General features: G+C 41.7%; 53 protein-coding genes and 1 pseudogene (1 of these 54 running past the window's edge). 46 read left to right on the top strand and 8 right to left on the bottom strand.

Features of this window, described 5'->3' with window-relative positions:
• Window positions 1-94: 94 nt before the first annotated feature.
• A complete protein-coding gene (gene rpmB / locus FC83_RS00005) occupies window positions 95-280 on the bottom strand; it encodes a 50S ribosomal protein L28 (protein ID WP_035455038.1) in 186 nt (61 codons plus the stop codon).
• A gap of 210 nt (window positions 281-490) precedes the next feature.
• On the opposite strand from rpmB, the gene FC83_RS00010 reads away from it, so the two are divergent.
• The 15 genes and pseudogenes from FC83_RS00010 to rplS all read left to right on the top strand — a co-directional run bounded on the left by FC83_RS00010 (window position 491) and on the right by rplS (window position 16017).
• The gene (locus FC83_RS00010; RefSeq protein WP_035455035.1) at window positions 491-859 is read left to right on the top strand and encodes an Asp23/Gls24 family envelope stress response protein; all 369 of its coding nucleotides are present in this window, start codon (window positions 491-493) and stop codon (window positions 857-859) included.
• A 37-nt stretch (window positions 860-896) separates the two neighbouring features.
• On the top strand, window positions 897-2567 hold the full coding sequence (locus tag FC83_RS00015) for a DAK2 domain-containing protein (protein WP_057002226.1): 1671 nt from the start codon (window positions 897-899) through the stop codon (window positions 2565-2567).
• Between the two features lie 127 nt (window positions 2568-2694).
• On the top strand, window positions 2695-4731 hold the full coding sequence (gene recG / locus FC83_RS00020) for an ATP-dependent DNA helicase RecG (RefSeq protein WP_057002227.1): 2037 nt from the start codon (window positions 2695-2697) through the stop codon (window positions 4729-4731).
• 25 nt (window positions 4732-4756) lie between these two features.
• Window positions 4757-5764 carry a phosphate acyltransferase PlsX gene (plsX, locus tag FC83_RS00025; protein WP_057002228.1) on the top strand — a complete coding sequence of 336 codons (1008 nt, stop codon included), beginning with the start codon at window positions 4757-4759 and terminating at the stop codon, window positions 5762-5764.
• A 73-nt stretch (window positions 5765-5837) separates the two neighbouring features.
• A complete protein-coding gene (gene acpP / locus FC83_RS00030) occupies window positions 5838-6089 on the top strand; it encodes an acyl carrier protein (RefSeq protein WP_057002229.1) in 252 nt (83 codons plus the stop codon).
• 254 nt (window positions 6090-6343) lie between these two features.
• A complete protein-coding gene (rnc, locus tag FC83_RS00035; RefSeq protein ID WP_152537775.1) occupies window positions 6344-7051 on the top strand; it encodes a ribonuclease III in 708 nt (235 codons plus the stop codon).
• 19 nt (window positions 7052-7070) lie between these two features.
• Entirely contained in the window at window positions 7071-10640 is a 3570-nt protein-coding gene (smc, locus tag FC83_RS00040) for a chromosome segregation protein SMC (protein ID WP_035455029.1), read from the top strand.
• A 15-nt stretch (window positions 10641-10655) separates the two neighbouring features.
• Window positions 10656-11657: pseudogene (gene ftsY, locus FC83_RS00045) on the top strand (signal recognition particle-docking protein FtsY); the annotation flags it as partial.
• 111 nt (window positions 11658-11768) lie between these two features.
• On the top strand, window positions 11769-12110 hold the full coding sequence (locus FC83_RS00050) for a putative DNA-binding protein (RefSeq protein WP_035455027.1): 342 nt from the start codon (window positions 11769-11771) through the stop codon (window positions 12108-12110).
• Window positions 12111-12125: 15 nt separating this feature from the next.
• The gene (ffh, locus tag FC83_RS00055) at window positions 12126-13562 is read left to right on the top strand and encodes a signal recognition particle protein (RefSeq protein ID WP_057002230.1); all 1437 of its coding nucleotides are present in this window, start codon (window positions 12126-12128) and stop codon (window positions 13560-13562) included.
• 82 nt (window positions 13563-13644) lie between these two features.
• Window positions 13645-13920 (top strand): 30S ribosomal protein S16, encoded by a 276-nt coding sequence (rpsP, locus tag FC83_RS00060; protein WP_035455025.1) that lies wholly within the window; start codon window positions 13645-13647, stop codon window positions 13918-13920.
• Between the two features lie 7 nt (window positions 13921-13927).
• Window positions 13928-14164, top strand: coding sequence for a KH domain-containing protein (locus FC83_RS00065; protein ID WP_035455023.1), 237 nt, complete (start codon window positions 13928-13930; stop codon window positions 14162-14164).
• A 129-nt stretch (window positions 14165-14293) separates the two neighbouring features.
• Window positions 14294-14827: a ribosome maturation factor RimM gene (rimM, locus tag FC83_RS00070; protein WP_035455021.1), complete on the top strand. Its 534-nt coding sequence runs from the start codon at window positions 14294-14296 to the stop codon at window positions 14825-14827.
• The gene (trmD, locus tag FC83_RS00075) at window positions 14817-15545 is read left to right on the top strand and encodes a tRNA (guanosine(37)-N1)-methyltransferase TrmD (RefSeq protein ID WP_057002231.1); all 729 of its coding nucleotides are present in this window, start codon (window positions 14817-14819) and stop codon (window positions 15543-15545) included. Before rimM ends, trmD begins: the two co-directional genes overlap by 11 nt.
• A 124-nt stretch (window positions 15546-15669) precedes the next feature.
• Window positions 15670-16017: a 50S ribosomal protein L19 gene (gene rplS, locus FC83_RS00080; protein WP_035455019.1), complete on the top strand. Its 348-nt coding sequence runs from the start codon at window positions 15670-15672 to the stop codon at window positions 16015-16017.
• Between the two features lie 64 nt (window positions 16018-16081).
• Here rplS and lexA read toward each other — a convergent pair whose 3' ends face one another.
• A complete protein-coding gene (gene lexA / locus FC83_RS00085; RefSeq protein WP_035455017.1) occupies window positions 16082-16702 on the bottom strand; it encodes a transcriptional repressor LexA in 621 nt (206 codons plus the stop codon).
• 91 nt (window positions 16703-16793) lie between these two features.
• Between lexA and FC83_RS00090 the strand changes: the two genes are divergently transcribed.
• Window positions 16794-17051, top strand: a complete 258-nt coding sequence (locus tag FC83_RS00090; RefSeq protein ID WP_035455015.1) for a DUF896 domain-containing protein — start codon at window positions 16794-16796, stop codon at window positions 17049-17051.
• Window positions 17052-17124: 73 nt separating this feature from the next.
• Entirely contained in the window at window positions 17125-17367 is a 243-nt protein-coding gene (locus FC83_RS00095; RefSeq protein ID WP_035455013.1) for a YneF family protein, read from the top strand.
• Between the two features lie 57 nt (window positions 17368-17424).
• Here FC83_RS00095 and FC83_RS00100 read toward each other — a convergent pair whose 3' ends face one another.
• Window positions 17425-18078: a lysophospholipid acyltransferase family protein gene (locus FC83_RS00100; RefSeq protein ID WP_035455011.1), complete on the bottom strand. Its 654-nt coding sequence runs from the start codon at window positions 18076-18078 to the stop codon at window positions 17425-17427.
• Between the two features lie 75 nt (window positions 18079-18153).
• On the opposite strand from FC83_RS00100, the gene FC83_RS00105 reads away from it, so the two are divergent.
• The 26 genes from FC83_RS00105 to galE all read left to right on the top strand — a co-directional run bounded on the left by FC83_RS00105 (window position 18154) and on the right by galE (window position 48400).
• Window positions 18154-18903, top strand: a complete 750-nt coding sequence (locus FC83_RS00105; RefSeq protein WP_035455009.1) for a tRNA1(Val) (adenine(37)-N6)-methyltransferase — start codon at window positions 18154-18156, stop codon at window positions 18901-18903.
• The gene (locus FC83_RS00110) at window positions 18881-19159 is read left to right on the top strand and encodes a GIY-YIG nuclease family protein (protein WP_035455007.1); all 279 of its coding nucleotides are present in this window, start codon (window positions 18881-18883) and stop codon (window positions 19157-19159) included. The genes FC83_RS00105 and FC83_RS00110 overlap by 23 nt, the downstream gene beginning before the upstream one ends.
• Window positions 19160-19312: 153 nt before the next feature.
• Window positions 19313-20110, top strand: coding sequence for a 30S ribosomal protein S2 (gene rpsB, locus FC83_RS00115; RefSeq protein ID WP_035455005.1), 798 nt, complete (start codon window positions 19313-19315; stop codon window positions 20108-20110).
• 92 nt (window positions 20111-20202) lie between these two features.
• Window positions 20203-21081, top strand: coding sequence for a translation elongation factor Ts (gene tsf / locus FC83_RS00120; RefSeq protein WP_035455002.1), 879 nt, complete (start codon window positions 20203-20205; stop codon window positions 21079-21081).
• A 137-nt stretch (window positions 21082-21218) separates the two neighbouring features.
• A complete protein-coding gene (gene pyrH, locus FC83_RS00125) occupies window positions 21219-21959 on the top strand; it encodes a UMP kinase (RefSeq protein WP_035454999.1) in 741 nt (246 codons plus the stop codon).
• Window positions 21946-22506, top strand: coding sequence for a ribosome recycling factor (gene frr / locus FC83_RS00130; RefSeq protein ID WP_035454996.1), 561 nt, complete (start codon window positions 21946-21948; stop codon window positions 22504-22506). The genes pyrH and frr overlap by 14 nt, the downstream gene beginning before the upstream one ends.
• Before the next feature lie 87 nt (window positions 22507-22593).
• Window positions 22594-23346 carry an isoprenyl transferase gene (locus FC83_RS00135; RefSeq protein WP_057002232.1) on the top strand — a complete coding sequence of 251 codons (753 nt, stop codon included), beginning with the start codon at window positions 22594-22596 and terminating at the stop codon, window positions 23344-23346.
• Between the two features lie 13 nt (window positions 23347-23359).
• Window positions 23360-24148, top strand: coding sequence for a phosphatidate cytidylyltransferase (locus tag FC83_RS00140; RefSeq protein WP_035454991.1), 789 nt, complete (start codon window positions 23360-23362; stop codon window positions 24146-24148).
• A 39-nt stretch (window positions 24149-24187) separates the two neighbouring features.
• Window positions 24188-25456, top strand: a complete 1269-nt coding sequence (rseP, locus tag FC83_RS00145; protein ID WP_035454988.1) for an RIP metalloprotease RseP — start codon at window positions 24188-24190, stop codon at window positions 25454-25456.
• Window positions 25457-25479: 23 nt separating this feature from the next.
• A complete protein-coding gene (locus tag FC83_RS00150) occupies window positions 25480-27201 on the top strand; it encodes a proline--tRNA ligase (protein WP_057002233.1) in 1722 nt (573 codons plus the stop codon).
• A 45-nt stretch (window positions 27202-27246) separates the two neighbouring features.
• Window positions 27247-31569 carry a PolC-type DNA polymerase III gene (locus tag FC83_RS00155; RefSeq protein ID WP_035454985.1) on the top strand — a complete coding sequence of 1441 codons (4323 nt, stop codon included), beginning with the start codon at window positions 27247-27249 and terminating at the stop codon, window positions 31567-31569.
• 143 nt (window positions 31570-31712) lie between these two features.
• Complete coding sequence (gene rimP, locus FC83_RS00160) at window positions 31713-32186, top strand: ribosome maturation factor RimP (protein WP_035454982.1); 474 nt, start codon at window positions 31713-31715, stop codon at window positions 32184-32186.
• A 17-nt stretch (window positions 32187-32203) separates the two neighbouring features.
• On the top strand, window positions 32204-33442 hold the full coding sequence (nusA, locus tag FC83_RS00165; RefSeq protein ID WP_035454979.1) for a transcription termination factor NusA: 1239 nt from the start codon (window positions 32204-32206) through the stop codon (window positions 33440-33442).
• 7 nt (window positions 33443-33449) lie between these two features.
• Complete coding sequence (rnpM, locus tag FC83_RS00170) at window positions 33450-33746, top strand: RNase P modulator RnpM (RefSeq protein WP_035454976.1); 297 nt, start codon at window positions 33450-33452, stop codon at window positions 33744-33746.
• 5 nt (window positions 33747-33751) lie between these two features.
• Window positions 33752-34051 carry a YlxQ-related RNA-binding protein gene (locus FC83_RS00175; protein WP_035455045.1) on the top strand — a complete coding sequence of 100 codons (300 nt, stop codon included), beginning with the start codon at window positions 33752-33754 and terminating at the stop codon, window positions 34049-34051.
• A 17-nt stretch (window positions 34052-34068) separates the two neighbouring features.
• Window positions 34069-36783 (top strand): translation initiation factor IF-2, encoded by a 2715-nt coding sequence (infB, locus tag FC83_RS00180; protein ID WP_057002234.1) that lies wholly within the window; start codon window positions 34069-34071, stop codon window positions 36781-36783.
• A 39-nt stretch (window positions 36784-36822) separates the two neighbouring features.
• Window positions 36823-37176: a 30S ribosome-binding factor RbfA gene (rbfA, locus tag FC83_RS00185; RefSeq protein ID WP_035454973.1), complete on the top strand. Its 354-nt coding sequence runs from the start codon at window positions 36823-36825 to the stop codon at window positions 37174-37176.
• A 170-nt stretch (window positions 37177-37346) separates the two neighbouring features.
• The gene (gene truB, locus FC83_RS00190; protein ID WP_035454970.1) at window positions 37347-38255 is read left to right on the top strand and encodes a tRNA pseudouridine(55) synthase TruB; all 909 of its coding nucleotides are present in this window, start codon (window positions 37347-37349) and stop codon (window positions 38253-38255) included.
• A gap of 12 nt (window positions 38256-38267) precedes the next feature.
• Window positions 38268-39218: a riboflavin biosynthesis protein RibF gene (gene ribF, locus FC83_RS00195; protein ID WP_057002235.1), complete on the top strand. Its 951-nt coding sequence runs from the start codon at window positions 38268-38270 to the stop codon at window positions 39216-39218.
• A gap of 2 nt (window positions 39219-39220) precedes the next feature.
• The gene (hemW, locus tag FC83_RS00200) at window positions 39221-40363 is read left to right on the top strand and encodes a radical SAM family heme chaperone HemW (protein WP_035455299.1); all 1143 of its coding nucleotides are present in this window, start codon (window positions 39221-39223) and stop codon (window positions 40361-40363) included.
• Between the two features lie 120 nt (window positions 40364-40483).
• Entirely contained in the window at window positions 40484-41536 is a 1053-nt protein-coding gene (gene hrcA / locus FC83_RS00205; RefSeq protein ID WP_035455298.1) for a heat-inducible transcriptional repressor HrcA, read from the top strand.
• Window positions 41536-42216 carry a nucleotide exchange factor GrpE gene (gene grpE, locus FC83_RS00210; RefSeq protein ID WP_035455297.1) on the top strand — a complete coding sequence of 227 codons (681 nt, stop codon included), beginning with the start codon at window positions 41536-41538 and terminating at the stop codon, window positions 42214-42216. Before hrcA ends, grpE begins: the two co-directional genes overlap by 1 nt.
• 26 nt (window positions 42217-42242) lie before the next feature.
• Window positions 42243-44111: a molecular chaperone DnaK gene (gene dnaK, locus FC83_RS00215; protein ID WP_057002236.1), complete on the top strand. Its 1869-nt coding sequence runs from the start codon at window positions 42243-42245 to the stop codon at window positions 44109-44111.
• A 144-nt stretch (window positions 44112-44255) separates the two neighbouring features.
• The gene (gene dnaJ / locus FC83_RS00220; RefSeq protein WP_035455296.1) at window positions 44256-45404 is read left to right on the top strand and encodes a molecular chaperone DnaJ; all 1149 of its coding nucleotides are present in this window, start codon (window positions 44256-44258) and stop codon (window positions 45402-45404) included.
• 151 nt (window positions 45405-45555) lie between these two features.
• On the top strand, window positions 45556-47394 hold the full coding sequence (gene lepA / locus FC83_RS00225) for a translation elongation factor 4 (RefSeq protein WP_057002237.1): 1839 nt from the start codon (window positions 45556-45558) through the stop codon (window positions 47392-47394).
• A 13-nt stretch (window positions 47395-47407) separates the two neighbouring features.
• Window positions 47408-48400, top strand: a complete 993-nt coding sequence (gene galE / locus FC83_RS00230) for a UDP-glucose 4-epimerase GalE (RefSeq protein WP_035455295.1) — start codon at window positions 47408-47410, stop codon at window positions 48398-48400.
• A gap of 289 nt (window positions 48401-48689) precedes the next feature.
• Here galE and FC83_RS00235 read toward each other — a convergent pair whose 3' ends face one another.
• Entirely contained in the window at window positions 48690-49928 is a 1239-nt protein-coding gene (locus tag FC83_RS00235; protein ID WP_057002238.1) for a glycosyltransferase family 2 protein, read from the bottom strand.
• Between the two features lie 354 nt (window positions 49929-50282).
• Between FC83_RS00235 and FC83_RS17530 the strand changes: the two genes are divergently transcribed.
• Both FC83_RS17530 and FC83_RS00240 read left to right on the top strand, forming a co-directional pair.
• Complete coding sequence (locus FC83_RS17530) at window positions 50283-50411, top strand: hypothetical protein (protein ID WP_268744887.1); 129 nt, start codon at window positions 50283-50285, stop codon at window positions 50409-50411.
• 190 nt (window positions 50412-50601) lie between these two features.
• Window positions 50602-52143 carry a hypothetical protein gene (locus FC83_RS00240; RefSeq protein WP_035455293.1) on the top strand — a complete coding sequence of 514 codons (1542 nt, stop codon included), beginning with the start codon at window positions 50602-50604 and terminating at the stop codon, window positions 52141-52143.
• Here the strand turns inward: FC83_RS00240 and menC are convergent.
• The 4 genes from menC to FC83_RS00260 are packed head-to-tail and all read right to left on the bottom strand — an operon-like array spanning window position 52122 to window position 57054.
• Complete coding sequence (gene menC / locus FC83_RS00245) at window positions 52122-53246, bottom strand: o-succinylbenzoate synthase (protein ID WP_035455292.1); 1125 nt, start codon at window positions 53244-53246, stop codon at window positions 52122-52124. The two genes, FC83_RS00240 and menC, sit on opposite strands and share 22 nt — an antisense overlap.
• Window positions 53247-53248: 2 nt before the next feature.
• Window positions 53249-54046, bottom strand: coding sequence for a 2-succinyl-6-hydroxy-2,4-cyclohexadiene-1-carboxylate synthase (menH, locus tag FC83_RS00250; RefSeq protein WP_035455291.1), 798 nt, complete (start codon window positions 54044-54046; stop codon window positions 53249-53251).
• Window positions 54021-55754 carry a 2-succinyl-5-enolpyruvyl-6-hydroxy-3-cyclohexene-1-carboxylic-acid synthase gene (gene menD / locus FC83_RS00255; protein ID WP_057002239.1) on the bottom strand — a complete coding sequence of 578 codons (1734 nt, stop codon included), beginning with the start codon at window positions 55752-55754 and terminating at the stop codon, window positions 54021-54023. The genes menH and menD overlap by 26 nt, the downstream gene beginning before the upstream one ends.
• Window positions 55747-57054, bottom strand: a complete 1308-nt coding sequence (locus tag FC83_RS00260) for an isochorismate synthase (RefSeq protein ID WP_057002240.1) — start codon at window positions 57052-57054, stop codon at window positions 55747-55749. The genes menD and FC83_RS00260 overlap by 8 nt, the downstream gene beginning before the upstream one ends.
• Window positions 57055-57181: 127 nt before the next feature.
• On the opposite strand from FC83_RS00260, the gene FC83_RS00265 reads away from it, so the two are divergent.
• A protein-coding gene (locus FC83_RS00265; protein WP_236700797.1) for a class A sortase crosses the window boundary here: on the top strand, window positions 57182-57671 show its 5' portion. It continues 179 nt past the right edge of the window; the window shows 490 of its 669 coding nt (coding positions 1-490); it begins with the start codon at window positions 57182-57184; its stop codon lies beyond the right edge, outside the window.

The raw sequence follows: 57671 nt of genomic DNA on the forward strand, positions 1-57671 counted from the left end.
AACGAAATAAAAAAGACAAAGTCTTCTAAAAAGATTACTTTGTCTTCAATCTGAAAGATCGACGATATCGTCGATCTTTTTTCATGAATTCGGATTAAACCCGAGTTACTTTACCAGATTTTAAAGCCCGAGCAGAAACCCAGACTTTTTTAGGTTTACCATTTACTAAAATGCGAACTTTTTGTAAATTTGGTTTCCAAGTCCGACGGCTGGAGTTCAAAGCGTGAGAACGTTTATTACCAAAATGAGTCTTACGACCAGTTACAAAATCCTTAGCCAACACAAAAACCTCCTTCGTAAGATTATTTAGGTATCAATTATTTACCAAACTACGTTATCATATTAAAGGCTTCATTGCAAGATTTTTCTTACAAGTATTTTTACTTGACACACTTCCAAATGGAATTTATTTTCTTTTAATAGCCCGGTGCTTATGCTAAAATCGTTGTTAGTATGAATTTTGAACTATGATCTTTTAGGAGGATATTTTATGGCTGTGAAAATAAAAACCCGATATGGCGACATCGATATTTCTAACGAAGTGATTGCAACAGTTGTGGGTGGTGCAGCCACAGATATCTATGGCATTGTGGGGATGGCCAGCAAAAATCAAATCCGAGATAATGTAAACGACATTTTAAAACGTGAAAATTTCAGCCGCGGTGTTGTGGTGCGTCAGCAAGACGATCAAATCGTGGTGAATATATATATTATCATCAGTTATGGTGTCAAATTATCTGAGGTTGGCCGCAATGTTCAAGATAAAGTAAAGTATAATCTACAAAGTATGCTCGGCATTAAAGCAAAGTCAGTGAATATTTTTGTGCAGGGTGTTAAAGTAACTGAAGATTTAGACTAATAATGCTAGCAATATATTGACACAGGAGGAACTTTCCTTGAAAGTTAATGAAATCAATGGGGACAAATTTAAGGATATGATCCGCGTTGCTTCCCACCGTATTAAAAAAAATAGTGAATTTGTAAATTCTTTAAATGTTTTTCCCGTTCCGGATGGCGATACGGGGACGAATATGAGTCTGACATTTGCTAGTGGCGCTAAAGCGGTTAATGAAAACCCTAGCGATGCCGTTGGCGTCTTGGGGAAATCCCTAGCCAAGGGCTTGTTAATGGGCGCTCGGGGAAATTCTGGCGTTATTACGTCGCAGATTTTTAGAGGCTTTACTAAAAAAATTGAGAGCCAAACGACGCTGTCTGCGCGGGTTTTAGCAGATGCATTCATGGCTGGGGTTGAGACAGCTTACAAAGCAGTCATGAAACCTGTTGAGGGCACTATTTTGACCGTTGCCAGAGAAGGGGCCAAGGCGGGCAATACTGCCGCTAACTCTTCGGATGACTGTGTGGCGGTTTTACGGGCAGTCATCACAGGCAGTAAAAAAGCATTGGCCAAAACACCTGATTTATTGCCGGTTTTAAAAGAAGTCGGTGTAGTGGACTCTGGTGGTCAAGGCCTAGTATTTATCTACGAGGGCTTTTTAGAAGGTCTGATTGGTGAATTAGCTTCTAAGGATATCTATACTCCGGATGAAGAAGAAATGGATGAGATGATCAATGCGGTCCATCATCGGGCGGTCCAAGGTGAGATTTCAACGGCAGATATTAAATTTGGTTATTGTACAGAAATGACCATTGATCTCACCAAGAAACAAGCCGATCAACAGTCGTTTGATTATGATGCTTTTCGCAGTTATTTGGATGGTTTAGGCAATAGTTTATTAGTGGTGGCCGATGAGGAAATCGTCAAGGTCCACGTGCATACGGAACATCCTGCTGATGTATTTGCTTATGGGCATCAATTTGGGGCCATGCATAAAATTAAAATTGACAACATGCGGGTTCAAAACGAAAATGTCGTTAGCCAAGCCCAAGCGGCCAATAAGAAACAAGAACAAATTGATTATGGCATTATTGCCATTGCTTCTGGGGACGGTTTGAGTCAGCTATTTAAGAGTTTAGGCGTGACCTATATTCTAAGTGGTGGGCAAACGATGAACCCAAGTACGCAGGATATTTTAGATGCTATTGCCAAGGTCAATGCTAAACGGGTTATTTTATTACCTAACAATAAAAATATTTTCTTATCAGCCAATCAAGCTGCCGATGTGAGTGATATTCCGGTGGCAGTTGTGCCGTCAAAGACCATTTCACAAGGTATGACGGCTATGCTATCTTTTGATCCAAGTGCGGATTTGGCCAGTAATCAAGCAGAAATGACCGATGCTTTGGCCACGGTCATCAGTGGCCAAATCACAACGGCTACCCGGGATACTGAACTCAATGATATTCAAATTAAAAAAGATGATTTTATTGGCTTAGTGGATGGGGAAATCAAAGTCAGCAATCCTAATCGTTTGAAGACGGCTAATGATACATTGGAAGCCATGATTCAACCGGATAGTGAAATTGTGACGGTGATCGTTGGTGCTGGCGGTTCGACCCAAGAAGCGAAGACCTTGACACAGCAAGTTGGCGCTAAACACAGTGAATTGGAATTTGAAATTCATGAGGGCGATCAGCCGGTTTATCCTTATTTGATTTCAGTAGAATAATTTCAATATGATTTTAACGAGAGGTTGGTTGCAAAACACACAGTTTTGCCCAACCTCTTGTGCCTACATAGTGTCCAAATATTTCAGGCAAGAAATTCGTAATTTAGTTGTGACTGGAGGTGAGTTTATGGCTGACTTATCTGATTCAGTGACACTGTTAACTGGCGTGGGACCTAAGCGCATTCAGGCACTTAAAGAATTAGGGATTGCCACAATCCATGACTTACTTTATCATTTTCCCTTTCGCTATGAAGATTTAAAAGTTAAAGACCTCAATGAAATCAGTGATCAAGAAAAAGTGACATTAAAAGGGATTGTGGTTGCTACACCCATTTTGACGCGCTTTGGACCTAACCGTAACCGTCTTGTTGTGCGTTTATTAGTGCAGCAACAGGTTGTCATCGTCACTTTCTTTAATCAACCCTGGTTAAAAGATCGATTTGTTCCTGATCAAGAAATTGCTATTTTTGGCAAATGGGATCAGCGCCGACAAAGTATGACGGGGATGAAAATTTTCACTGCTCAAGGTGACGACCACGGTATGGATGCGATTTATTCGGTCAATAAAGGCATTCATCAAGGGGTATTGATCAAATTGATCAAAGAAGCCTTTGACAAATATAAAACACTTATCCCGGAAAGTGTCCCAGCTTCAATTCGGGCGCACTATCGTTTATTGAATGAGCAACAAATTGTTGGACAAATGCATTTTCCCAAGGATAACGCTGAAGCCAAGGCAGCTAGGCGGAGTGCGATTTTCCGTGAATTTTTCTTATTTGAATGTAAGATCCAACGCCTACGGGGTATCGAGCGCAGTGTTGGCAATGGGGTAGCATTACATTATCAATTGCCGGCAGTTCAAGAATTCATTTCAAAATTACCTTTTGAATTAACCCATGGTCAAAAACAAGCGGTTAATGAAATTGCCAAAGACATGAAATCGCCGCATCAAATGAATCGCTTATTGCAAGGGGATGTGGGCAGTGGTAAGACAGTAGTAGCTGCAATTGCCATGTTCTCTGCGATTACGGCGGGTTATCAGACTGCTTTGATGGTCCCCACAGAAATATTGGCCACACAACACTTTGAAAAACTGAGTGCTTTATTTGCCACAATGGATGTGAAAACAGCTTTATTGACTGGGTCAACGCCAACTAAAGCCCGCACGCAGATTCTTGAGGCATTGCGGACTGGCAAAATTAATGTTTTGATTGGGACCCACGCTTTGATACAAGATACTGTGAATTTTAAAAACCTGGGTTTTGTGGTCATTGATGAACAACACCGTTTTGGCGTTGATCAACGCAAAAAGTTACGCGAAAAAGGCATTGCGCCGGATGTTTTAATGATGACTGCTACTCCCATCCCCAGAACACTAGCGATTACGACCTATGGTGAAATGGATGTTTCATCTATTCGGGAAATGCCCCAGGGCCGCTTGCCGGTGAAAACGTCCTGGGTGAAAAATAAGCAATCTGAACAAGTTCAAACATTTTTAGCCGGTCAATTAGCGCATAAGAATCAGGCCTTTGTGATTTCACCTTTAATCGAAGAGTCTGAAACCATGGATTTGAAAAATGCCCAAGCGCTATACGAAACCTACGTCACCGCATTTGAACCCAAGTACAAAGTGGCCTTGTTACATGGTCAAATGAATAATGCCGATAAAAATGCCATCATGACAGCTTTTAGTCAAGATGAGATTCAAATTTTGGTTTCAACGACCGTTGTGGAAGTTGGGGTCGATGTACCCAACGCCACAGTAATGATCATCTATGATGCCGATCGCTTTGGGTTGTCGCAATTACATCAGCTGCGGGGCCGGGTGGGCCGGGGTGTTAAACAGGCTTATTGCATATTGATCGCTGATCCGAAAAACGATATTGCTGTCCAACGCATGACCGCTATGGTAGCCACTAATGACGGCTTTGAACTTTCTGAGAAGGATTTAGAGCTACGGGGACCTGGGGATGTTTTTGGTGCCAAACAATCAGGCTTGCCTGATTTTAAAGTAGGTGATCCTGTGGCTGACTTTAACGTCTTACAGGCAGCGCAAATTGAAGCACAGCAAATTTTTAGTACGGATCCGGATTTGGATTTACCGGATCATCAAGGATTGAAAACATATTTGCGCCATTTTGGGGCAATTGAACAATTAGATTAATCATAAAAAGACAGGGAGTTTACGCATGAAAATTGCTATTGATGCAATGGGCGGTGATAATGCGCCACAAGCAATTATTGCTGGGGTACAACGCGCTCGAGATGAATTTGATGATACGACGTTTTTAGTGTTTGGGGATGAAGCTCAAATCAAACCGTTACTGACCGATAATACACGAATTGAGATTCACCACACCACTGAAGTGATCACTGGTGAAGATGAACCGGTCAAATCTATTCGCCGCAAGAAACAGGCGTCAATGGTTTTGGCGGCTCAAGCGGTTAAAGATGGCACAGCAGATGCCTTTTTCTCTTGTGGCAATACTGGGGCAGTCTTAGCCAGCGGCATTTTCATTGTGGGGCGCATTAAGCAAATCGCCCGGCCAGGCTTGATGCCAACATTACCCACGATTAATACTGATGATGGCTTTAATCTATTGGATGCCGGGGCGAATGCCAGTAGTAAGGCAGAATATTTGTATCAATATGGCCGCATGGGCGGCTTTTATGCCGAAGATGTACGGGGAATTAAAAATCCAAGAATTGGTTTGTTAAATAATGGAACCGAATATGATAAGGGCGATGATATTCATAAAGAAGCCTATCAACTCCTAAAGGCTGATAAAGCCATTAATTTTATTGGCAATGTGGAAGCTACTAATATTTTAAATGGGCCTGCGGATGTTGTCGTGACCGATGGGTTTACAGGCAATGCCGTTTTGAAGACTATCGAAGGAACAGCCAGTGCCATGATGCATATATTAAAGCACAATTTGCTGGAATCAGGTTTAAAGGTTAAAATTGGGGCTGGTCTATCTAAAAATGCCTTTAAAAAGGTCCAAGCAAAATTTGATACAGCACGTTACGGCGGGGCAGTCTTAATTGGTGTCAAGGCGCCGGTTGTCAAAGCGCATGGTGCCTCCGATGAGCGTTCGGTGTACTATGCGATGAAGCAAATTCATGAAATGGTCGCTAAAAAAACTGTGGCAAAAGTAATCACTTATTTTTCAAGTAGTAAAACAGATTCAAAATAAAGGCAAAAATACGCTAGACAAGTTTATAAAAAACAGCTAGACTATTTTTTGCATCAAAAGTTGGAGGCTTAAAATGACTGAACAAGAGATTTTTGATAAAGTAGCAGCAATTTTGGAGGATCGATTTGATTTAGATAAAACTAAGATCACGAATGATTTAAATTTTAAAAACGATCTAGAAGCGGATTCAATTGATATTGTTGAATTTGTCATTGAATTGGAAGATACCTTTGGCGCTGAGATTCCCGATGAGGATGCTGAAAAAATTCAAACTGTTGGCGATGCCGTGAACTATATCAAAGAACACATGATTACCAAGGAGTAGTCCCGACTCACCTAGGTAGGCGGTGGGCTAGTTTAAACTAAACAAAGGGTCAATACGAGCTGTGGCTTGTATTGGCCTTTTCTAGCAATATACAAACAATGCGTAAACCAACAAACTCTGGTAAAATGGTATTCGTGCTAATTTGCTTTTTTATTGTATGTAGCTTATAGATGCAAGAAAAAATCAAACGTAGTGCGGCAATTTAAAGTAAACAAGTAACCCATTGGCATTAAAAATTGAAAGGACACAATATGATGATTCAAGATTTGGCAAATGAATTACGTTTGAACTATGGTATCGAATTTAAAAATCTCAGTCTTTTAGACGAAGCTTTTACCCACTCTTCTTATATGAATGAGCATCGGGAATTAAATATCAAGGATAATGAACGTTTGGAATTTTTAGGGGACGCTGTATTGGAACTAACCGTATCTGAACATTTGTATAAGCAGTTTCCAGATCTGCCAGAAGGTAAGTTGACGCGGATGCGAGCTTCGATCGTCTGCACCAAGGGGTTCAGCAGCTTTTCCCGAGAAGCGCATTTTGATAAATATGTGCGTTTGGGTAAAGGCGAAGAACAAATGGGTGCCAGAAATCGCGATACCCTGCTCGAAGATCTATTTGAAGCCTTTAATGGTGCGCTTTATTTAGATCAGGGGAAGGATGCGGTTGTTAAGTTTATTCAACAAATTATTTTCCCTAAAATTGATGTGGGTGCATTTAATAACTTCACTGACTATAAAACGGCTTTGCAAGAACGGCTACAAGTTAATGGCGATGTGCAGATTGCCTATCATACTTTGTCAGAAGACGGGCCGGCCCACCAACGCGTATTTCATGTGAACGTCTCTGCGGACGGAGAGATTTTAGGTGAGGGCCAAGGTGCCAGTAAAAAACGGGCAGAACAAGCAGCAGCAAAGCTTGCCTTAGATAAAATTAATGAAAATCAAGTCAGTAACTGATTAATTGGAGCGTTAAAGCATGCCACTATCTTCTTTAAAAATTGTCGGTTTCAAATCATTTGCAGATCCGACGACGTTGAATTTTGCGCCAGGTGTCACTGGTATTGTCGGTCCTAATGGCAGCGGCAAAAGTAATATCACGGAAGCTGTCCGGTGGGCCATGGGGGAGCAATCCGCCAAAGGCCTTCGCGGCGAACGCATGCCAGACGTCATTTTTGCAGGTACGCAATTGCGACCGCCTTTAAATTTAGCCGAGGTCACCTTAATTTTTGATAACCGGGGCCGGGCGTTGAAAAATGATGCCGATACTTTGGAAATTACCCGGAAGATATTTCGGGATGGCGAAAGTGAATTTTATATTAATAAAAAAGCTTGTCGGCTTAAGGATATTGCTAGCCTTTTTATGGATTCAGGAATTGGTAAAGAATCTTTTTCAATCATTTCGCAAGGCAAAGTTGAGGCAATTTTCAATAGCCGTGCCGAAGATCGGCGTTCGATCATTGAAGAAACTGCCGGTGTCCATCAATACAAAGTCCAAAAAGATACAGCGTTGCAAAAGTTACAACATACCAGCGACAACCTTGATCGGGTAGCCGATATTGTGACGGAAATTGAAGGTCGTTTGGAACCATTGCATGAACAAAGCAGTTTGGCCAAGGAATATTTAGAACAAAAAAAGGCTTACGACCAGCTTCATAAAAGCTGGTTGGTCTTAAATATTGACGACAAAAATCAAGATAAACAAACTGCGCAGTTAAAGTTGCATGAGCTTAAACAAACCTTGCAACAGTTGACAATGAATCGGGATCGCTTAACCAAAGCCCTTACGACCTTGAAAGTAACTCAGGGGGAAGTGGATCAAACTTTAGATGAAAAACAACAAATCTTATTGACCACGACCAAAGATTTAGAAGCCCAAAAAGGGCAGTTACTGGTGTTTACCCAGCAAACCGATCAGTCCAGTGATCAACTGGCAGAACATGAAAAAAGCGTCCAACAATTGCGGACTGAATTGCAAACTTTACAACACACTGGGGCGGTGTTACAAACCAAAGCCCAAGCATTGTTAAATCAACAACAACAGTTGCACGATGATATTGCAAATTTACAGCAGTTAGCAGGACATTCCAAAGATGATATCACCAAACAGATTCAAGCTAGAAATGATACTTATGTTGACTTATTGCAACGCAATGCGCAAATTCGCAATAGTATCGTGATGCTGACTAAACAACAAAGCATTTTGGATACGCAAATACAACGAATCCAAACCCAGCAAATTGAAAAACAGCAGCAACATGCAGCGTTGAGCGAACAAATTACCCAATTAACGCAAGCCATGGCTACCAAAGCCCATGCCCAGGAAAGTGTCGTTCAAAAACTGGCCGAAATCCAAGCCAAAGTCCAAGCAGCGCAAACAACGTATCAGCACCAGCGCTCAGACTTATTAAATGCCACGCAAATATATCAACAAGCGCAGACAAAATTGGCTAGTTTAAAAGCACTTCAAAAAGAATTTACGGGATTTTACCAAGGCCCCAAGTATATTTTAAAACATCGTGGGCAATTACCTCATGTCTATGGCGCAGTGGCGGAACTAATTGAAGTGCCTCAGCGCTATCAAATTAGCATCGAAACAACCTTGGGGGCCCAATTACAAAATATTGTGGTGGGCGATGAGCAGGCAGCTAAACAAGGTATCCAGCTATTGCGCCAACAGCATCAAGGTCGGGCAACTTTTTTGCCATTAAATCGGATCCGCCAATTTAATGTTGCCGCCACGACCCGGGCACAACTAGCTCACATGGCTGGTTTTTTAGGGGTGGCCAGTGAACTTGTCCATTTTGAAGACAAGTTTCAACCTGTCGTACAACATTTGCTCGGGACGTTATTAGTGGTGGATACGATTGACCATGGTATCGCCTTAGCGCAAGCTATTGCACATCGTTATCGTATTGTGACGTTAAAGGGCGATGTTATCAGTACCAGTGGTGCGATGTCTGGGGGCGCAGCAGTTCAACACAGCAATAATTTATTACAGCAAAAACAAGAAATTCAACAAGCCCAAGCACAAATCACCGCCATGGACCAAGCCCTAACAGCAAAGCAGGCACAACTTAAGGCGCAACAGACTACCGTTGCAACACTTTTGGGTCAACAAACACACTTACAAACTCAGCGTAATGATCAATCGACAACAACTTCCAGTGAGGCGGAAAAATTGACTCAGTTAAAGACTGAAGCTGATTACATCAGTCGAGAATTAAAAACGTTGGCTTATAATTTAGATAATTCTAAGCAACAGCAAGCAGATTTGGCTCAGGATTTAACTCAAAATCAGCAGGAAAAGGCGCAACTTAATGCGACGATGCAACAAACCCAAACTGAAGTTGACCAGTTTAAGGCTTCATTAGCTGATTATGATAGTCAGCAAGCTGAAGTCACCGCCAAGTTAAATCAAGCTTTGATTCAAGCCTCTGGCCTTAAAGAACAAGTCAAGGCCAAGGAACAACAAGTTACAGCTAATCAGCAGCGACAGCAAGTTGTGACGCAACAATTACGAACTTTGACTGAAAAAATAACCACGATCAAAGCCCAAAGTTCGCAACAAGTGACTTCGAAGACGGCCTTAAAGGCGGCTATTAAATCAAGCCAAGATGCGTTAAAGAAAACTACGGCGACAATCACCCAGCTGCAAGAACAGCGGCGGGTTCAAAAAACGCAAATTGAGCGGGATCAAAATGAACTTACCCGTCAGATTGAACTAGTTGAGGCGACTCGAACTGAGCAGGCTACGACGGAACAAACGGTTAAACTGTTGACTCGGCAGATTGGCGAACATCTTAATGATCTAGAAGCCAATTATCACGAGAGTTATGAAGCTTTAAAAGCTAAAGTTGGACAATTGAATGGTCAGGACAAAGCTGCGATGAATCAGCGGTTGAAGTTATTAAAACGCGGATTAGATGAAATTGGACCAGTTAATTTGAATGCCATTGATGATTATCAAACCACAAAGTCACGTTATGACTTTTTGACCCAACAAAGAGATGATCTCCTGACAGCTCAAACAACGCTCATGGCTACGATTCATGAATTGGATCAAGAAGTTAGCGCCCGTTTTGAAAAAACATTCAATGATGTTTCTAAGGCTTTTACGACAGTTTTTCCACAAATGTTTGGCGGTGGTCACGCCCGCTTGGATTTGACTGATCCAGCGGACATGTTAACGACGGGGGTTGAAATTAAAGCTTCACCCCCAGGCAAAAAATTGCAACGCTTGAGCTTACTGTCTGGTGGCGAACGGGCCTTGACGGCGATAACATTACTTTTTGCGATTATTAAAGTCCGACCAGTGCCATTTTGTATTTTAGATGAAGTTGAGGCGTCCTTGGATGATACCAATGTAGATCGTTATGCCGACTTTATGCGAGCTTATGATGCTGATACACAATTTATTGTTATCACGCACCGGAAGGGGACCATGATGCGGGCAAATCGCCTGTACGGTGTTACAATGGAGGAGTCTGGGGTGTCAAAAATCGTCTCAGTTACTTTAACCGAACAAGCAGCTAGCACCGAATCTTAGAAAAGGAGCATCAGTATGGGATTATTTGATAAAATCAAACAGGCTTTTACTGGCAACAAAGCTGAAGAAAAAGTGCCAGAAGCCCAACAAGAAACCACTGAGAAATATGACGCCGGTTTAAAAAAATCCCGGCAAACTTTTGGAGAGAAAATCAATGCCTTATTTGCCAATTTTCGCACTGTTGATGAAGCTTTCTTTGATGATTTAGAAGAAATGCTGATTGAATCTGATGTGGGCTATGAAACAGCTTTAAAGATCAGTGATGCCTTACGTGAAGAAGTTAAACTTAAAAATGTAAAACGGACCGACGAAGTATCCCAAGTGATTGTTCAAAAGTTAGTGGATATTTATGGTGAAGCTGGCGAAAAAGAAGATAATACCTTGCACTATGCCGAAGAAGGCCCTACGGTCTTTTTATTTGTTGGTGTGAATGGTGCTGGCAAAACTACCACGGTGGGTAAATTGGCCCATCGCCTGCAAAGCCAAGGTAAAAAAGTTCTTTTAGCAGCTGCAGATACATTTAGAGCCGGGGCCATCGAACAGTTGCAAGAATGGGGCAAACGTGATCAAGTGCCAGTCATTGCCAGTGCGGCTGGTAGTGATCCGGCATCAGTGGTTTATGATGCGGTTGAGGCAACAATTGCGCAGCAAGCGGACGTTTTACTGGTGGATACGGCTGGTCGTCTTCAAAATAAAGTGAATTTGATGAAAGAACTTGAGAAAATCAAGCGGGTCATTCAAAAAGAACTCCCCAATGCGCCCCAAGAAGTGTTATTAGTGCTAGATGCGACTACCGGTCAAAATGCCCTGTCTCAGGCCAAACAATTTAATGAAACCACGCAAGTTTCTGGGATTGTTTTAACCAAGTTAGATGGCACCGCCAAAGGTGGAATCGTCTTAGCTATTCGTAATGAATTGCATATTCCTGTGAAACTAGTAGGTTTGGGTGAGCAAATGGATGACTTACAAGACTTTAAACCTGATGAATTTGTCTATGGTTTATTCAAGGGCTTAATCGCGCCCACGAAAGCAGCACAATCTGAAGATTCGGATGCTGTAAAAGCCACTGAAGATAATGCGCAAACCACACCGACGGATACCCACGACCCAGAAAAGTAGGTGAATGGTTTGGAACTTGAGAAAAATAATCGAGTTAATGAATTGTTTGATTTTTATGGCTCTTTATTAACCAAAAAACAAAATGATTACATTCAGTTTTACTATCGTGATGATTATTCTTTGGGGGAAATTGCTGAAACGTTTTCGGTGAGTCGGCAAGCCGTTTACGACAACATCCATCGCACCGAGCAAATCTTGAGTGATTACGAGAGCAAACTTAAACTCTATGAACACTATCAACAGCAAAGCACCACGATTGATCAGTTAGAAAAATATATTGCAAAAACTTATCCAGATGATACAGTATTAAGAGACCTAGTAACGCATTTAGAACATACATTAGATGATTAAAAAGGAATGATAAATTTGGCTTTTGAAAGTCTCTCTGAACGCCTTCAAAATGCCATCGGTAAGCTACGTAAGAAGGGGAAAGTTTCTGAAGCAGACGTGCGCGAAATGATGCGTGAAGTTCGTTTAGCCCTTTTAGAAGCCGATGTCAATTTTACCGTTGTTAAAGATTTTGTGAAAAAAGTTCGTGATCGCGCAGTTGGTGCGGAGGTATTGGATAGTTTATCACCGGCCCAACAAGTAATTAAAATCGTGAATGATGAATTGACGAAGACCATGGGGGAAGCTGCAGCACCCTTGAATAAAGCGCCGCATATTCCCACCATTATCATGATGGTGGGGTTGCAAGGTGCTGGTAAAACCACGACGGCAGGTAAGTTAGCCAATTATTTAATGAAGACGCAAAAAGCGCGGCCATTAATGATTGCTGCCGATGTTTATCGGCCAGCCGCCGTGGATCAATTAAAAACGATTGGGCAACAATTGGACGTGCCAGTTTTTGATATGGGTACGGATCATGATCCTGTGGATATTGTGAAACAAGGGATGGTCCAAGCTGATTTGCAAAAAAATGACTACGTCATTATTGATACTGCTGGTCGCTTGCAAATTGATGATAAATTAATGACCGAACTTGCTAATATTGAAAATGAAGTTCATCCCACGGAAATTTTACTGACTGTTGATGCCATGACTGGTCAAGCAGCCACAGAAGTTGCTGAAGGTTTTAATAAACGCTTGAATATCACCGGGGTCGTCTTGACCAAGTTAGATGGGGATACTCGTGGTGGGGCAGCTTTGTCTATTCGCGAAGTAACTGGCAAGCCGATCAAGTTTACCGGGCAAGGTGAAAAACTCGATCAACTAGATGTCTTTTATCCTGATCGAATGGCTAATCGGATCTTGGGGATGGGGGATATGTTATCTCTGATCGAAAAGGCCCAAACGGACTATGACGAAAAGCAAGCGCAAGAAATGGCCGATAAAATCAAAGAGAATAGTTTTGATTTTAATGACTTTTTGGATCAAATGGATCAGATTCAAAACATGGGACCTATTGATGAAATCATGAAAATGATTCCAGGGATGGCTAATAATCCGGCTATGAAAAATATGAACATCCAGCCAAAAGACTTGGATCATATTAAAGCGATTGTTTATTCCATGACCCCCCAGGAGCGGGAAAATCCGGATTTATTAAATGCCAGTCGTAAACGGCGGCTAGCCGGCGGGTCTGGTCGGCCGGTTCAAGAAGTTAATCGGGTGATCAAGCAATTTGATACTTCTAAAAAAATGATGCAGCAAATGAGCAAGGGCAATATGAGTGGCATGGAGCAAATGCTGGGTAATGGTGTCCAGGGGCGCCTGGGCAAAATGGCCATGCACTCCATGGCCCGTAAGCAAAAGAAACGTAAGAAAAAGCGCTTAAAAAATGCAAAACGGTTTAAATCTTAAACTGTAAAGAAAAAACTCTTTACATGTGGGATGAATACTGGTATATTTATTTGCGTTGATAAAATATTTGGAGGTGTCATATTTGGCTGTAAAAATTCGCATGAAACGTATGGGTTCTAAACGTAAACCTTTCTACCGTATCGTAGTTGCTGATTCTCGCGCACCACGTGATGGTCGTTTTATTCAAGAAGTTGGTTTCTATAACCCAATTTCTGAACCAGTTCAATTAAAACTGGATGAAGACGTAATCTTAGATTGGTTGCAAAAAGGTGCTCAACCTTCAGATACTGTTCATAATTTACTTTCTTCTCAAGGTATTATGAAGAAATATCATGAAGCACGTTTTGCTAAGAAATAATTAAATTATGGTAGATATTACAAAATTGATCGAAGTCATTGTGAAGCCGATGTGCAGTTATCCGGAGAAGTTTAAGTTAAAGCAACATGAATCAGATAAATTTATGGAGTTTGATTTAAGCCTTGATCCAGAAGACGTTGGTCGTATTATTGGTCGTCAAGGACGTGTTGTGCAAGCAATTCGCAACATTGTCTATGCGGCTAAAACAGACTACGGTAAACGCGTTCGATTGAATATTAATTAATAGTATTCGTTAAATTTTTGAACAATAGGCAACTATTGTGGCAATATCTTATCTGTATGTAGAGGCTGGACAGTTTGTCAGGCCTCTATTTTCTTATACTAATTTAGATCAGTGGGATTGGAGATAGAGATGACGGAGCAAAAATATTATAAAGTCGGTAAGATTGTCAATACACAAGGCATCAAAGGTGAAGTTCGCGTCATGGCTGAAACAGATTTTAGTGACCGGCGCTTTGCCATCGGCGCCAAGTTATATATTGATGCCAAAACTGAGAAAATACCGGTGCAGATCGTCTCAGTCCGCAAGCAGAAAAACCTCTGGATCGTTAAGTTTGACGCCTTTTCAGATATCAATGCTGTGGAGTTGTATAAAGGGGCCGATCTATTGGTTGCCAATGACGACCGGGCAGCAGATGAATTAAATGACGATGAATATTACTATCATGATATTATTGGCTTAAATATTATTGATGCCACCACGACGGAGGTATATGGGCCAGTCAAAGAGATTTTGGCACTGGGGCCAAACGATGTTTGGGTAGTTGATTCCCCGAAATATGGGGAGATCTTGATCCCGTTTTTAAAGGCTATTTTTAAAAAGATTGATATTCAAGCAGGGACAGCGCTTGTTGAACTTCCGGAGGGTTTGATTCGTGAAAATTAGTGTGCTGACGTTATTTCCTGAGATGTTCACGCCATTGAATACATCGCTTTTAGGTAAAGCTCAGGAAAAAGCTATTTTAGAGATAAACTTGATTAATTTTAGAGATTTTGCAATCAATAAACATCAACAAGTCGATGACACGCCTTATGGTGGCGGTGCGGGGATGTTATTAATGCCCCAGCCCATTTATCGGGCCATGGCGACTTTGGGTGATAACCCCAAAAGACGGGTCATTATCTTAGATCCTGCCGGACAAAGATTTGATCAAAAAATGGCACAGTCTATGGCCCAAGAACAAGAGCTAGCTTTTATTTGTGGTCATTATGAAGGCTATGATCATCGTATTTATGATTTGGCAACAGATGTGGTTTCAATTGGGGATTTTGTGGTGACCGGCGGTGAGTTAGGCGCCATGGTGATGATAGACGCAATTTCTCGGTTAATACCTGGGGTGTTAGGCAATACGGCTTCAGCTGGTTCAGATTCATTTTCCAAAGGATTATTGGAATACCCGCAATACACTCGTCCTGAGGTGTATGACAACAAAGTCGTCCCCCAGGTATTATTGAGTGGCAACCACGAAAAAATTCGTCAGTGGCGGTTATATCAGTCCTTAAAGCGGACCTATGAACAACGCCCTGAGTTATTGCAAAATCTAGATTTGCCCGAAGAAGCCCAGAAAATGGTACGAGCCATTAAAAACAATGTCCCCTGTTAAGAAAAAATCTTTACACGCATAGATTTCTATGCTAGTATTTTAACTTGTGATGTATGATCACTATCAACAACATTCCGCTGGGGGTACTTGACTTACGAATGTTTGTTATAAAGGAGAGCTTAAAATGAATCCATTGATTCAAGAATTAACTAAAGGCCAATTACGGACAGATATCCCAGATTTTCGTCCTGGGGATTCCGTTCGTGTTCACGTACGAGTTGTCGAAGGCACGCGTGAACGTATCCAGTTATTTGAAGGCGTTGTAATCAAACGTCGCGGGACTGGTATCCAAGCAACTTATACTGTTCGTAAGATCAGTAGTGGTGTTGGTGTTGAGAGAACATTCCCATTGCATACGCCGCGTGTCGCTGAAATTGAAGTTACACGTCATGGCCGTGTACGCCGTGCGAAACTTTATTACTTACGTGCATTACGTGGTAAAGCAGCTAGAATTAAAGAAGCACGTCGTTAATAAAAAAACTGCAAGTTACCCCAGTGGGCTACTTGCAGCTTTTTTAATAGTTCTTAAAGTTAGCTTAGACGGTATCACGGTATAAACTGATTACTTTGCCTAAAATGGTAACACTATCTAAAATAATTGGGGCATAAGCATCGTTTTCAGGCTGTAAGCGATACTGATTTTGCTCGCGGAAGAAACGTTTGCAGGTGGCTTCGTCATCGTCAGTCATGGCAATAACAATGTCACCATTATCTGCATAGGTTTGTTTGCGAACAATAACTTTGTCATTATTCAAAATACCAGCATTGATCATACTATCCCCGTGGATAGTCAACATAAAGACATCTCTAGCATCAGTAATATTAGGTGGGATTGGAAAATACTCTGTGGCATTTTCAACTGCTAAAATAGGTACACCAGCAGTTACCACCCCCAATAGCGGAATTTTACGAGGTGGTTGACCGATGGCATCCAAGCCAGCAGCAGTTAATTCAATCGCCCGGGGTTTGGTGGGATCTTTTTGAATATAGCCCTTCTTTTGCAACCGTTGCAGATGGCCGTGAACCGTTGACGTTGAAGAAAGATCAACGGCCTCACCAATTTCACGAACAGTTGGCGGATAACCATGGATATTAACTTGTTCAAAAATGAAACGTAGAATTTCCAATTGTTTGGAGTTTTCAGTTTTCTTTGGCATATTTTCACCTCTTATTTCTGTATAGTTTGAGTGTACCATACAACAAATTTCAGTTCAAAACAAACGTTCGATATTAGAAAGGAAGATTTGTATGTCTGAAAAAAAAGACTTAGAGTCACAAGAACGTATCAAACGGATTAATGAATTAGCCCGTAAGAAAAAAGAACAAGGTTTAACAGAAGCAGAAAAACTGGAACAAGATAAATTACGCCAAGCGTACCTGGCAGACTTTAAAAATGGTTTCCGTTCCCAAATAGAGATGTTACGTGTTTTTGATAAAAATGGCAAGGAAGTTACTCCAAAAAAAGTTCAAAATATTCAAAGAAAAAAAGGATTACGTGACGATTAACTTTTTTATGTTTTCAAAACGGTTAGAGTTGTGTATGATTAAACGTGAACATTTAACTAACGGAGGCAGATAAATGAGTACAGGTTTAGCAATAACAATTGGTGTCGTCATCGGTTTGATCGTCGGCGTGATTGGTGGCTTTTTTATTGCCCGCCAATACATGAAGAAATATTTGACGGATAATCCGCCAATTAATGAAGACATGATGCGGACAATGATGACACAAATGGGCCAAAAACCCTCACAAAAACGCTTGAATCAGATGATGATTGCGATGAAACAACAGCAAAAACAAGCAATGAATAAGAAAAAATAAAAAAAATCGTTAGGACCGCAATTTGGTCTTAACGATTTTTTTAGCGAATGAAGCTGCTTAGAGTTCGCCCTTGGCTTTTTCAGCTAAGGCTTTTTTGGTATCTGGAACGTAGACAAAGTTAGGGTTAATTTCATTGTCTAATTTTTGCCAAGCCGCTGTGAGTTGTGTATTCACGAATTGAGTAGTTTCATGGTTTAATTTCATTTTCCGATCAACGGTTATAGGTTCTCCAAAGCGGATAGTTATCTTTTGGCGCTGCAAGACGCCTTTAAAAGTTAAAGGGCCTTGATAAACTAAAGGAATCAGTGGCACACCCGCCAATTTGGCGATCACTTCTGCACCGGACTTCATTTCACTGGAATACCTTGTCCCAGTTGGAAACATGATCAAGGAAAGATTGTCATGTTTCAACTGGCGCACCGGTGTTTTGATCACCGAGGGCCCAGGGTTTACCCGGTCAACCGGAAAAGCATTAGCATGGCGGAGAATATAATTTAAAATCGGATTTTTAAAGAGCTCTTTTTTGGCCATAAAGCCAAACTTTTTAGGCCAAGCACCGACCGCAAACAAAACTGGTTCCCACCAGGTTCGGTGGGGAGCAACTAAAATATAGCCCGACGCTGGTAATTTTTCCTTATTTTCATATATAATATTGCCATTCAGTAGAAACAGCAAAAAATGAATAATGTGATAGAAAATAGAATAAAGCATAGTTCACCTCGCAAAATATGAGTTAATGTTTTTATTATATGTTTTGTGTTGCAAAATTGAAAGGATATATCAGGCATGTTAAACAAAACGGAACGAATCGATCAGCTCTATAGCCAAAATATCAAAATCATTCAGTCACCCCAAGTATTTTCATTTTCTTTGGACGCGGTTTTATTGGCAGATTTTGCCAATGTTCCTAAATATGGCCAAATTTATGATTTTTGTGCTGGGAACGGCGCCGTGGGATTGTTTGTCTCTGCAAAGACAAAAGCCCAAATTCACTTAGTGGAGATTCAACCGGAACTGGCCGACATGGCTCAGCGCTCGGTGGCCCTAAATCACTTAGAAGCTCAGTTGACGGTTGAAAATCAACCAGTCCAAAATTTGACCCAGCAATTGGCGCATGATTCGGTGGACTACATCACTTGTAATCCACCCTATTTCCGGGTTCAAGAACTGAGTCGCCAAAATCCCAATCCCCATTTGGCTATTGCCCGTCATGAATTGAAAATTACCATCGAAGATGTGATCCAAGTCAGCAGCCAAGTACTCAAAACTAACGGTAAATTAGCCTTAGTTTTTAGACCAGATCGGTTGGATGAGTTGTTTCAACTGTTCAAGACTTATCACTTCGCGCCCAAGCGGATACGTTTTATTTATCCCAAGGCAGATGATGATAAAGATGCCAATATGGTATTGGTAGAAGCTTTAAAAAATGGTCGGCCGAATGGTGTTAAAATTTTAAAACCATTATTTGCCTATAATCATGGTCAATATAGTTCCGAGGTGCAAGCATTACTTTATGGCTCAAACAAAGAAAGTTAAATCTTATTATGCCTATGTTTTGGAATGTGCCGATGGCTCTTTTTATGGTGGTTTTACGACAGATGTTCAAAAAAGAGTTGCGACCCACAATGCTGGTAAAGGCGCCAAGTATACTAAAGCAAGACGACCAGTGCGTTTATTATACTACGAAACTTTTCAAACCAAGTCCCAAGCCCTTAAAGCTGAGGCCAGCTTCAAAAAATTGACACGATCCAAAAAGGAAAAATTTTTAAAAGCCCATCAAATTGATTTTTAAAAAACTTGCGCCCAACGCCAGTATCCTTTATAATACTCTGGTATGTAAAAATTATTTCACACATACGCCGATCAATGACCGGTGCCTTATTTGCTTGAGGTTGTCATTTGATGTGAAGCGTGTGGCGGAAAAACCATTTGGAGGTAAAGATTTATGGCAGTATTGACAATGAAACAATTACTTGAAGCAGGTGTCCATTTCGGTCACCAAACACGGCGTTGGAACCCTAAGATGAAGAAATATATCTTCACAGAACGTAATGGGATTTACATCATTGATTTGCAAAAGACCGTTAAAATGATCGATGATGCTTACAACTTCGTTAAAGATGAAGCAGCTCATGGGGCAACTTTCCTATTTGTTGGGACTAAAAAACAAGCCCAAGATTCTATTGCTGAAGAAGCAACCCGGGCTGGCCAATATTATGTGAACCATCGTTGGTTAGGTGGGACTTTGACAAACTGGAACACCATCCAAACTCGGATCAAACATTTGAAAGACATCAAAGCAATGGCTGAAGATGGCACTTTTGAACGTTTACCTAAAAAAGAAGTTGCTTTGTTAAACAAAGAACGTGAAAAATTAGAGAAATTCTTAGGCGGTATTGAAGATATGCCTGGTATTCCTGACGTTATCTTTATCGTAGATCCAAGAAAAGAAAGAATTGCCGTTAAAGAAGCTCAAAAATTAAATATTCCTATCGTTGCCATGGTTGATACAAATACTGATCCTGACGATATCGATGTTATCATTCCTTCAAACGATGATGCTATCCGGGCCGTTCGCTTAATCACTTCTAAGATGGCTGATGCAATTGTTGAAGGCCGTCAAGGTGAAGACGAAGGCAACAATGATGCTGAACAAGCAGCTGCTACAGATAATGCAACACCTGCTGACTCAATGGAAGAAATTGTTGAAGCTGTTGAAGGCGACAACAAACCTGCCAAGTAATATCAATTATAACAATCTATCAATGCTGTCTGTTAGCTTTAGCTGCTAGGCAGCATTTTCAAAGTAAACCACAATTCTAAGGAGGCCAAATAATGGCAAAAATTAGCGCAGCGCAAGTTAAAGAATTGCGTGAAAAAACCGGTGTCGGGATGATGGATGCAAAGAAAGCTTTAGTTGCAACTGATGGTGATATGCAACAAGCTATTGATCAATTACGTGAAAAAGGTGTTGCTAAAGCCGCTAAAAAGAGTGATCGGGTAGCAGCTGAAGGCTTAGCTGAAATCGCGATTGATGGCAATAAGGCATCAATTATTGAAGTAAACTCTGAAACAGATTTCGTGGCTTCTAACAGTGATTTTACGTCACTTGTTGAAAAGATTGCGGCAGTTGTTGCTGAAAAAGAACCAAAAGATATGGACGCTGCTTTGAAATTACCTTTGGGTGATGGCACAATCCAAAGCGAAGTTACGAATCTGACAGCTGTTATTGGTGAGAAAATCAGTTTCCGGCGTTTCAAGGTTGTTGAAAAATCTGACAGCCAAGTATTCGGCCGTTACTTGCATAATGGCGGTCAAATTGCAGTCTTGTCTGTCCTTGAAGGTGCTGATGAAGCTACTGCTAAAGATGTGGCAATGCACGTCGCTGCCATTAATCCGAAGTATTTGAATCGTGCAGCTGTGCCTAGTGATGTTGTCGAACATGAAAAGACTGTCTTAACTGAAGAAACAAAAAATGAAGGCAAACCTGAAAAAATCATTCCTAAGATTGTTGAAGGTCGTTTAAATAAGTTCTTCTCTGAAATCAGTTTAGCTGATCAAGAATTCGTTAAAGATCCTGATCAAACTGTCGAAAAATTTGTTGCTAGTAAAGGTGGCAAACTTGTTTCCTTTACACGTTATGAAGTCGGCGAAGGTATCGAAAAGAAAGAAGATAACTTTGTAGACGAAGTAATGAGCCAAATTAAAGATTAATTTAAACCTGAGACTGGATCACAAATTTGCTGACCCAGTCTTTTTTTAGGTCTACTTTGCAACAGTTTTAGGATAAAACTCATAATTTTGTTGTATTTATGATAGAATATAGGTTAGCAAATTAGCGGAGGTATAACATGGCAAAGATCAAGTATAATCGTATTGTGCTCAAAGTTAGTGGCGAAGCATTGGCTGGTTCAGACGGATTTGGGATTAAACCCCCAATTATTTCTCAACTTGCTGAACAGTTAAAACAAGTGACCGAATTAGGTGTGCAAGTTGCCATCGTCTGTGGCGGCGGCAATATCTGGCGCGGTGAAACCGGTGCTGAACTTGGCATGGAACGCTCCCAGGCGGATTACATGGGTATGTTAGCCACTGTCATGAACGCCCTCGCATTACAAGATAGTTTAGAACACTTAGACGTTCCAACCCGGGTACAAACATCTATTGAAATGCGTCAAATTGCTGAGCCTTATATCCGGCGCAAAGCCATTCGTCACCTAGAAAAGGGTCGAGTTGTTATTTTTGCCGGTGGGACTGGGAATCCTTACTTCTCAACGGATACCACTGCCGCCCTAAGAGCTGCAGAAATTGACGCAGATGTCATTTTAATGGCCAAGAACAATGTGGATGGGGTTTATTCTGCAGACCCTAAAAAAGATCCTAACGCTAAAAAATTTGACGAATTAACGCAACTGGATTTGATCAATAAAAATCTTGGTGTCATGGACTCCACCGCTAGCTCACTTTCTATGGATACGGATATGCCACTGGTGGTTTTCAATATTAATGAACCGGGTAATATTAAACGTGTTGTCGAAGGTGAAAATATCGGCACAACAATTCAAGGAGGAAAAGGTAATGGCACAAAATAGTGCATTAGATCTGGCAAAGACCAATATGCAAAAAACACAAGAATCGTTACAACGAGATTTAGGTAATATTCGAGCAGGGCGGGCGAACGCTAGTCTGCTAAATCGAATTGAAGTAGATTATTATGGTGCACAGACACCCTTAAATCAAATGGCTGCTATTTCCATTCCTGAACCACGTGTATTGCAAATCACACCTTATGATAAAACAGCTTTGGATAACATTGAAAAAGCGTTATTAGCCTCTGATTTGGGCCTTACACCTGCTAATGATGGCAATGTCGTTCGTTTAGTTATCCCGCAATTAACTGGGGAGCGCCGTAAGGAAATTGCCAAAGAAGTTGGTAAAGAAGCAGAGAACGCTCGAATCGCGATCCGCAACATCCGTCGTGAAGCCATGGAAAGTTTGAAGAAACAAGAAAAAAATGGTGATATTTCTGAAGACGAAATGCATGCCTTAGAAAAAGATGCACAAAAGATTACTGATGATGCCGTTCAAGGGGTCAATGACCTTGCTGCTGCCAAGGAAGAAGAAATCACTGAAGGATAAAACCATATTTTTTGATATTGAATGGTTGTAAACCTAGCGTTTAAACCATTCTTTATTTATTAGAAGTCGATTTTGCGGGGGTTTAGTATGTTATCAAAAAAGAGCCCAAAAAGTAATCACAATAAAATAGTGCCCAACCATATCGCGATTATTATGGATGGTAATGGGCGCTGGGCGAAAAAACGGTTATTGCCTCGTGTGGCTGGCCATAAGGCTGGGATGGACAATGTTCAAACTATTACCAGTTATGCCAGTAAATTAGGGGTTAAAGTTTTAAGCCTTTATGCTTTTTCCACCGAAAACTGGAAACGGCCCACTGAAGAGGTGGACTATTTAATGCACTTACCTACCAATTTTTTTGGTAAATTTATGCCGCAGTTGATTCAAGAAAATGTTCGGGTCAAAGTGATTGGCTTCACGGATGAATTACCCCCTTATACTTTAAAGGCCGTCCGGGATGCTGAAGAACAAACGAAGGCAAATGATGGGTTGATTTTAAATTTTGCGTTAAATTATGGTAGCCGTCGAGAAATTGCGGCGGCTACCAAAGCTATTGCCCAAGATGTGGCCCAGGGCAAATTAACCACTGATGTCATTGACGAAACCTTGATTTCTCAATATTTGATGACAGCTAGTTTAGGTGACTATCAAGATCCTGATTTACTCATTCGAACCAGTGGCGAAGAGCGGCTGTCAAATTTCTTACTTTGGCAGTTGGCCTATAGTGAAATGGTTTTTACAGATGAATTCTGGCCTGATTTTTCTACGGATTCGCTAGACCGGGCCATCGCTGAATTTCAACAGCGCCAACGCCGTTATGGCGGATTAACTGATAAATAGGAGTTGAGAATCTTTGCGACAACGTGTAATCACAGCAGTCGTGGCTTTAGCCATTTTTATCCCCCTGCTGATAGCCGGTGGCATCTGGCTAGAAATTGCCGCTGCAGTATTAGCGGTGATTGGCTTATCTGAATTTTATATTATGCAAAAAAGAATTATTGTTTCTCCAGATTTCGTCATTTCGGCTGCGGCGGTCGTGGTCTTAGTTTTTCCAAAACGTTTTTTGAATTGGCTGCCTAGTACCGTCACTCAAAATGATATTTTTTTCTTATTGACAATTTTACTGCTGGTTTATACGGTAATGTCTAAAAACCGTACCAATTTTGATGAGATCAGTGTGAACACCTTAGCCACGCTTTATGTGGGATATGGTTTCCATGCCTTAGCCAGCGTGCGTAATGACGCAGGATTAGATACGTTATTTTTATTTCTACTTATTGTTTGGTCCACAGATTCCGGTGCTTATATTTTTGGCCGGCAATTTGGTAAACATAAACTTTGGCCTGCTATTTCACCTAATAAAACCTGGGAAGGTTCAATTGGGGGCACGTTATTGGCAATGGTTGTGGCTTTGATTTACCTGCAGTTCTTCCCACAACTTTACAGTATTAAAGTGATGTTATTGATCGCATTGATTTTCTCGATTTTTGGACAATTTGGCGATTTGATAGAGTCCGCTTATAAACGTTACTACGGTGTCAAAGACTCTGGTAAGATTTTACCAGGGCATGGCGGCATCTTAGATCGATTTGATAGTTTACTGGTTGTCTTACCATTATTACATTTCTTTGGATTCTTTTAAGTGCAGCCACTCTAAGCTAGTTATGGAGGTTTAATCCATTTGAAAACAATCATTGTGTTCATCATTGTTTTTGGATTGTTAGTATTAGTTCACGAATATGGGCATTATTATTTTGCCAAAAAATCCGGTATTTTAGTTCGGGAATTTTCCATTGGCATGGGGCCAAAGCTTTATGCCACTCGCAAGAATGGGACGACCTATACTATTCGCTGGTTACCTTTAGGTGGGTATGTGCGTATGGCTGGGGCCGCTGATGATGAAGCTGAAATTGAAGCCGGGACCATGGCCACGTTGATTTTAAATGCGCAAGGTATTGTGACCAAAATCAATACCAGTGACAAGGTTATTTCCACCGACGGCATTCCCTTTCAAATTGATAAAACTGATTTAGAACGTGAGTTATATATTGAAGGCTATGAAAACGGGGATGAATCTGAGCTTAAACGCTTCGATGTGGCCCATGATGCGACTGTGATCGAAAAAGACGGGACTGAAGTTCAGATTGCGCCAATCGACGTGCAGTTTCAATCGGCAAGTTTACCTAAGCGCATGCTGACCAATTTTGCTGGGCCGATGAATAACTTTATCTTTGCCATTTTAGTATTCATTGTTTTGGCCTTTATTCAAGGTGGGGTGCCAACAAACACTAACACCATGGGTGCAATCCAGGCTGATTCACCTGCCGCCCAGGCTGGTTTAAAAACCGGGGATAAAATTTTAGCGGTTAATGGGAAAAAGACACCTAATTTTGAAAGTGTTCGTGATGAGATTTTCAAGTATCCTAATAAGACGGTTACCCTGCGAATTGCGCAAAAAGGTAAGACGCAAACCATGAAAGTCAAACCCAGAAAAGTGATGTCTGGTGGCCAAGCTTATGGGCAATTAGGCATCACCGCCAGTATGGATCAAAGTTTGACCGGTAAGTTGAGTTATGGCTTTACTCGGTTTTGGTCGGTGACCATGCAGATCATACAAACGTTAGGCTACATGATTTCTGGACACTTCTCCTTGAATCAATTAGCTGGGCCAGTGGGTATTTATACCATGACCTCTGAAGCCACGAGTCAAGGGATTACGACGATTATTTCTTTCTTGGGATTATTATCCGTCAATTTGGGCATCATCAACTTGATCCCGATTCCGGCTCTAGATGGGGGTAAGTTATTGCTGAATATCATCGAAGGTATTCGGGGTAAGCCTATTTCTCAAGAAAAAGAAGCAGTTATTACGTTGATCGGTGTCGGCTTATTGGTTGTTTTAATGGTGGCAGTCACCTTTAACGATTTTTCTAGAATTTTCCAACATTAGTTTAAAAGGGGTTTGAAGAGAAAATGAAACAGTCAAAAATGTTTATTCCAACATTAAAGGAGGTGCCAAATGGTGCCGAAGCCATTAGTCACCAATTGATGTTGCGGGCGGGGTATATCCGCCAGGTATCTGCTGGTGTTTATGCTTACTTACCACTGGCATTTCGTGTTTTGAATAAAATTGAAGCGATTGTTCGCGATGAGATGGCTAAAATTGATGCGGTAGAAATGCGGATGCCTAGCTTAATCCCAGCCGACTTATGGCGGGAATCAGGCCGTTATGAAACTTATGGTCCCAATTTATTTAGATTAAAAGATCGCCATGAACGTGATTTTATTTTGGGACCGACCCACGAAGAGACATTTACGGATTTGGTTCGTGACGAAGTTCGTTCTTATAAACGCCTACCTTTTATTTTGTATCAAATTCAAACGAAGTATCGAGATGAAGATCGGCCCCGTTATGGGTTATTACGGTGTCGTGAGTTTATCATGCAAGATGCCTATTCCTTTACGGCTAACCAAGCCGATTTAGATAAAATTTTCACACAAATGGAATCAGCCTATACTAGCATTTTCCAACGGACGAAGTTAAATTTTCGGACCATCATCGGGGATGCCGGTGCCATGGGCGGCAAAGACTCCAAAGAATTTTCGGCAGTGGCCCCAATTGGTGAAGACACCATTGTTTGGTCTGATGGTAGTTCTTATGCGGCTAATTTAGAGATGGCCACCAGTAAACAGGTTCAAACCGTTTCCGATGAAGTTGGCAACGAACTTGAAAAGGTAGCCACACCAGATGCTAAAACCATTGAAGAAGTTTCTCAATTTTTGAATATGCCCGAAACAAAATTGATCAAGAGCGTCCTGTTTATTGCCGACGATGCGCCCGTATTAGCCATTGTTCGTGGCGACTATGAAGTTAACGATGTGAAGCTGAAGAACTTATTAGGCGCTGACTTTTTAGAAATGGCGACGCCAGAACAAGTTGAACAGTTATTCCATGCCAACATTGGCAGTATCGGGGCCGTGAATGCCCCTAAAGATTTAAAAATTGTGGCTGATTTATCGATTCAAGGCATTATCAACGGCGTTACTGGGGCTAATGAAGATGGGTATCACTTTATCAATGTTTTACCGGACCGTGATTTAAAGATCGAACATTATGATGATATCCGGTTTGTAAAAGAAGGGGAACCTGCCCCTGATGGCAATGGGGTATTGCATTTTTCTAGAGGGATTGAAATTGGCCATATCTTCAAACTAGGAACGCGCTATACTGAAGCTATGAATGCCACCTTCTTAGATGAGAATGGCCGGAGTCAACCAATCATCATGGGGTCTTATGGGATTGGTGTTTCTCGCTTATTGTCAGCAATCATTGAACAACACAGTGACGACCATGGCATTGTTTGGCCTAAAGATATTGCGCCGTTTGATATCCATGTGGTACCGGTCAATGCCAAGTCCGATGTGCAAATGCAATTAGCAGATAATATTGTTGACATGTTAGAAGAAAATCATTATTCTGTACTCTTAGATGATCGTAAAGAAAGAGCAGGGGTTAAATTTGCGGATGCTGATTTAATTGGCCTGCCTTTGCGTATCACGGTGGGCAAAAAAGCCGAAGATAATATCGTAGAAGTTCATATCCGTAAAACTGGTGAAAATATCGAAGTTAAAAAGGATGAATTACTCAATGTTATCGGTATTTTACTGTCCCAAATCAATGACGATCCGAAATAACTTTTTTGAATAGCTTTCGCGCAATAATTTTAGAGGAGATTATTAATGTTAAATAAAAATGAACTCTTCGAAAAGTTGTTGGCACAAATTGAACTGCCGGCTGATTTGAAAACCACAGACGCTTTTGCCAATGGAGAAATTGACAAAGTCGTGGTTCATGATAAATCAAATCAATGGGAGTTCTTTTTTTCAATACCAACGCTATTACCCTTTGAAGATTTTGAACAATTTCAACAAGCACTTATCAAGGGGTTCGATGATATTGCCAGCATTTCTTTTCATATCCATACCAATACGTCAGATTTTGATGAAAAAACGCTGCATGATTACTGGGCTTATGTATTGACCCATAGTAATTTAAATTCCCATTTACTGAAGCAAATTTGCGATGCCCAATTACCGCAGGTCCATGATCGCCGAGTGATATTGCCGGTGGAAAATGAAATCGTACAAGAATATATTGTCAAAGGCGCTTTGGGGCCCATCGAGGAGACCTTTGCTGATCTTGGGTTTCCCGGTTTTAATATCACAGCAACAGTAGACGCTAGTGCTTCCCAGGAAAAAATCGAGGCCTTTAAAAAACGCCAAGCTGAAACTAAAGATAAGATTCAAGCTTCAGCCAAACAAGCTAGTGTTGAAAAAAGCAAGCAACCAATACGGAGCGCCATCAGTCAACGTAAGGGTGATGCCTTAGTGGGACGTAAGATTAAACCAGACTTACCTGTGCGTCAAATGGCTGAAATCACGGAAGAAGAGCGCAGCGTGGTGGTTGAAGGCTACGTTTTTGACAGTGAGGTTCGGAAGTTACGGTCTGGCAGACAATTATTGATCATCAAAATGACCGACTACACCTCTTCTTTTGTTGTGAAGCGTTTTTCCAGGGATAATGATGACGAATCAGTTTTTGCTGACTTTAAAAAAGGGATGTGGGTCAAAGTTCGTGGGTCCGTGCAAGAAGATAGTTTCATGCGGGATCTGACGATCAATGCCCAAGACATTAATCTCTTCCACCATGAAGCCCGCCAAGATACGGCTGAAGGTGAAAAACGCATCGAACTGCATTTGCATACCACCATGAGTCAAATGGATGCCACCAACAGCATTACGGACTATGTGACCCAAGCTAAAAAGTGGGGCCACACAGCGATTGCGGTAACTGATCATTTTGGACTACAAGCTTTTCCAGATGCCCATAGTGCGGCTCAAAAAAATGACATGAAGATGATTTACGGTGTGGAGATCAATTTGGTGGATGATGGGCAACCACTAGCCTATAATTTGCGGGATGAAAAACTAAAAGATGCTGAATATGTTGTTTTTGATGTGGAGACCACGGGGTTATCTGCGGTTTATGACTCAATCATTGAATTAGCTGCTGTCAAAATGAAAGATAATGAAGTTGTTGCCAGTTTTGATGAATTTATTGATCCCGGCCATCCCTTATCTAAACTCACCACTGAATTGACTAGTATCACCGATGATATGGTCAAGGGGGCTAAATCAGAAGCTGAGGTCTTTCAATTATTCCAAGAATTCACCGGTGATGCTATTTTAGCAGGACATAATGTCACTTTCGATATTGGGTTCTTAAATGCTGGGTATCAACGCCATGATTTACCAACTGTCACTGTGCCGGTGATCGATACCTTGGAATTGTCACGGCTGTTGCATCCCGAATATAAGAATCATAAGTTGGACAACTTGGCTAAAAAATATGAAATTGTTTTGGAACACCATCATCGCGCCAATTCAGATGCGGAAACAACGGGCTATTTGCTCTATAAATTATTAGCCCAACTGGAAAAGCGATTTGGCAGTGACAATGTGGCACAATTAAATGATAATGTTGGTGGTAAAGAGGCTTATAAACAATCTCGGCCCCACCATGCCGTTTTGTTAGCCCAGACTCAAGCTGGTTTAAAAAATATGTTCAAGATTGTTTCTCAATCAATGATCAAATATTTTTATTATGAACCCAGAGTACCTAGAAGCTTGTTAAATGAGTACCGTGAGGGCTTATTGGTAGGGTCTGCTTGTTCATCCGGTGAAGTATTCACCGCGATGATGCAAAAGGGTTATGCTGATGCCATGGCTAAAGCCAAATACTATGACTATATTGAAGTGATGCCCAAACCAGTCTATCAACCGTTAATTGATAGCCAATTGGTGAAGGATTACAAAGCTTTAGATGATATTATCGCTAATTTGGTCAAATTAGGACAGGATTTGGATAAGCCAGTTGTGGCCACCGGGGATGTGCATTACCTGGACAAGCATGACGCCATTTATCGGGAAATTCTCGTGAAATCGTTAAAGAGCAGCCCCTTGCGCCGGCAGACATTGCCAGATGTCCATTTCCGCACGACTGATGAAATGCTAGCAGAATTTGCTTTCTTAGGGGCAGATGTGGCCCAGCAAATTGTGGTGGATAATACCCACGCGGTGGCCGATATGATTGCCGATGATATTACGCCAGTTAAAGATAAGTTGTATACGCCGAAAATGGCCGGTGCCGAAGATGAAATTCGTAATTTAACCTTGAATAAGGCCCATGAATTGTATGGCGATCCCCTGCCAGATATCGTGGACCAGCGCTTGAAGCGAGAACTGAAGAGTATCATTGGCAATGGTTTCTCAGTGATTTATTTAATTGCCCAGAAATTGGTATTTAAGTCTAATAAAGATGGTTACTTGGTAGGTTCTCGGGGATCGGTAGGTTCTAGTTTGGTCGCGACCATGACGGGAATCACCGAAGTCAATCCTTTGCCACCCCATTATCGGTGTCCAAAATGTAAATACAGTGAATTCTATACTAAGGGTGAAGTGGGTTCAGGTTTTGACTTACCTGATCGAACTTGTCCAAATTGTGGCACACCTTTAACTAAAGATGGCCATGATATTCCCTTTGAAACTTTCCTAGGATTCAAGGGGGATAAAGTGCCAGATATTGATTTGAACTTTTCCGGAGATTATCAGCCTGTGGCCCATAATTATACCAAGGTTTTATTTGGAGAGGATCATGTTTTTCGGGCTGGGACGATTGGCACGGTTGCTGATCAGACGGCTTTTGGCTATGTGAAGCATTATGAAGAAGAAACCGGCGCTAATTTTAGAAACGCCGAAATTGACCGCCTGAAAATGGGGGCTTCTGGCGTCAAGCGAACCACGGGTCAGCATCCAGCCGGGATTATTGTTGTCCCAGACTACATGGATATTTATGACTTTACCCCGATACAGTTTCCCGCTGATGCCCAAGATGCAGCCTGGAAAACAACGCATTTTGATTTTCACTCTATCCATGACAATATTTTGAAGTTAGATATCTTAGGCCATGATGACCCCACGATGATTCGCATGCTCCAGGACTTATCTGGCATTGATCCTAAATCAATTCCCACCGATGATCCTGGGGTAATGTCGTTATTCTCTAATCCAGATGTCTTAGGCGTAACAGAAGACCAGATCCAATCTAAGACTGGTACGCTGGGTATCCCTGAGTTTGGGACGCGCTTTGTCCGGGGAATGTTAGAAGAAACCCATCCCACCACTTTTGCGGAATTACTCCAGATTTCCGGTTTGTCCCACGGGACGGATGTCTGGTTAGGTAATGCCGAAGAGTTGATCAACCAAGGGGTGGTCACTTTGAAAGATGTTATTGGCTGTCGGGATAATATTATGATGGATTTAATTCACTGGGGTATGGATTCGCAAATGGCTTTTCAAATTATGGAACATGTGCGTAAGGGCCGAGGTATTCCAGATGAATGGCAAGACGCATTGCGTGCTAATGAAAATGTGCCCGATTGGTACATTGATTCATGTTTGAAGATTAAGTATATGTTCCCGAAGGCACATGCCACGGCCTATATTTTAATGGCCTTGCGAATCGCTTACTTTAAGGTTTATTTTCCGATTATTTATTACTGTGCCTATTTATCGGTGCGGGCAGACGATTATGATTTAGTCGCCATGACCTCAGGTAAAGACGCTGTTAAAGCAGAGATGCAAGCTATCAAAGACAAGGGCTTAGATGCTTCTCAAAAAGAGAAAAATTTATTGACAGTTTTAGAAATTGCCAATGAATGTTTAGAACGGGGCATTGATATTAAAATGGTGGACATTAATACGTCAGACTCTGAGGATTTTCAGATCATTGATGATCATACCTTGCTGGCCCCGTTTAAAGCTGTACCAAGTTTAGGGGATAGTGTTGCCAAGCAAATTGTTGCTGCTAGAGAAGAAAAGCCCTTCTTATCTAAGGAAGATTTAAGCAATCGGGGGAAGGTATCTGCGACTTTGATTCAATACATGACAGATAATCACGTTCTCGAAGATTTGCCGGATGAAAATCAATTATCTTTGTTTTAAATCTATGAAAACGGCTAAAACTGGGTCGTATTTGCTAAATCACAAGAAACATGTTATATTTAGAATGTATTTTGATACTTTTCGTTTGAGTGAGCAGAAGTGCTCACTCTTTTTATTGAAATAAATCAAGTGGAGGTGATTCTTTGAGTAACGTTGTGACCATTGTTGAAAATATCGTACAACCAATCGTTGATTCTTATCATTTCCAACTCGTAGATGTGGCCTATGAAAAAGAGGGACGCTCCTGGTATCTTAGAGTTTACATTGACAAACCCGGTGGTATCGACATCGAAGAATGTGCTTTGGTAAGTGAAAAATTAAGTGAAAAATTGGATGTTTTAGAACCTGATCCCTTTGATGATGCCTATTTCTTAGAGGTTTCATCCCCAGGCGCAGAACGACCATTGAAGACTGACACAGATATTGAAAATGCTGTTGGGGAATATATTCACATTTCGCTCTATCAAATTATTGATCAAAATAAAGTTTATGAAGGTACCTTAAAAGCAGTAGATCCAGACAATTTAACGCTGGAGATTAAAAATAAAACACGGCGTCAGTTAAAAACATTTGAACGGAAGAATATTGCTAAAGCGCGTTTGGCAATTGAATTTTAAGATCGGAAGGACTTATCATGAGTAAAGAAATGATTGAAGCTTTAGATGCTTTGGAAAAAGAAAAAGGCGTCAAAAAAGAGATCGTTATTGAGGCTTTAGAAGCGGCTTTAGTTTCAGCTTATAAGCGAAATTATGGCCAAGCCCAAAACGTTGAAGTGGATTTTGATGATAAAAAGGGTGATATCCATGTTTATGCCGTTAAGGAAGTCACGGATGAAGTTTTTGACTCTCGCTTAGAAGTTGGCTTGGATGAAGCTTTGAAAATGAATAAGGGCTATGAATTAGGCGATCAAATCAAATTTGAAGTCACGCCCAAAGACTTTGGCCGAATTGCGGCTCAAACGGCCAAACAAGTCATTATGCAGCGGGTTCGTGAAGCTGAACGCAGTATTGTTTATGATGAATATAGTCAGTATGAAAATGAAATTATGCAAGGTGTGGTTGAACGCCGTGACAACCGCTTTATTTACGTAAATTTGGGTCGAATTGAAGCTGTTTTAGGTAAACCAGATCAAATGCCAAATGAGGATTATCAACCCCATGACCGCATTAAGGTCTATGTGACCAAAGTTGAAAATACGACCAAGGGCCCGCAAGTATTCGTCAGTCGGACTCACCCAGATTTAGTTAAGCGCCTATTTGAACAAGAAGTACCTGAGATTTATGATGGTACTGTTGAAATTATGTCGATTGTGAGAGAAGCTGGCGACCGGACGAAGATGGCGGTTCGTTCAACAGATAGTAATATTGACGCCGTTGGGACCTGTGTTGGTCCTAAAGGTCAACGGGTTCAAGCCGTGGTCAACGAACTTCATGGGGAAAATATGGACATTGTTGCTTGGGAAGAAAATCCCGCTGATTATATTGCCAATGCTTTAAATCCAGCAGAAGTAGTCAACGTGGTCTTTGACCAAAATAATGACCATAATTGTGTGGTGATCGTCCCTGATGATCAATTGTCTTTAGCCATTGGGAAACGGGGCCAAAATGCCCGCCTAGCGGCAAAATTGACTGGTTTTCGAATTGATATTGAGCGGGAAAGTGAAGCCGGCGATATTCAAAGTAAGTTTGATGAAGTTGCCCGTAATCGCATATTAGCGCAAGCTCAAGCTGACACACCCGCACAAGGTGCCACCACACCAAGCCCGGCTGATGCAAAACCGCAAACGCCATCAGCAACGCCAAAGCCTGACCAAGCTGATGACGCCGGGACAGCAGATGCTAAAACTAGCTCATCTAGTGATCAAGCAGAGTAGGTGAATTATGAAGAAACGTAAAATTCCGATGCGTAAAGATGTGTTAACTGATGAAATGCATCCCAAAAAAGAAATGGTTCGTGTTGTTAGGAATAAAGAAGGCGAAGTTAGTCTAGACCCGACTGGTAAAAAACCGGGTCGTGGTGCTTATGTTTCCTTAAATCCTGAAGCGGTGAAAGCTGCCAAAGAAAAACGGACCCTAGATACAGTTTTCGAAGTTAAAATTTCAGACGACTTTTATGATGAACTGTTTGAATACGTTGATCATAAAAAAGCCAGACAGGAACTTTTCGGTAATGACTAATGGTAATTGATCAAACTCAAAAACTAATGAACCTCATTGGCTTAGCGATGCGCGCCGGGAAAATTATTACTGGGGAAGAATTAGTTTTAAAAGCACTGATTGCTGGCAAGCTAAAATTAGTATTTATTGCTAGTGATGCTGGCAGTGCCACAACCAAAAAATTAAATGATAAAACGACTTACTATCATGTACCCATACATGACCAATTAAGTACGGAGCAACTCACAAAAGCAATTGGCCGACCAAGAAAAATTATCGGCATTAATGATGCCGGATTTGCCAAAGGCATGGTGAAGCTCATGTAAATAAGGAGCGTGAAGATATGGGGAAAAAGAGAATTTATGAATTTGCAAAGGAATTAAATTTACCAAGTAAAGAAGTAGTTGAAGCGGCTCAAAAAGCTGGTTTAGATATTAAGAATCACATGTCATCAGTTGAAGTTGGTCAAGAGCAAAAGATTAAGCAGGCCTTGCATGTAGATACTGGTGTCACCAGCGGTGCTAGTAAGGCTGGCAGTCAGCAACCAAGAGCTGCTCAGCCAAGACCTGCCCATCAACATACCCCAGCTAGACCTTCATCTCACCAAAATCGGGCGGTCACAAGAAATACCGCTGCCGCTAGTCAACCAAGTAATCCTAATCAAAATAATAATAGTCACCATACCACGAATAGTAATTCGAACCATACCGGTACGACGCAACAGAATAATCGACCAAGACAGGATAATAATCGTATGCAAAGTTCGCAACAAAAGTCTAACAATGGTACTTCACAAACAAATAATCGGCCAAACAATCGTAACAGCCGACCACAAAATCAAAATCGCAATGCAAGCACTAACGCTGGCCAAAATCGGACGAATAACAATCAAGGCCAAAATCGTAATGCTATTAATAATCAAAATCGTAGCAACAACAATCAAAATCGCAACACTAGTAATCCACAAAACCGCACCAATACGACAACCAATAACCGGACGAATAACAATCGTCCAGCTAGCAATAATGCGCGGCCACAAAATAGTCGCCTACAAAATTCAGGTTCGACGACCAACCAAACGCGCACCACTGGGAACACGCAAAATCGCACGGGTCAACGGACAACAACCGGTGGGAATACTGGCGGTGGTTACAACAATCGTAACAGCAATAATCGCGGGGGCTCATGGAGCAATAATCGTGGCGGCAATGCCTTTAATCGTCGGCGGAATAATAAAAAGAACCGGCGTCGGGATACGACACCTAAGAAACCAATGCCACAACGTAAAGATCGGCCATTACCAAGTGTCTTAGTTTATACAGAAGGTATGAATGCCCAGGACTTGGGTAAAATTTTACACCGGGAACCAGCAGAAATTGTTAAAAAATTATTTATGCTGGGCGTCATGACTAACCAAAATCAATCTTTAACTAAGGATGCCATTGAATTATTAGCTACAGATTATGGCATTGATGCGAAAGAAAAAGTTGAAGAAGATATCACTGATTTGGATAAAATCTTTAATGACGAAGAGCAAAATGATGCTCATTTGGAAAGCCGACCACCAGTTGTAACGATCATGGGGCACGTTGACCATGGTAAAACAACGTTGTTGGATAAATTACGGCATACCCATGTAACTGCTAGTGAAGCTGGGGGGATCACCCAACATATTGGGGCCTACCAAGTTAAATTGGATAATCGCGTCATTACTTTTCTAGATACACCAGGGCATGCGGCCTTCACTAACATGCGAGCCCGGGGTGCTGATGTTACCGATATCATTATTTTAGTTGTTGCGGCTGATGATGGTGTGATGCCACAAACAATTGAAGCCATCAACCACGCTAAGGCTGCTAAGGCACCAATTATTGTGGCTGTTAACAAAATCGATAAGCCCGGCGCTAACCCGAACCACGTGATGGAACAGTTGACCGAATATGGGTTAATTCCTGAAAGCTGGGGCGGCGATACCATTTTCGTTGAAATTTCTGCTAAATTTGGCAAAAATATTGATGAATTATTGGAAATGGTTTTACTTGAGGCCGACATGTTGGAATTAAAAGCCAACCCACAACAACGTGGGGTCGGTACGGTTCTTGAAGCTCGACTAGACAAGGGTAAAGGGCCAGTAGCTTCCTTACTTGTGCAACAAGGGACACTCCACGTCGGGGATCCAATTGTCGTGGGGAATACCTTTGGCCGTATTCGGGTCATGACCAATGACCGGGGGCGGCGGGTTAAAGAAGCCTTGCCATCTGAACCAGTAGAAATCACTGGTTTAAATGATGTACCAGATGCAGCTGATAAGTTTGCCGTCTATGAAGACGAAAAAACAGCTCGGGCAGCTGGTGAAGAACGTGCGAAAAAGGCTTTGCTTGAAGAACGTAGTCATACGACACATGTTACGTTAGATAACCTGTTTGAGTCCATGAAACAAGGGGAACTTAAAGAAGTCGACGTTATCATTAAAGGTGACGTTCAGGGTTCTGTTGAAGCGTTAGCCAACAGTTTACAAAAAATTGAAGTTGCTGGTGTGCGTGTGAATATTATTCACCAAGCCGTTGGGGCCATTAATGAAAGTGATGTTACCTTAGCTGCAGCCAGTCAAGCGATTATCTTAGGGTTTAACGTTCGGCCGACCGCTAATGCTAGATCACAAGCTGATATGGATGACGTGGATATTCGCCTTTACAATGTCATTTATAATGCCATTGAAGAAGTTGAGTCTGCCATGAAAGGCATGCTGGAACCAACTTACCAAGAAAAAGTAACCGGTAACTTAACTGTCCGCGAAACGTATAAAGTTTCTAAAGTTGGGACGATTGCTGGGGCCTATGTAAATACAGGTTATATTACCCGAGATTCAGGGGTACGACTGATTCGCAATAGCATCGTTATTTTTGAAGGTAAACTAGCTTCCTTGAAGCGTTTTAAAGATGACGTTAAAGAAGTTCGCTCTGGTTTTGATTGCGGCCTAACAATTGAAAATTACAACGATATTAAAGTTGATGACGAAATCGAAGCTTATGTTATGGAAGAAGTGCCAGTTAAATAAATTCTCAATAACCAAGCTTGATTTAGGGGGTTTGTTTTTATGAAACATCGTATTGGTCGTGTTGAACAAGAAATTTTACGCGAAGTTAACGATATCTTGCTCAAACGTGTGCGGGATCCACGTATTGAAGGTGTCACTATCACCGGGGTGGATCTAACTGGTGACTTACAGCATTGCAAGATTTATTATTCAATTTTGTCTGATAAAGCTAGTGATAGCCAGCGGGCACAAGCTGGATTGGATCATGCTAAAGGTTTGATTCGCAGTGAACTGGGTCAACGCATTAAGATTTATAAAATTCCAGAATTGACATTCTTACAAGATAAGTCTGTTCAATATGGTGAAAGAATCGATGAGTTGATTCGTGGTCTGCATGAATCTGAAAAGCAGTAATATTTTAAGTTAATGCTAATACCCAAATCAATAGTTCAGCTAAAAACCGCATTCAAATCATGATTTGAATGCGGTTTTTTTCTTTGGTTTCAAACGGCGTACACCTTGTTTTTACAGCGACTTTCCAGTTATAATGTACTTATTTGGCAAAATAGAAACGGAGATAAAATATGAACGGAATTTTACCCTTATATAAGCCTGCTGGCATGTCCAGCCATGATTGTGTGGCGGCTATCCGCAAAATCATTCATGAGCGGCGTGTGGGCCATTCAGGCACTTTGGATCCACAAGTAGATGGTGTTTTACCGATATGTATTGGGCAAGCCACGAAAGTCGTGGATTACTTATTGACTAAGGGCAAGGTTTACACCGGTGAAATCTTATTAGGACAAGCCAGCGAAACCGAAGATTTGGAGGGGGCGATTATTGCTCAGACGGCAATTCTAAAACCCTTTGATCAAGATCAGATAACCCAGGCCATGGCGGCCTTAACGGGCGATATCATTCAAATTCCACCGATGTATTCAGCCGTTAAAGTAAACGGTCGACGCTTGTATGACTATGCCCGTAGTGGTGATCCAGTGCAACGCCCCAAACGGGCAGTTCATGTTTATCGTTTTCAGTTGCTTGGTACTAATTACGATGCCACAACCAAGACGCAACGCATTCAATTTTCGGCGGAAGTCTCAAAGGGGACTTACATTCGCACATTAGCGGTGGACTGTGGCAAAATTTTAGGGGTGCCGGCTTTGATGGCACAACTAACACGTTTGTCCAGTGGTGGGTTTGATCTTGAGGATACAATTTCACTGGCTGACTTTAAAGCAGCAGTGGCCAATGGACAAGGGGCACAACACTTGTTTCCAATGGAACGGGTCCTGAGCGATTTTCCAGTTTATGTCTTATCGCCACACCAGCGTGAACAGATTCAAAATGGGGCTTTTTTAGAGCTGCCTGGTTTACCAGATGTGGTGGCATTGACCTATCAAAATTATATTAAAGCTTTATATCAGCGTAAACGTGGTGATATCTATAAACCGCTGAGAATGTTTTTGCAAAATGAGGGAATTGGCAGTTAGGAGTAAGTTATCTTGAAAGTTATTCATTTACATCATCCCTATGATCCAAAAGAAATTGACCCAGAACCAATTGTATTAGCTTTAGGTTTTTTTGATGGGGTTCATCGGGGCCACCAGGCGGTTATTAAGCGCGCTAGAGCGATTGCGACGGCAAAACAGTTACCCTTGGCCGTGATGACGTTTAATCAGCATCCAGCTATTGTTTTTAAACAAATTGGACCAGATGGCATTGACTACTTATCGCCGTTAAAACGTAAAATTGAATTAATGCGGGCTAATCAAGTGGATTTATTATATGTTGTGGATTTTACCTCTGAATTTGCCAGTCTCAGCCCCCAAGCTTTTGTAGCGCAATACATGGTCAACCTTCACGCTCAAATCGTTGTGGCCGGGTTTGATTATACTTATGGTAAAAAAGCGGTGGCCAATATGACGACTTTACCGCAGTTGAGTCAAGGTAGGTTTGAGACGGTCAGTGTGGCTGAGCAGGATGCGGCGGCAGCCAAAATCAGCTCTAGTCGCATTCGGCAGTTATTGCTACAAGGGGATGTGGATCAGGCGAATACTTTGTTAGGTTATGTTTATCAAACTGCTGGCTTGGTGGTCCACGGGTTAGCCCGGGGGCGGACTTTAGGTTATCCTACCGCTAATATTTTGACAGATGACCATCAACAAATTCCCGGCGTTGGTATTTATGCGGTACAAATTCAAGTCAATGGCCGCTGGTATGAAGCGATGGCTTCTGTAGGCTACAATATTACCTTTGCAGATCAGCATAAACTGACTGTAGAGATCAATATTTTTGATTTTGATACCTTTATTTATGGCGAAAGTGTTCGGATTCGTTGGTATCATTATTTACGGGGTGAAGTGAAATTTGAAAATGCCCAGGGATTGATCGCACAACTAGGCCAGGATAAGATCAATACACGCCAGTATTTTGAAGATTTGAGGCGACAATAAGAATGGCTGCAGCTTATATTCATATTCCTTTTTGCGATTTCATTTGCTATTACTGTGACTTCAATAAGGTGTTTATTGAAGATCAGCCAGTTGATGATTATATTCACATGCTACTGCGGGAAATTGCAATGACTATGGCTGAAAATCCCCAAGAAAAAATCGATACGCTATATATTGGTGGGGGTACGCCTTCAAGTTTAAGCCCGAAGCAATTAGATACGTTGCTCAAAGGTATTCGCGAAATATTGCCCTGGTCTGGCGGTGAATTTACCGTGGAATGTAATCCCAACAATATTGTCACACCAGAGCGTTTAACAGTGATGCGCCAATATGGGGTCAATCGACTGAGTATTGGGGTACAATCCTTTAACGATACTGTATTACGCCAGATTGGGCGCAAGCATACGGCTCAACAGGCCTTTGATGCGATCGACATGGCTCGCCGTACTGGTTTTTCGAATATCAGTATTGATTTGATCTTTCGGCTGCCCGGGCAAAGTGAAGCGGATTTTAAACAGACACTTGCGCAAGCAATTGCCCTGGACTTGCCCCACTATGCCACGTATTCGTTGATTTTGGAAAAGAAAACAATTTTTTATAACATGCAACGGCAAGGGCGGTTGCATTTGCCCAGTGAAGATGCGGAAGCAGATATGTATGAATTGGCTTTAAATACATTTACCGACCACGGGTTACCCCAATACGAAATTAGCAATTTTGCTAAACCTGGCTTTGAATCCAAGCACAATTTAATGTATTGGCATAATGAGCACTATTTCGGGTTTGGAGCAGGCGCTTATGGTTATATTGGCCGGGATCGCTATCATAATAACGGCCCGATCCAGCAGTACCTTGCACCGTTACATGCGCATAAGTTACCTGTATTTGAGCATCATTTGGTTCCATTTTCAGAACAGGTAGAAGAAGAGATGTTTTTAGGTTTACGCACTAATCAAGGGGTTTCAAAGGCCAATTTTCAAGCAAAGTATGGTTATTCGATTCGTGATATCTATGGCGATACCCTCGATAAATTGATTCAGCACAAGCTTTTAGAAGATTCAGCCGGTTATTTACGCCTGACCCACGACGGCCGTTTCTTTGGGAACAACGTATTTGCTGAATTTTTAATTGATGATGAGACCTAATGGGACTTTGGTCGGAATTCAACTTTTTTCTTTGAGTTTTCTTGACAATATCCCGGAGTATTGCTATATTATAACTTGTATTAGCACTCTAAGTCTTTAAGTGCTAAAAGAGGTGGTAAGATGCTGACACAAAGACAGGCACTTATTTTAAAGAATATTATTAGAATTTATACGCAAACTGAACAACCGGTTGGTTCTAAACATTTGATGAATGAGTTGCCAATTCAAGTTAGCTCCGCCACGATTCGTAACGATATGGCGAAACTTGAAGAAATGGGTTTATTAGATAAGACTCATTCCTCCTCTGGACGGATTCCGTCTATTAGTGGTTATCGTTACTATCTTGATCATCTATTAGAACCTAGTGATGTTTCCTCAAATGATCTTGCAATCATTCAACAGACATTTAATCAACAATATCAGATGATTGATGATATTGTTGAGCAGTCTGCGACGATTCTTTCAACCCTCACCAGCTATACGGCGATTACCCTAGGGCCAGATGTCCAAGACATCAAATTAGACGGCTTTCGTTTAGTGGCACTCGGCAATCATCAGGTTATGGCAATTCTAGTAACCAGTGCTGGTACCGTGCAGAATCAAATTTTTCAAGTCCCAGAATCCATTAGCGGTGAAGATCTTGAAAAAGCTGTGCGGATCATCAATGATCAATTGGTGGGACAACCTTTGGCTGTTGTGGCTAAACGGATTCAAACTGACGTACCACAAATGTTGATGAAGTATGTTTCATCACCAACTGGTTTCTTGGATATTTTTGGTGATGTTTTGAAAAAAGCGGGCTCAGATCATTTTTATGTCGGGGGTCGTTTGAATCTTTTGGATTTTGCCAATAATGATGTTTCTAGTTTGAAGACATTATATTCATTATTTGAGAAAAATGATGATTTGGCTAATCTGCTCCGCTTGCCTGATTTTGGGACGGGGGATTCAGATAAAATCATGGTTCGCTTGGGGGATGAATTAACTCCGCACACCCTGCGCAATTATTCTTTGATCACGGCAACCTATGATGTTCATAATCATGGCCGTGGCGTAATTGCGTTGCTGGGACCAACGAGCATGCCTTATTCAAGGATTATCGGGCTATTAGATTTGATTCGTGAAGAATTGGCACGACGCTTGACAGATTATTATTCTAATTTTGATGATTAATGGGAAGGAGTTTTCACTTGTCAAAGGATAACAAGGTTGAATTTCCATCTGAAAAAGACCTCAAAAATGGAGATTCCCAAGCAAAGCAACCTCAAAAGAAGGTTCATGATACAACTGCACAGCATGCTGTAACTGACAAAGCAGATCCTAAGTCTGAAACTTTAGCTGAAACTAAAGCGGATTTAGAGGAAGTGTTACAGACTGATGATGCAAATGTACCAAAATTACAAGCCGAATTAACAGAATTAAAAGAAAAAAATGATCATTTAGAAGATCAGTTCTTACGGGCCCAGGCAGAAATTCGCAATATGGCCAATCGCAATAAGAAAGAACAAGAACAATTAGCAAAATATGACGGGCAACGACTAGCTAAAGATATTTTACCGGTCCTTGATAATTTGGAACGGGCGTTGGCTGTTGAGGTCAAAGACGACCACGGTCAACAACTTAAAAAAGGTATTGAAATGGTTTATACAGCCATGCAAAATGCGCTGAAGGATAATAATATCACTGAGATCAAGGCACAGGGTGAAAAATTTGATCCAACCTTGCATCAAGCGGTGCAAACAACACCTAAAACCCCAGATCAAGAAAGTGATACAGTTGTTCAAGTCTTGCAGCGGGGTTACCTGTTAAAAGACCGTGTATTAAGACCAGCAATGGTTGTAGTTGCTCAATAATTTTAGAAAAGAAGGTTATTTAAATTATGGGAAAAGTTATTGGTATCGACTTAGGTACAACTAACTCTGCAGTCGCAGTGCTTGAAGGCGGCGAACCTAAAATCATCACAAACCCTGAAGGGGCTAGAACCACACCATCTGTTGTAGCATTTAAAGATGGCGAAATTCAAGTTGGTGAAGTAGCTAAGCGTCAAGCTATCACTAATCCGGATACAATTTCATCAATTAAACGGCATATGGGTGAAGCTGGCTATAAAGTTAAAGTTGGCGATAAGGAATACACACCCCAAGAAGTTTCAGCTATGATCTTGCAGTACATCAAGAAATTCTCTGAAGATTATTTGGGCGAAGAAGTTACCCAGGCAGTTATTACAGTACCTGCTTACTTCAACGATTCCCAACGGCAAGCTACTAAAGATGCCGGTAAAATTGCCGGTTTAAAAGTTGAACGGATCATTAATGAACCAACTGCTTCTGCATTAGCTTACGGCCTGGATAAGGGTGATGCTGATGAAAAAGTATTGGTTTATGATTTAGGTGGTGGGACGTTTGATGTCTCTATTCTTGAATTAGGCGACGGTGTCTTCCAAGTACTCTCTACAAATGGGGATACACACTTAGGTGGGGATGACTTCGACCAAAAGATTATCGACTGGTTAGTTGATAACTTTAAGAAAGAAAACAACATTGATTTGTCAAAAGATAAAATGGCGTTACAACGGCTAAAAGATGCTGCTGAAAAAGCTAAGAAAGATTTGTCTGGTGTCACAAGTACACAAATCAGTTTGCCATTTATTTCTGCTGGCGATAATGGGCCATTACACTTGGAAGCAACTTTGACCCGAGCCCAATTTGATCAATTAACAGCTGATTTAGTTGAACGGACAAAGGGCCCTGTTGACAATGCCTTAAAAGACGCCAAGTTGACCAATAGTGATATTGATAAAGTTATCTTAAATGGTGGTTCTACGCGGACACCTGCCGTTCAAGAAGCTGTTAAGAAATGGACTGGTAAAGAACCAGATCATTCCATCAACCCTGATGAAGCCGTTGCCTTGGGTGCTGCCATTCAAGGTGGGGTCATCACTGGTGATGTTAAAGATGTTGTTCTGTTGGATGTCACACCATTATCCTTAGGGATTGAAACCATGGGTGGCGTCTTTACAAAACTGATCGATCGCAATACAACTATTCCTACCAGCAAGTCACAAGTATTCTCAACGGCTGCTGATAATCAACCTGCTGTTGATATTCACGTGTTACAAGGTGAACGGCCAATGGCTGCAGATGATAAAACATTAGGTCGTTTCCAATTAACAGATATTCCGGCTGCCCCAAGAGGTGTGCCACAAATTGAAGTTAAATTTGATATCGATAAAAATGGGATCGTCAATGTTTCTGCCAAAGATTTAGGCACTAAAAAAGAGCAGAAGATTACGATCAAGAGTTCTTCAGGCTTGTCAGATGATGAAATCGATCGCATGATGAAAGAAGCTAAGGAAAACGAAGCTGCTGACTCTAAGCGTAAAGAAGAAGTTGATTTGAAGAATGACGTGGATCAATTACTCTTCACGACCGATAAGACCTTAAAAGACGTCAAAGGCAAAGTTTCTGATGACGAAATTAAAAAGGCTGAAGATGCTAAAGCTGAACTTGAAAAGGCTAAAGAAGCCAACAATCTTGAAGATATGAAGGCTAAACGGGATGCCTTAAACGAAGTTGTTCAAAACTTGACGGTTAAATTATACCAACAAGCTCAAGAAGCCCAAGGTGCCCAAGGCGCTAATGGCGCTGCCCAAGGTGCAACCGACCAAGGGACTGGTGACCAAGGTAAAAAGGGTGACGATGGTAAGACTGTTGATGGTGATTTCGAAGAAGTTAAAGATGACAAATAATCATTAATTAACCTTGCTTGATGCTTATGGTCCATCAGCAGATAATCTGCTTTTGGACCATATTTTGTAGTCAAATGGTTTTGATTTTTGACGGTTTATGGTATAGTAATTCAGGTTTACAATGATTCGTTAAGGAGGCAGATCATGGCAGAAAAAAGAGACTACTATGAAGTCCTCGGTGTGTCTCGCGATGCTAGTGATGATGAAATCAAAAAAGCATTTCGAAAATTATCCAAGAAATACCATCCAGATTTAAATAAAGCACCTGATGCAGAGGCTAAATTTAAAGAAGTCAATGAAGCTTATGAAGCGTTAAGTGATCCACAAAAACGGGCGGCTTATGACCAATACGGCCATGCTGGCATGGACGGTTTTAATGGTGCTGGCGCTGGTGCCGGTGCTGGTGGGGCTGGCTTTGGTGATTTTGGCGGCTTTGATGATATTTTCAGTTCATTCTTTGGTGGCGGTTCAGCGCAACGGCAACAGCCCAATGCACCTCGCCAAGGCAATGATTTACAATATCGCATGGACTTAGACTTTAAAGAAGCCATTTTTGGTAAAACAACAACCATTTCCTATAATCGGGAAGCAACTTGTGAAACTTGTAATGGTTCTGGTGCAGCCCCAGGAACCAGCCCAGTGACTTGTCATAAGTGTCACGGGACTGGTTATATTGAAGCTGATCGGCGGACACCCCTTGGGGTTATGCGGACCCGTGAAGTCTGTGATGTTTGTGGTGGGACTGGTAAAGAAATTAAAGAAAAATGCCCAACTTGTCATGGTACTGGGCACACAGCTCAACGCCACAGTGTCAAAGTTAACGTGCCTGCAGGTGTTGATGATGGCCAACAAATGCGTCTGCAAGGCCAAGGTGAAGCCGGTACTAATGGCGGCCCTTATGGTGATTTGTATGTTGTCTTTCGGGTAAAGAGCAGTAAAGATTTCAATCGGGAAGGTACAGAAATTTATTCCGATATGCCAATTTCCTTTGTTCAAGCTGCTTTAGGTGATGAGATCAATGTGGATACCGTTTATGGCCCCGTTAAGTTAAAAATTCCAGCGGGAACGCAAACAGATACCTCATTTAGACTGCGGGGCAAAGGTGCACCTAGTTTAAATGGTGGCAATACTGGCGACCAACATGTACGGGTTCATATTGTGACACCAAAGAGTTTAAATAGTAGTCAAAAAGAAGCATTAGCAGCCTTTATGAAGGCTTCTGGTGAAACAGTCAAACCTCAAGAAGGTGGCCTGTTTAATAAAATTAAAGATTCATTAAAAGGCGACCGCTGATTTTCTAACAACGGTATTCAAACTTTTAATGGCATTAAAGGAGGCATCTCAAAACTTCAGTTTTGTAGATGCCTCCTTTTGTATGCAATTGTTTTCAATGATTGGGCTTGGTATAATTGATAGATAAGTCGAGAAAGTAGGGAACCAAAAAATGGATCGCAATGAAATGATTGAGCACCAAAAAGACATTCGAAATTTTTCAATCGTCGCTCATATCGATCATGGTAAATCAACAATTGCCGATCGTATCTTGGAATTGACCGATACGGTGTCTAAACGAGAAATGCAAAATCAAATATTAGATGATATGGATTTAGAGCGTGAACGCGGTATCACGATTAAATTGAACGCGGTTCAGCTGCACTATCATGCTAAAGATGGCAAGACCTATGTGTTTCATTTAATCGATACCCCGGGACATGTGGATTTTTCTTATGAAGTCTCTAGAAGTCTAGCGGCCTGTGAAGGGGCAATTTTAGTTGTTGATGCGGCACAAGGTGTTGAAGCACAAACGCTAGCGAATGCCTATTTAGCAGTGGATAATGATTTGGAAATTATTCCGGTGATCAACAAAATTGATTTACCTTCTGCTGAGCCGGATCGGGTGAAAGAAGAAATTGAAGAAATGATTGGCATTGACGCTAGCGATGCTATTTTAGCTAGTGGTAAAGTGGGCATTGGGATTCCTGAACTATTGGAGCGGATCGTGGCCCAAATACCTGCACCCCAAGGGGATGTAGATGCACCTTTTAAGGCTTTGATTTTTGACTCAGTTTATGATAATTATCGTGGGGTTGTGTTAAGTATTCGGGTCATGGATGGTTTCGTGAAGGTTGGCGATACTATCGAGCTCATGAATAACCAAAAACGTTTTGAAGTGACTGAAGTCGGGGTGATGTCCCCTAAAGCCATTCCCACCCAGCAGTTATCCGCTGGTGACGTAGGTTATTTAACGGCTAGTATTAAGAGTGTTAAAGAAACCCGGGTGGGGGACACGTTAACTTTAGCGGATCGCCCGGCAGAAAAAGCCTTACCCGGCTATCGCAAAATCACACCGATGGTTTATTCCGGGATGTATCCCGTGGATAATGCCAAGTTTAACGACCTGCGTGAGGCTTTGGAGAAACTGCAATTAAATGATGCCGCTTTGGAGTTTGAGCCAGAAACCTCTAAGGCACTGGGTTTTGGTTTTCGTTGTGGCTTTTTAGGATTGTTACACATGGATGTGGTCCAAGAACGCCTAGAACGTGAATTTAATTTAGATTTGATCATGACGGCCCCCTCAGTTGATTATCATCTTGTGCTAACAGATGGCACCGAATCAGTGATTGATAATCCTGCTGAGATGCCGGAAGCATCGAGTATTTCTGAAATTCAAGAACCCTATGTTAAAGCTTCAATTATGGTCCCTAATGATTATGTGGGCCCGGTCATGGAGTTGTCTCAAAAAAAACGTGGTGAATTTGTGACCATGGATTATTTGGACAAATATCGGGTCAATGTAGTCTATGATATGCCCCTGTCGGAAATTATTTATGATTTCTTTGATGATCTAAAATCAAACACCAAAGGATATGCTTCTTTGGATTATGAGATCGAGGGCTATCGGGCCAGCGATTTAGTTAAAATGGATATTTTGATCAATGGCGAAGCTGTTGATGCCCTGAGTACCATTGTCCATAAAGATTTTGCCTTTGAAAGAGGCAAGGAAATTGTGGCGGCGCTAAAGACCACAATCCCTAGACAACAATTTGAAATCCCGATTCAAGCAGCAATTGGCAACAAGGTGATTGCCCGGTCTAATATCAAAGCGTATCGGAAAAATGTGTTGGCTAAATGTTATGGCGGTGATATTTCCCGTAAACGCAAATTATTAGAGAAACAAAAAGCTGGTAAAAAACGCATGAAGTCTGTTGGGTCGGTGGAAATTCCCCAAGAAGCCTTCATGTCTATTTTACGGACAGATGAAACAGAAAGTCATAAAAATTAGTGGAGGTTAATTCATGAGTATTTTAGTACTTGGTGGAGCTGGTTATATCGGCTCACATACGGTGGATCGTTTAATTGAAAAGGGTTATGATGTGGCGGTCATCGATAATTTGATCACTGGCCATCGCCTGGCTGTTAATCCCAAGGCCCGGTTTTACCAAGGCGATGTGCGAGACCGTAATTTCTTGGAACAGGTTTTTAACGCTGAAAAAGTTGACGGGGTCATCCACTTTGCCGCCTTCTCCATCGTCCCTGAATCCATGAGTGACCCCTTGAAATACTTTGACAACAACACGGGTGGTATGATCACTTTGCTAGAAGCCATGCATGCTCACAATATTCAGCGGATCGTCTTTTCTTCCACTGCGGCCACTTATGGGGAACCTAAACAGATCCCCATCAAAGAAACGGATCCCCAAGTGCCTACTAATCCCTATGGGGAAAGCAAGTTAGCCATGGAGAAAATCATGAAGTGGGCCGATGCAGCCTATGGCATCAAGTTCATTGCCCTGCGTTACTTTAACGTGGCCGGGGCTAAGGCCGACGGTAGTATCGGCGAAGATCATCATCCTGAGACCCACTTGATCCCCATCATTTTACAAGTGGCCCAGGGCAAACGGGATAAACTCAAGATCTTTGGCGACGATTATCCCACCAAAGACGGCACCAACGTGCGGGATTATGTCCACGTGGTGGATCTAGCCGATGCCCATATTTTAGCTATTCAACGCCTGTTGGACGGGGGCGCTTCTGATGCCTTTAACTTAGGGTCTTCCACGGGCTTTTCTAACAAAGAAATTTTAGAAGCTGCCCGCAAAGCCACGGGTCAAGCTATTCCGGCGGAAATGGCCCCAAGACGGGCTGGGGATCCCAGTACATTGATCGCCGATTCCACCAAGGCCCGCAAAATACTGGGCTGGCAACCCCAGTATGATGACGTTGAAAAAATTATCGCCACAGCTTGGACCTGGTTGAACACGCATCCAGATGGTTATGGGGATAAATAAAGTCAATAAAAATTAATGGCTGATTGTCATTGAACATTTGAACGTTCAATGACAATCAGCCATTTTTATTTTTGGCGATGATGATCAGCGGATTCAAAGGGTGGGGAATTGTGCTTAGGAATAATTAAATTAAAATAAAGAAAAATGATTGTGATAAAAAGCACTATTTAGTCACTGGGCAAATAGTGCGCTGGCATAGGATACAAAAAAACATCATCAATAAGCGCCTAAGTCATAGTTTGTTGTCATGACCAGCGTGATGATGATGTCTCTTTTGAATTAGCCGTGATTATGAATCAGGATGAGCAGCATGAGTGGTTTTTTCCCAGTTTGTCAATCTCAAAATTTGCCGCAGGGTTGCTTTATAGGGCACGACAACTAACGGGATTAAATAAAGTTGAAACAAGATACTCAACCAAAAGGCATGGATAAATTTACGGGGATTTGAAGCCGCTGAATTACGATTGAATTGTAGCGCCATGAATAAGCAAATGATCAAATTCAATACCACGATTGTAAACAGCGCCGGACTGATCCAATTTTGCGGGGCGGTGAAAGCAGCAAATAGTTGAACTACCAGGGCGATCAGATTGGTGAGTGGCAAGAAAGTAGCCACAACTGGTAAAACCAGCCAGGTAGTGGTATCTAATTTTTGAAATAATTTAATTTGCGAGCTTCGCCACAGTTTTGGTAAATAGCGCCAACATTGTAGACTGCCTTGACACCAGCGCGTCCGTTGTTTGATCAAGGGGGCTAAATGTTCAATGCCACTTTGATGGATAACGACATCGTTATTAAACGCCGTGTGAAATCCCTTCAGCCAAGCCCTTAGCGTGAATTCTAAGTCTTCCAACAGACTATGGCCCCAAGGATTAGCTAAAGCTAGGGCTAACGTTACAAACTGACCATTTCCCGAGGCAATACCCTGGCTGTAGCGTTCACGGACTTGTTGTTGGGCACTGTTCATGCCTAAAAATTCAAAGTTCTGCATCCTAGTGAGCCAGTTATCGGTATTATAAATGGCAACGCCACTCTGAAACATGTCAATTTGGGGATGATCCGCAAAAAAATCTACGGCTTTGGTCAAATTGGCTGCATCGATCCGGGAATCGGCATCGATGATGGCTAAAATTGTATGACGCGGTGAAGTCGTATGGTTAAAGTTTGAAATTTTTTGGGTTGCAAAGTTTAAAACGGCGCCTTTGCCTTGATGTGCCTGCTCGCTGGGCCGGTCTAAAACCACAAGCTGATTTAACGATAAGTGGGCCATTAACTCAGAGACCAAAATTAAACTGTTATCACTGGAATCATCGTTAACGACTACCACAGTGGCGTCAATTCTGGCTGGCAGTCGCTGGATTTGTGCCAGCAAAGCTTCAATTGTGGAGACAATGACATGTTCTTCATTAAGCATTGGAATGACCAGATAAAGCTTAAATTGTTGGGGATGTGCTGGTGGCGTTGGGATCGGCGGTAATTTAACACTGGCAGATAGGGTGAAACTCAATAAATAAACCAGATAAAACAAAAATGAAACCACGAGTGCAACTATGAAAAGAACCGACAATATATTCACCTACTGTTAGAAATCGTTTAATTGAAAATAAAGTATCTCTAGATTAGTATTTGTTATATAATTATAAGGAAAACTATCACCAAATGAAATGATAACACTATTTTTAAATAAAGGGAATACGCATGTGCTAGTTAATTTTAAATCATGTATCCATAAACAAACATTGCAATAGTGTCTAGAAACATACACTTCGTTCATCATGTCAGTTTTTAGTTTCTGGCTTAAGTAGTCAACGTCTGCCAAACTATGTGAACAGATAAATTGATTGATTAGGGCGGCACTATTTTAATATCATGAATAGCGGCCTTGCTGGGCGTTGAAACCAAGGTTTTTCAAGAACTTAAACACTTTGGCTTGGCGATTACAGATGTTTTGGCATGGCAGCATTGGGAAGTTGTCTTAGGTTTAGGTTCAAATTCTTGGATCAAACGTTGATAATTAGTCGTAAATTAGTGACTAATTGACTTAATGAAAATTGAAAATTTTCTAAATTTTGGTTACATTCAATTTGGTCTGACATCGGTCTCACTTCTTTGATCAGGAGTAACTAAAGTGTAGCCGATTCAGGTTACTTTTGTGTGATTACTTTTAACTAACACCACGCGTAAGGGGAATATAGGTAAAGATGACAATTATACAGAATATTAAAAAAGTCGGTCTCAGTATCGCCGGTTTAGTTGCAATGGCCCTGTTAGTTTGGGACTTATTAGCCACTCTCCAGACACCCGGGTTTAAAGCCCATATTAGCACGACTCGCCTGTTAGTAGCCGTGATCTTGAGTACTACTATTATATTAGCCAGTTGGTTTTTTGCTAAATTTTTGACAAAGAAAAACCGCTTAATTATTTTTATATCAATCTTAGCTTTAGTTCTTTTAAAATTTATTTTTGTGCTACGTTTTCCAATTGCACCCACATCGGATTTTTGGAATTATCATGTACTAGCGTCTTACAACGTCTTAGGCATGACTTGGTCTAAAATGTGGACTCAGGGCTATTTAAATACAAATATTATTTGGCCTCATGTCATCAATATTTCTTGGTTTTATAGTGTATTTTATTCATTTTTTAGGCCGAATTATTTGGTGGCTCAGTGTGCTAGCATTTTATTAAGTGGCGTCAATGCAATTTTGCTGTTTAGTTTATGTCAACACTTTGTCAGCAAACGCGCGGCAATTTTTGCCGCATTGATTTTCTATGCGATCCCGGCCTACTGGCTTTATACGTTGTTAAACGGGGCGGAACCCATATTTTTAACTTTTTTATTAGGTGCGCTAATCTGTTACCACCGCGCCATGTATGCTAAAGGACAGCGGTTAATGATTGAACACTACTTTTATTTTGGCTTTTCTTTATTGTTGCTGTTTTTAGCCAATATGGTTCGGCCAATTGCCTTAGTCTGGATCGTAGTCATTGTCTTTTTTAGTATTTTTCGCTTGAAATCACGCCAAAAAGAATTTCCTCGGCGAATCTGGTTCAACCCCTTAGCCTATGCCGTTATTTTTGTGTTGCTTAACTTAGCCAGCACGCCGATTTACCGAGTCTTATATGGGGTACCTTTTGCCCCAACGACCGTGCTGAATCAATATTCTCTGGCGATTGGGACCAATGTGAAGACTGGGGGCATGTATGCTGGTGGGATTCGCCAACAGGTTGATCAAGATTTAAATCAAAAGAGCTTACCCTTGACCAAACGTTTTGACAAAGTAACCACAGACATGCAAAAAATCTCTAAGCATAATATCCAGACCTTAAATCAAACGCGGGGGTGGGTACCCTTTTTAAGGGTCAAAACTATCAATTTGATGCGAGAGGATTATGGCTCTAACTGGATTTTATATAATTTAAAGCGCAACAGGGATCGCACAACTTATTACACACGCTTGAGTGCGTTTTTGAGCGTGTATTCGACGATTTTCTTCGTGATATTGCTGGTGCTAGCCGGCTTAGTTTTATTGCTGAGCCCATGGCTGATTTATCGCCAGCGTAGTTTCCACATACCAGATTTAAATCGGCTTTTTTATGGCTTGCTTTTGTGGGATGGCTTTATGCTAAGTAGTCTGATTTTTGAAGTGCAGGGCCGCTACCATATCATCTTATATGTGCCCTTATTACTGATAATCACCTGGGGGCATGATAGATTATTTCAACGCAATAAATTGGGTTGAGCGTTTAACTGATCCTGTAAAGCAGGGGCTAAGTGTATCGGTAAACCAGGGGTGTCATCGTTGATAAATTGTAAGCGACCAGCTTTTAAAACCGGTGGATTTAAAATTAAAGTCTGTTTGAAAAATTGGGATGCTGGCCCCACGTCACCGGGATAAGTGCAAAGACTTAAGCGGGCCAACGTCTGGCTATACAGCCGGCCCAAGTCACTTTCGACCATCCCGCCAATCCAGATACCCAGACCATGTTGATGACAGAGTTTCATGATGTCTAAGGCCACTTGAAAGCCCCCGACCCGAGCTGGTTTCACATTAATAATGTGGGCACTACGGCATTTGATAGCTGTTTGCACATCGTCTAGGGTATGAATATTTTCATCTAAGCAAAGTGGCGTTTTTAAATTAGCTTGTAATACGCCATGGGCCACAAAATCAGTATTGCTTAAGGGCTGTTCTAACATCGTAAGATTTAAGTGATCCAGGCTTTGCAACTTAGACATATCTGCCAACTTAAAGGCCGCATTGCCATCTAACATGAAGGCCATGTTAGGGAAAGCGCCGCGAAGTTGCTTTATTTTTAAGAGATCAGCCAAACCGGCGACTTTTAATTTGATACGACGATAACCGGCAACCTGGGCCGCCTGAATCTGTTGGGTTAGGGTATGAACACCGTTTAGTCCTAAGCTAATACCTACGGGGATGTTTAGATGCACCTGACAGCTAGCTGCACGGCTTAAGTAAGTTGCTAAGGGTAATTGGGCCCCTTGGGCAAATAAGGCCCATAGTGGCATTTCTAAGGCTGCCTTAGCCATTTGGTGGCCAGCAACATCTTGGAATAGGCGGTTGAAATCACCTGGTGTGGTAAAATTTTGATCTTTCATTTTGGGACCCAAATACGATTGAATAAACGCCCGCGCTTCAAATTGTGTTTCTGGATTATACAATGGGGTGTCTAAAGCCTCTAGCTCTCCAATGGCCCTGTGGCCTAGCTCGTTGGTTAAAGCGACTAGGGTCAAATGTCGTTTTTGCATGGTGTCATGATTGGTCGTAAAAGGGGCATTCAAGGCTAAAGTGACTGGTAATAATTGAATGGCAGTTAAATGCATAGTTATCCCTCAAGTTTTAAAATTTGCTGAACGGTTTCTGGTGCTTCTAAATGAACATTATGACCAACATTTGGGACTGTGATGCCTTGGCCTTGTGGCAAGTCATTTAACATGGCTTGGCCAATTTGGGTAAATTTAAGATCTAATTGTCCCGTGATGACGGTTGTTTGGAAATTAAAGCGCAACAAATTTGGCCAGTAGTTGGGTTGTGAACCAGTGCCCATTTGCGTCAGACTTTTGGCGAGTTGATTTTTATCTTGGACTAGACGTTGCTTGCGGACTTGGGTTTTTAAAGCCGAGTTTAAATGGGTTTGACTGGCAAATAAGGGTAAGGCTTCCCAATGGTCGACAAATTCAGCCAAAGAACCTGACAATAATTGTGCTGCTAAGTTGGCGTCATGATTTTGCCGCTGGTGACGAGCGTCTTTGGTAAGCATACCCGGCCGCGTACTTTCCAAGTAAAGGTGGGCAACTTTTTGGGGGTAGGTGGCCGCAAAAGCAATGGCGACCCGACCACCCATTGAATAACCCCAGAGGTTAACGGGGGCTTCACCGATGATTTGCGTTAAAATGGCGTTTAAGTCTTGAACTTGGTGGGCCATGGTATAGGGGTAATCTTGGTCAGCGTTGGTGGTACCATGACCGAGTAAATCCGGTAAAATAAAACGACCGGGTAAGTGTTGGACTAAATTAAAAAAATCAAGGCCACTCCCCATAAAACCGTGCAGCAACAGCCAAGTTGGTTCACCAGTGCCAACAATTGTGAGATGATAGCTACTTTTCGTCAATTGTAGTTGCATATAATCGCTCCATTTCTTGCTGCCAGGACTGGGTCAACTGTTGATGCCGTTTGGCATTTTGTGGCCGATTTGTTTTTATTTCTAGAATAGTTAAACCTGGTTCGTGGTGAGCTAAAGCGGCTTCAAAGGCCGATTTACTGGTAATGATTTGATAATTAGCGTGATAGAGTTGACTGATTGCAGCCACATCTAAATTTTGAGGGGTCCCAAATAATGATTCGAAATATGCGGTGGCTTTGGCCTGGGGCAGGAATGAAAAAATACCGCCGCCATTATTATTAATTAAGATGATAGTCAAGTTCAACGGATAACGGGTGGTGAGCATTAAACCATTCATGTCATGGAAAAAGGCTAAATCACCCGTGACTAAGAAGTTTGGTCGCTGTTCATGTAAACCAGCCCCCAATGCGGTGGAGATGACCCCATCAATACCATTGGCGCCACGGTTACACAGTAGCGTGAAGTTACCCTGGTGTGGTGCAAAAAAATTATCAAAATCTCGAATAGGCATGGAGTTACTGATGAAAATCTGACTTGCTGTCAACTGCTGACTCATTAAATAGGGCACTGCTGCTTCGTCTAAGGTTGTTAAATTCTGGGCTAACCAGCGTTGATAGTGCCGCTGTAATTGCCGCCAGGCTGAGCTGAACGGTTGTTGAGTTGCTGTTGGTTGCAACTGGCAATTTTCAAAGAACCAATTTTCACTTACCGGTAATTGTGTTGTGGTGGCTTTCGTATAGTCATCCAAGTGATGATTGGTATCTAAAAAATAAATAGGACAAGATCTTGTGGCCAACCACTGGCCTAAGGCAGCCGAGACCATGGTTGTCCCAGTCCGTAAAATGAGATCAGGTTGTAAGCTGGCCGGTAAGGCTTGACAGGTCTTAAGGGTCAAATCACTACTGGTGATAACCAAATCATTGGCATCCTGGCGTAATTGACTCAGGGGATCCGCTAAGATTGGCACTTGATATTCATTGGCAAAGGCTAATAGGGCTTGTTGTTGCTGCGAATCAGTGCTGGGACCAGCGACAATCAGTAATTTACCCTGGCTCAGTTTTGCTTGAATCGTGGCCATGGTTGCTGGGGGAAGCTGAGTTTGGGTTTTAGGAAAAGCGATTTTTTGTGGCGTTTGGTTAGATTGACCGGTTAAATCAGGCATTAAGGGTTTACGTAGTGGTAGGTTGATATGCACCGGCCCAGCCGGTGCGGCTTGGCTTGAGGCAATAATGCGTTGCACGGCAAAAGCCACATAGGCCTGGACATCCGGGCCTTGATCTGGGGTGGGCAATTGTAAGAAATCCTTGACCTGATCGCCGTAAAGCCTATTTTGATCAATGGCCTGGGGTGCGCCAATATTCGTTAATTCAGGGGGCCGGTCGGTGGTCAATACCACTAGGGGAATATGACTGAGTTTAGCCTCACAAATAGCCGGGAAAAAATTAGCCGCTGCCGTGCCAGAAGTGCAAAGCAACAAAGTGGGGCGTTGGCTTTTTTTAGCGATACCCAAGGCAAAAAAAGCGGCAGAACGTTCATCAACATCGACATAAAGTTCAAAATGACCTGCCTGGGCTGCTTGTGCCAATAATAATGCGACGGGTGTTGATCTGGAACCTGGGGCAATGACGACTTGGCGAATATTTTGCTGCTGTAAACTGGTAATAATTAAGTTGACGTAGTTCGTCAAAATTTGGGTTGGATTAGACATTGAAGACAGTGGTCCTTTCATAAAGGGTATTTAACATCGGTTGGAACTTCAACGCGGTTTCTTTGACTTCCTTTGTTGGCAAAGAGTCGGCTACAATACCGGCCCCTGCAAATAAGGTAGCTTGGTTAGTTTTGAGCAGTGCACTACGGATGCCCACGACGAATTCACCCACATGATTAAAGGTCAGATAGCCAATTGGGGCACCAAATAATCCTCGCTTCAAAGGTTCAATATGCCGAATCTGGGCTAATGCTTCGTTTTTAGGGACGCCCCCTAGCGCTGGCGTGGGGTGGAGCGCCGCAATAAGGTCGAAAATACCAGCTGGCGTTGGTAATTGCCCCATGATTGGGGTAAATAGATGTTGGACATTTTTATTTTTTAATAAAATGGGTGTGTTTGCATAGTGCACTTTAGCTTGGTGCTGATGTAAAATAGCTAGAATTGTTTTAGTAACAAAAGCCTGTTCTTGGCGGTTTTTGGTATCGGCCAGCAATTGGTTGCCAAATTCTAAATCTTCTGTCGGCGTCTTGCCCCGGGCAATGGTACCGGCAATGGCTGCAGTTTGAAAGTTAGCCTGATTAAATTGAATCAAACGTTCCGGGGTGGCACTGAGGAAGGCTAGCTTTTGATGCCGTAATAAAACGTGGTATGTTTCTGGATTCATTAATCTAGCATTCAGCCAGCTTTTCTCTGGGCTAATTGGACTTGAACTGGTTGTCTGTAGGGCTCGAGCCAACACCACTTTTTTTAATGAACTTTGGTGTTGTAATAGGTTGACGGTGACACCAACCTGTTGTTGCCAGTGATCAAGGGCTAATGGCTGCTTAGTTTCAAGAACAGGGGTATCTGGCAGTATTTTGGTAGCTAGTGTTATTAAATTTAAAAAGTCGGCAACGGCTTGGGAAAGCTGCTGGGGTTGTTGGGCCAGCACTAGCAGTTCAAAGTTAGCCGGAGATTGCTGAATTAGTGTATATTGAGGTAAGAAGAAATAGCCTTGCGCCAAGTTGCCCCAAATATTTTGTTGATCTGAGGGCTGGTTCTCAAAAGGATAAGCGCCAAATATTTGCGCTTGATTTTGAATAGCTGCCGGAATTTGAGTCTTTTGGGCAATTTGCCACTGTTTAACATCTGTAAAGGCAGTTTGGGGGCTGTGAGGTGTCAGGCTACTGATTGTTCCTAGGCCAAAGCGAATTTGGTGTTCAGGCGTTTCAAATGCAAAAAAATCAGAGTAGTGCGGGGCTATTTGTAAAACTTGTTCAAGATTGGTTAGTTTTAAAACTTGCTTATGATAAGCATACATTCTTTTTCACGCCTTTAATTTATAATCAAGATTTGCTCTTCTTATTTTGACTTAAATTGCAAAAAAAGTCTAATATCTAAGCTGGCTGTATTTAGAAGCGGCGATAACTAACTTGGAGGGATTTATTGTGAAGCGGTTAAGGAAAATTCTGGGCTGGTTTAGCTTGGTATTATTAGTATTGGTCGGTCTGGCACTCATCTTTAATGAACCTATTAAGAATTATTTAGTAGCCCATAATGGGCAAACTAAAATTGTTCGAATGACTAAAAATCAGATTGCTCAAAGTCACCATCAAAAGGGACAATTTGATTTTTCAAAAGTAGAAAGTATCAGTGCTACTCAAGTGGTGCAAGCTGCGACCCATAATGATGCTGCGCCCTTAGGAAAATTGGCTATTCCGGCTGTCGGACTTAAATTACCAATTGTCAAAGGCCTCAGTGATGACAGTTTAAGTACTGGTGGGGGAACGATGAAGCCTGATCAAGCAATGGGACAGGGAAATTATGCCCTGGCTGGTCATTATATGACTGATAAGGGGGCATTATTTTCACCCTTAGCGCGGACACAGATCGGTCAATTAATGTATATAACTGATCTGACGAAGGTTTATACTTACA

This window comes from Agrilactobacillus composti DSM 18527 = JCM 14202, from assembly GCF_001436375.1.
GTDB classification, from domain to species: domain Bacteria; phylum Bacillota; class Bacilli; order Lactobacillales; family Lactobacillaceae; genus Agrilactobacillus; species Agrilactobacillus composti.

What these genes read in the sequence shown, in the direction of transcription:
- FC83_RS00010 (WP_035455035.1), top strand. Translation starts at nt 491, where the DNA reads ATGGCTGTGAAAATAAAAACCCGATATGGCGACATCGATATTTCTAAC.
- recG (WP_057002227.1), top strand. Translation starts at nt 2,695, where the DNA reads ATGGCTGACTTATCTGATTCAGTGACACTGTTAACTGGCGTGGGACCT.
- plsX (WP_057002228.1), top strand. Translation starts at nt 4,757, where the DNA reads ATGAAAATTGCTATTGATGCAATGGGCGGTGATAATGCGCCACAAGCA.
- acpP (WP_057002229.1), top strand. Translation starts at nt 5,838, where the DNA reads ATGACTGAACAAGAGATTTTTGATAAAGTAGCAGCAATTTTGGAGGAT.
- rnc (WP_152537775.1), top strand. Translation starts at nt 6,344, where the DNA reads ATGATTCAAGATTTGGCAAATGAATTACGTTTGAACTATGGTATCGAA.
- smc (WP_035455029.1), top strand. Translation starts at nt 7,071, where the DNA reads ATGCCACTATCTTCTTTAAAAATTGTCGGTTTCAAATCATTTGCAGAT.
- FC83_RS00065 (WP_035455023.1), top strand. Translation starts at nt 13,928, where the DNA reads ATGGTAGATATTACAAAATTGATCGAAGTCATTGTGAAGCCGATGTGC.
- rimM (WP_035455021.1), top strand. Translation starts at nt 14,294, where the DNA reads ATGACGGAGCAAAAATATTATAAAGTCGGTAAGATTGTCAATACACAA.
- rplS (WP_035455019.1), top strand. Translation starts at nt 15,670, where the DNA reads ATGAATCCATTGATTCAAGAATTAACTAAAGGCCAATTACGGACAGAT.
- lexA (WP_035455017.1), bottom strand. Translation starts at nt 16,702, where the DNA reads ATGCCAAAGAAAACTGAAAACTCCAAACAATTGGAAATTCTACGTTTC.
- FC83_RS00090 (WP_035455015.1), top strand. Translation starts at nt 16,794, where the DNA reads ATGTCTGAAAAAAAAGACTTAGAGTCACAAGAACGTATCAAACGGATT.
- FC83_RS00095 (WP_035455013.1), top strand. Translation starts at nt 17,125, where the DNA reads ATGAGTACAGGTTTAGCAATAACAATTGGTGTCGTCATCGGTTTGATC.
- FC83_RS00100 (WP_035455011.1), bottom strand. Translation starts at nt 18,078, where the DNA reads ATGCTTTATTCTATTTTCTATCACATTATTCATTTTTTGCTGTTTCTA.
- FC83_RS00105 (WP_035455009.1), top strand. Translation starts at nt 18,154, where the DNA reads ATGTTAAACAAAACGGAACGAATCGATCAGCTCTATAGCCAAAATATC.
- FC83_RS00110 (WP_035455007.1), top strand. Translation starts at nt 18,881, where the DNA reads ATGGCTCAAACAAAGAAAGTTAAATCTTATTATGCCTATGTTTTGGAA.
- rpsB (WP_035455005.1), top strand. Translation starts at nt 19,313, where the DNA reads ATGGCAGTATTGACAATGAAACAATTACTTGAAGCAGGTGTCCATTTC.
- tsf (WP_035455002.1), top strand. Translation starts at nt 20,203, where the DNA reads ATGGCAAAAATTAGCGCAGCGCAAGTTAAAGAATTGCGTGAAAAAACC.
- pyrH (WP_035454999.1), top strand. Translation starts at nt 21,219, where the DNA reads ATGGCAAAGATCAAGTATAATCGTATTGTGCTCAAAGTTAGTGGCGAA.
- frr (WP_035454996.1), top strand. Translation starts at nt 21,946, where the DNA reads ATGGCACAAAATAGTGCATTAGATCTGGCAAAGACCAATATGCAAAAA.
- FC83_RS00135 (WP_057002232.1), top strand. Translation starts at nt 22,594, where the DNA reads ATGTTATCAAAAAAGAGCCCAAAAAGTAATCACAATAAAATAGTGCCC.
- FC83_RS00150 (WP_057002233.1), top strand. Translation starts at nt 25,480, where the DNA reads ATGAAACAGTCAAAAATGTTTATTCCAACATTAAAGGAGGTGCCAAAT.
- FC83_RS00155 (WP_035454985.1), top strand. Translation starts at nt 27,247, where the DNA reads ATGTTAAATAAAAATGAACTCTTCGAAAAGTTGTTGGCACAAATTGAA.
- nusA (WP_035454979.1), top strand. Translation starts at nt 32,204, where the DNA reads ATGAGTAAAGAAATGATTGAAGCTTTAGATGCTTTGGAAAAAGAAAAA.
- rnpM (WP_035454976.1), top strand. Translation starts at nt 33,450, where the DNA reads ATGAAGAAACGTAAAATTCCGATGCGTAAAGATGTGTTAACTGATGAA.
- infB (WP_057002234.1), top strand. Translation starts at nt 34,069, where the DNA reads ATGGGGAAAAAGAGAATTTATGAATTTGCAAAGGAATTAAATTTACCA.
- rbfA (WP_035454973.1), top strand. Translation starts at nt 36,823, where the DNA reads ATGAAACATCGTATTGGTCGTGTTGAACAAGAAATTTTACGCGAAGTT.
- truB (WP_035454970.1), top strand. Translation starts at nt 37,347, where the DNA reads ATGAACGGAATTTTACCCTTATATAAGCCTGCTGGCATGTCCAGCCAT.
- hemW (WP_035455299.1), top strand. Translation starts at nt 39,221, where the DNA reads ATGGCTGCAGCTTATATTCATATTCCTTTTTGCGATTTCATTTGCTAT.
- hrcA (WP_035455298.1), top strand. Translation starts at nt 40,484, where the DNA reads ATGCTGACACAAAGACAGGCACTTATTTTAAAGAATATTATTAGAATT.
- grpE (WP_035455297.1), top strand. Translation starts at nt 41,536, where the DNA reads ATGGGAAGGAGTTTTCACTTGTCAAAGGATAACAAGGTTGAATTTCCA.
- dnaK (WP_057002236.1), top strand. Translation starts at nt 42,243, where the DNA reads ATGGGAAAAGTTATTGGTATCGACTTAGGTACAACTAACTCTGCAGTC.
- dnaJ (WP_035455296.1), top strand. Translation starts at nt 44,256, where the DNA reads ATGGCAGAAAAAAGAGACTACTATGAAGTCCTCGGTGTGTCTCGCGAT.
- lepA (WP_057002237.1), top strand. Translation starts at nt 45,556, where the DNA reads ATGGATCGCAATGAAATGATTGAGCACCAAAAAGACATTCGAAATTTT.
- galE (WP_035455295.1), top strand. Translation starts at nt 47,408, where the DNA reads ATGAGTATTTTAGTACTTGGTGGAGCTGGTTATATCGGCTCACATACG.
- FC83_RS00240 (WP_035455293.1), top strand. Translation starts at nt 50,602, where the DNA reads ATGACAATTATACAGAATATTAAAAAAGTCGGTCTCAGTATCGCCGGT.
- menC (WP_035455292.1), bottom strand. Translation starts at nt 53,246, where the DNA reads ATGCATTTAACTGCCATTCAATTATTACCAGTCACTTTAGCCTTGAAT.
- menH (WP_035455291.1), bottom strand. Translation starts at nt 54,046, where the DNA reads ATGCAACTACAATTGACGAAAAGTAGCTATCATCTCACAATTGTTGGC.
- menD (WP_057002239.1), bottom strand. Translation starts at nt 55,754, where the DNA reads ATGTCTAATCCAACCCAAATTTTGACGAACTACGTCAACTTAATTATT.
- FC83_RS00260 (WP_057002240.1), bottom strand. Translation starts at nt 57,054, where the DNA reads ATGTATGCTTATCATAAGCAAGTTTTAAAACTAACCAATCTTGAACAA.